Origin of the sequence: Paenibacillus macerans (assembly GCF_050565405.1) — a bacterium.
Lineage (GTDB): Bacteria > Bacillota > Bacilli > Paenibacillales > Paenibacillaceae > Fontibacillus > Fontibacillus macerans_B.
This window is the reverse complement of the sequence record NZ_JBNYYG010000039.1, coordinates 1-51,302: the sequence shown is the minus strand read 5'-3', so window position 1 is coordinate 51,302 and position 51,302 is coordinate 1. Positions and strand designations below refer to the sequence as shown.

Here is a 51,302-nt window from a genome sequence, read left to right as displayed (position 1 = left end):
TCTTCAGCGCCAAGCTATGCCCAGAACCTGCTGCCACGGAAAGGATATCCGTTAGCCCTGGAACTTCCACTGCCGTCGTTTTCGAGGTTGTGGTTCCATCCCCCAGCTGGCCGCTGCTGTTTAATCCCCAGGCCAGCACACTTCCGTCGGCCCTAGCCTGTAAGGTGTGATCAGTTCCCACAAGAACTTTGGGCGTCCGAACAATAAACACACCATCAAGTGACGAGTTAGTAGCCTCATCTCTTGCTATTATAGTAAAAGTATATACTCTATTAGAAAGTAAATTATTAAATGTAAACTCTGTATCAACGGTGCTACCAATTAATACGGAATCTTGATAAACATCGTAACTAGTTACTCCTACATTATCTGTTGAAGGTAACCAGGATATTTTGATTTGATTATAATTATACGATAGAATCTTAAAACCTTCGGGGGTTGTTGGCATCGTTTTATCAACTTTGGCATCCCCTACAACTTCTTCACTTAAATTGAATACATTATCTACTGCCCTCGCATAGACATTGTACAAACCCTCAGTATCAATAATAATGGGTGTCGTATAATCCTTCCATTCACCATCTTGGCCTATTTTGTATTGATACTTTTGAAACCCACTATCAGTATCCTGAGAATCGGATAAAGTAATACTTACAAATTGATTTGTCCATTTTAATGGGACAATAGTCATCGTAGGTTTTGTTGGATTAGTTTTATCAACCTTGATAGTTTCTTCTAATTCAGAAGAAACATTTTTATTTCTATCTCTAGCATAAGATTTTATATTATATATCCCTGTTTTATTTAATGTAATAGTGCCATCGTACTGTTCGTATCCAGCATCATTAATATTGTAGAAAATCTTGTCGGGCCCAGACTCATTATCATGTGCTGTAAGTGAATAATACACATCCTCTATAAAGCTTCCATACCATTCATTCACACCACGAAAGCCGATTACTTCTGAGGTTATGGTTGGACTAATCTCATCATCATTATCTTGCCCAATCAATACTACAGAAGGCGCAATATTAGCGTTTTCTGACCTAAGTACAATGTTCTCACTATTATCAGTAGTCGTATTATAAACTGTATTAGGGGTAACCGGCACATCATCAAATCGGATTGTTTTACTAGTTTGGTCATTTTCGTTAAACCAAATCATTCTAAAATCTACTGTTCCAAAATCAGTTCCTTTTATGACAACACTATAGTTGTTATCATCTGAAAGAACAAATTTTACGTTCCCATTTGCAAAGTAAGAAGAAAACGGAATGTTTGATTCTGAAAGTGAAGGGTCAGATGATGTCGAAGTAATATTTTGATATACCGAACTAGCTTTGAGACTTTGTTGCATGAAATTATTGGACGCCACTAGTCCTGTATGGTTTCCACTCGCATCATATAAATCAATTTCAGCTGGACCCTCAACTCGTGTTTGAAGCGTTCCAACCTTTTGACCGGTTTTGCTAATACCAGCTGGTATTGAATTAGGTCTATTTTCTAAAATATTTCTAACAAGCTGTTGAACCTCTGTCTTTCCTGGTAAATCTGAATGTTCTGCATGAATAAAGTATGTTTTGCTAGGATCTAAAGCTCCCCCTACAGTAGAGCTATATAAGGGAACAGTCCCATCACCTTGAGTATTTTCCGTAGTAATAAACTGATCCCCTAAGGGGAGTGTATTATATTGTCCTCCTTCAATGAAAACGTCTGTTACTATCCCAACAGTCGCTACTTTTTGGCCAATAATTTGATATGAGTCTACTAATTTCAATGTGTTTCTTATGTCCAAATTATCATGAAAATTAATTGCCCTATCCATTAGCAACGGATTGAATCCTAGAACTTTACTTCTCAAATAGTTATTTGTCTCTATGTAAGTTGTATAGGACTTTTTAATACTCTTTTCATTCTTGTAATCATCTAGTGATTTTATGTAAAATTTCTTATTTAGATCAAAATAATCCCTGCTGGGTAATAATTGATATAAAGCAGGTACGTTAGGGACAATTTCCTTTATAGCATCTTTAATAACCTCATCTGCAAAGTTATTTTTTATATTGCCTGTTTTATATATATAGTAGGCACTGGGAGCTCCAAGAAAAGGGGTTCCTAGAGTAATCAATTTATCTATTTTACTCTGATTGCCACTTTTAATATACTGCGAAGCAACAAGCCCCCCCATGCTGTGTGCGACAATAGAAACTTTTTTTTCAGCACCCGATGGGAGATTTTGAATTTTTTCATTAACTGTGTTACTTAGCCTATTTATTTGGTCTCTATTATCAAGTCTCCAGTCATACCCATAATAAACAACATCGTAACCATTATTAGTTAGGTAATTATAGATACTTTTGTAAAAATCCCCGACTGGCTCACCGACTGTGATTGTATTCTTACTCTCGCCATTCGAACTCATTGATAAGGCTCTGATATGATCTCGAATTTGTCCAGTCACATTCTTATTAATTTCTATGTCTTCTTGGGGCATCCACACTTTTTCTGCCCCCATAAATAATCCGGTACCCATTATTCCAGGCAAAAAAACAACAACTGGCTTATAAACAGTAATATAAATATTGTTATAAAAATCCGAATCATCAGTAGGTATAATACGAATCTCGTAGCTTCCAGCTTTATCTATTTGAGCGTCAGGATCAAAAACATATGTACCACTCATAAGTTTACCAAGAACCTGGGTTTTTGCAGATAATAACGTACCATTATAATAAATTTGTACAATTGTTGGATGAGGCTCATCATCGTATGAAAAAGAAATCGTTGTTTGTTCAGTTGTCTTAATAGTTGTCTTAGAAGCCCAAATATTTGTACTTAAAATACCTATGTTAGCACTGGGTGTTTTCGCTGGATTTGCATCCTTTAGAACAGTATTTACTTTCTTAGGAGCTGAATCATTTACATCTCCGATATATTGTTGTGCTCCAAATGCATTGCCTGAAAATGTAGAAAGGAATATAGTTATTGACATCACAAGCGAAAAAATTTTTTTCACATTGAAGCCTCCCCCAAAAATTTACTACTCTACCATTAATAAAATCAGAGTTATCGATATAGATACAACAAACGATAATAAACTATATAAATAAGTTTTAAGGACAAGCATAAGTAATAAAAATACAGCAAAATCAATAATGAGAACCCTCATATAAAATGTAGCATTCTCTTTAATACCTGGTACGAATCCCCCTCCAACATTCAACCAATACAATAGAAATGAATAGCAAAATATAAATCCTGATACTAAACCTACTAAAACAGAAACAATATTTTTGACTATTTTGATATTTTTTTTAATAGAAATCATCCTCTCGTATAACTTAATCTATTACTTAATCTCGGTATCTGTGAAGGAATACCTAATAGCATATTTTGTCGTTTTATGTAATATTTAACCAACCGAGCTTGAGACGGCTCACCTAACTAGAACGAATGAAGGAATCACAAATTAATAGGGAATGATTTAATTACCTTTGGGATCATATGAGGAGAATTATCAAAAATTCTACATTGAATAACTGTACACAAAACGAAAATTTGCATTTCCAAAGGAGTAAAAGGAGCTTACGGGATATGGGTTGCAAGAACGAAGTGAGATTGGAGATTGCATGGAGCGGCGGTGAAAAGTTATCCTGTTTACACATTTCGATAGATTATCTATTGTTTCAACCCTTAGAAATATGGTCACCCATGTATCAGATTCCATAATCCACTGCATACATTGCAACAAATCTGTTAACAAGGCGTACATGCCAAAAATATGGGAAAGACTTAGGCATGGAAACATAAGTCCGAATCATTCATTTATTCATTCATTAAAATAACATATGACGATAACGAAGACGCCAGAGTATTTTACCCGGCGTCCTCGGTTCATTTAGTCTCATTTAAGATCGATTTTTACATCGATTTTACATCAATCCGGTTTTCCAATCGCTGTGCCACTATTATAAGACATTTGTAACACATTGAAAATTCCCAACAAATATAAAGGTTCTACTACACTGTTTTATTCTTCACCAACACCGCCACGCACTCCACATGCACCGTATGCGGGAACATATCCACTGGCTGCACCTCGACCGTCCGGTACCCGCCATCCTCAAGGATGCGCAGGTCGCGGGCTAGTGTCGCCGGGTTACAGGAGACGTACACCACGCGCTCGGGTTTCATCTCGAGGATGGTGTCGAGCAGGCGCGGGTCGCAGCCTTTGCGCGGCGGGTCGACGACGATGACGTCGGCTTCGACGCCTTGTTCTTTCCAGGTGGGGATGACGTCTTCGGAGGCACCGACTTCAAAGGTGGCATGGTTCATTCCGTTCAACTCGGCGTTAACGCGTGCGTCTTCGATCGCCTCTTTGACGATTTCCACGCCGTACACCCGTTTGGCGTGCTGCGCCAGGAACAGGGAGATCGTGCCGATGCCGCAATAGGCGTCGATGACCGTTTCCTGGCCGGTCAGGCCGGCGTATTCCACGGTTTTGCCGTACAGCACTTCGGTTTGCAGCGGGTTCACTTGGTAAAAAGAACGCGCCGAGATCGCAAACTTGACGTCGCCGATATAGTCGAAGATCACTTCGCGTCCCCACAGGACGCGAGTCACGTCGCCGAAGATGACGTTCGTTTGCCGCGTGTTGACGTTTTGGCAGATGCTCACGACGGCCGGGATCTCCTTGCGGATCGCCTCGATCCATTCGTTTTCATGCGGAATCTTCTCGCCGTTGGTGACGAGAACTAACATCATTTCGCCGGTCCGGAAGCCAACCTTGACCACGACATGGCGAAGCAGGCCTTGGCCGGTCTCTTCGTCGTAGGCGGTGATGCCGAGGCGGCGACCGATCGCTTTGACGCGGCTGACGACATCATCGTTGCTTTCGTGCTGAATCAGGCACGTCTCCATGTCGACGATGCGATGGCTGCCGCGGGCGTAAAAGCCGCCGACCAACGCGCCATCGGTGACGCCGACAGGCACCTGCGCCTTGTTGCGGTAGCGCCAAGGCTCGGCCATGCCCAGCGCCTTCCGCACGACGACGGCCTCGCCGTCGCCCGCAGCCCCCGCCACGCGCAGCTTGCCGATCCGCTCCAGCGCGTCGACGACATGCTGCCGCTTCCAGGCGAGCTGCGCGTCGTAGCTCAAGTGCTGCAGCTGGCAGCCGCCGCACTTGTCGTAAATCGGACAGGGCGGCGCCATCCTGTCCGGACTTGCCTCAACCACATCAAGCAGTTTGGCGTAGCCATACTGCTTTTTTGTCTTCAGCACCTTGACCCGGACCTTCTCGCCCGGCAAGGCGCCCTGCACGAACAGCGTGTAGCCTTCCGCCCGGCCGACGCCTTCTCCGTCATGGTTCATCCCGATGATGTCGATGACCACTTCATCGTTTTTGGCCACGGGAAGGCCGGCGATTGCCGCCTCGGCAACCGCACTGCTGCGGGTAGCACCCGCGTTAACTGTCCGATTCCCCCCGCGCGCGCTTCTCTCGTTGCCCTCGACTCTTCCATGCTTCCCCTTGGACCCACTAACCCGATCAGCGGGACGTCCGCCGCTTTTCCGTTGCTTTGTCATTGCGTACTCCTTCTATGTTCAAACTGATACGTTTATTTTCCCCATCATTTTTCGCTCTTACATGGAAATCCTCCATCTAATTTACCCCGTTTAGCCCGTTTTCGCAAAAATAGATAGAAAACCTCCACTTAATTCCGCCCATTTACCCGAATTTGGCCATATACCCCGAAATTAGATGGACTTTTTCCACTTCATCTGCCGGCCGCTCGACTTTCGAGCAAAATAACCGGAGGAATTCCACTTCACGGGATCGGCGTTGGGGGGCGGCAGTTTGACGGATGGCGCGGACACGCAGCTTTACCTGATACTTTCGTGCAAATCCGGAACGCGAGATTCCCCTTATCTTTATATAAATGTGGCTCCGTGCGTTAACCTGCCCCAAACCACGCCAAATCCCCCGCCGTCCCGGCGGGGGATTCTCCCGACAACCTGGTTTGTTTAGCGCACCTCTGCCCGCTAAGCAAAAATCCGCAGATGCTGCGGCAAAATCTCGAACACGCCCGGCAGCTCGCCGCCCAGCTCGCCGTCGAGGTTGAGCAGCACGTGGCCGGGCGAGGTCACTTCCATGCGCCGCGTCTTGAAGTAGACGACGTGCGGATCGTTGAAGTGATCGCCGCGCAGCGCCATCGTCACCAGGCGGATGAACTCCGCCAGGTTGCACTTCTTGACGGCGATCACGTCAAGGAGCCCATCGTCGATGCGCGCATCCGGCGCCAGCTTCTCGAAGCCACCCACCGAGTTGCTGTTGGCGATCAGGAACAGCATGAACTCGCCTTCGATCACCTCGTAGCCTTCGGCTTCGATGATCAGCTTGGTCGGCGACAGGCTGGCCATCTTCTCGATGCCCTTCATGTAGTATGCCAGCTGCCCGATCAGCGTCTTCAGCCGGCTCGGCACCTCATACGTCAGTTCGGTCAGCGAGCCTCCGCCGGCGATGTTGATGAAATGCCGGCCGTTCACTTTGCCGATGTCGATCGGTCTCGTTTTATTCTCGATGACCAGGTCGCAATAATCCTCCCAACGCCTTGGAATCCCCATGGCGCGGGCAAAATCGTTGGTCGTCCCCAGCGGGAACACGCCCAGCGGCGGCAAATTGCTTTTGCCGGCCATGCCGTTGACGACCTCGTTCAGCGTGCCGTCGCCGCCTGCCGCAATAATGATATCATAGCCGCGTTCGACCGCCAGGGCGGCCTCCAGCGTTGCATCGCCTTCCCCGGTCGTTGCATGGCAGGACGTCTCGATGCCGTGGCGGTCCAAACGTTCCAGCACGTCCGGCAGCAGGCGCCGCATTTCCTCTCTTCCCGAGGTCGGATTATAGATCAACCTAGCTCTTTTCATTCAACAAACGCCACCTGATTCTCATAATGTCAACATGTCAATGATCCCATTATATTCAAAATTTGCTGCGACATCCAGCGGGCCAACAGCGGATGCGGCAGCAAAGCCTCTCCCGAATAGCGGTGCGGCAATCCGTCAAGCCGCGCAGGAATCATCGTCTTCGTAAAATACCCCGCGCTCAGAAACAGCGGCGCCACGATCACGTCCATCCCTTGCTCATCCGACCAGTACCGTACCTTGCTCCGGACGCTGTCCGGATTCAGCAAGGCGTAATCGGCCCCCGACAGCCCGCTCAGCTCACCCGCCTGGGCGGCCAGCGAAGCGATTCCCCGCTCCCACCGCTGCAAGAAACCGGGATGGACGCTGCCGTGCCCCACGAGCAGCAGCACCTCGCGCTCCGGCCGCAGCGACAACGCCTTCACTTTGTCCCATACCATTTCCGCCACCAACGGGCCGTCATCGATGGGATCGCCAAAAAACACCCGAGCGGAAATCCGAAAACGCTCCAAATCGGTTTCCTTCTCCGGTGTATCCTTTACGCCTAAGGCATAGGCGATTTCGTCGATATGCGTACTCCCCGAGGACACGAACAAGGGAATGACGATCATTTCCGTCACTCCCTGTGCTTCCAGCCGATCGATCCCGTCCTGGATCAGCCGCCCCTCCACGGTTTCGAGAAAAGAGCAAGCAAGCGGGAGCCCCGCGGGCAAATCCTTCGCCGCCTCCGCGACCGCCGCTTCGACCCGTTCTACCCAAAGGCCGTCCGGCGAACCGTGGCTGATCACCAGCACGCCCGGCTTCCGGTCCCGCAAAGCGCCGGCGAAAGGCTGGCCTTCCCCCGGCTTTACGCTCGACTGTTCATGTATGGCATCCGGCATCGGTCTATCGCCCTAAACGGTCCAATGCCATTTTATAGCCGTCGTTGCCGTAGTTCAGGCAGCGTTTGACCCGCGAAATCGTCGCCGTGCTGGCCCCGGTTTCCGCTTCGATCTGGTTGTAGGTGTTGCCTTTGCCAAGCATCCGGGCTACTTCCAGACGCTGCGATAAAGACTGAATTTCGTTTACGGTGCAAAGGTCGTCAAAAAAGATATAACATTCCTCGATGTCTTTCAACGTTAAGATGGCTTCGAATAATTGATCGATCGTTTTGTCGTTTAATTTCTTCAGCTGCACTGAATAATCATCCCCTACCGTTACTGTAACCACACCCCCATTGTACCCGAGGGGCGTACTCCTTTTCAAGCATTAACGGTTTCACGCATCACAGAAAGAACGCCCAAAATCCGCAAACGCCTACGGGACCCGGGACATTCGTCCATACGCCCGGTCCGCCCGCCACATACAGTATAGTAATACAAACGCCTATCTGCGAAAAAAAAACGCCGACTTCGCGGCATTTCCAAGCTGCGATCCGGGCAGTAACCCGGTCCGTGCATCCGGAAACGGCGAACAGGAATGGAACGGGCCTTCCTGCTCCCGGTTCCGCCAAAATATCCAAAAAGGAAAGTGATACCATGCCACAAAATCAAGACCCACGGCAAAGCCCGATGCGCCCGTACTATCCGTACACCCACTATTATCCGGGGGTGAATCCTTACGAAATCAAGGCGGAGGCTTCCTCGCTCGTGCCCTTTTCTCCGCCGACGTCCACGCCGACGCCGACCGCGGTCTCCACGCCCAAACCGTCCGGCGGCGGATTCTCGCTCCCAAGCTTAGGCGATCTGAAAGGCATCGTGGATCGCATGGGCGGAATCGACGGCATCCTGGCCACGATGGGCCAGGTGCAAAAGGTGATGCAAACGGTGCAGCAATTCGCCCCGATGGCAAAGCTGTTCACCGCCTTCCTTCCCGGCGGCAAAGGCAAATCGGGCGGCGGAGGCTCCGGCATGGATGAGTACCGGCCCCGCCGCCGCAAAACCGGCAGCCGCAAGAAAAGCAGCGGCACCGGCAGCCGAAGTCGAAGCGGTTCCGGGAAACGCACATCCTCCGGCAAATCCAGCAAAACGGGCAAGCGCCGCCGTTAACCCGGCGGCAGCTTCACGCCCCAGGCGTACCGAGCCTCAGCCCAGCTCGAAATCCTTGCCTTTACTTAAACCAGCCCCGTTTGCTGAACCAGAGAATCATCCAGCCGCCCAAAGCGGCCATCAGCCCGATGACGGCGAAATAACCGTACTTCCACTCCAGTTCCGGCATGTTGATGAAGTTCATCCCGTAAATGCCGGCGATCAGCGTCAGCGGCATAAAGACCGTCGTAATGACGGTCAACGTCTTCATGATCCCGTTCATCCGGTTGGAATTCAGCGAAATGTAAGAGTCGCGCAGGTCCGCCGTCATTTCCCGGTCGGCTTCGATCATCTCGGTCAGCTTGAGCAAGTGGTCGTGTATGTCCGCGTAATAGGCGCGCGGCTCCTTGTCGCCCTGGACATGCTGGGAGTTCAGAATGCGGTACATCAAGTCCCGCATCGGCACGATCGTCCGCCGCAGCTTGAGCAGCCTGCTGCGCAGATCGAACACCTGGTTCATCAGCAGCTCGACCGATTCGCGGCTGCCTCTTTTCTCCAACTCGTCGAGCTCATCTTCTATCGTATACACGCAGGGAAAATAATGATCCACCAAGCTGTCGATCACCATATACGCTGCGGAGTAAGGTCCGTGTACCCACACCTTGTGTTCATGGGCCCGCCTAAGCATGTTGCCCCAAGCCTCGTCCATTTCATCCAGCCGGCGTTGATGAAATGACACCAGGTATTTGTCCCCGATGAATAAATCCACTTCCTCCATACCCAGCGTGTCTCGGTCGATGGCGTGCAGCACCAAAAACTGATGGTCCTCGTAGTAGTCCATCTTGGGCCGCTGCAGCACATGCAGGCAGTCCTCGATCGCCAGCGGGTGGAAATGAAAGAAACTCCCCAACAACTCGGTCTCTTCCGGCGTCGGCGCGTCAAAATCGACCCAAGTCCATACATAAATCTCGTCTTGAAATTGCTCTAGCGGAATCGCCGATACCACCTTGTGATCCCGCGTCATCCCCATGATTCTGATCAAGCCGCCGCCCTCCTACATTGTGGCATCCACCCATCATCCTAAAGGTCCAAAAAAGCCAATCCTCGGCAGATTGGCTTTTGTCCTGTGAACTGACTAAAACAGCAGTTTGTATATAACGCCCGCCATCAGGAACACGATCGGAATCGTGATCACCCAGGCGATGACGATCCGCCCGGCCATCGACCAGCGCACGGCGGAGAAGCGTTTCGCCGAACCGACGCCCAGAATCGCCGACGTGATCGCATGCGTCGTGCTCACCGGCAAATGGAACAGCGTCGCGCCGAAAATGACCGATGCGGCGGAAATGTCCGACGCGAACCCGTTGATCGGTTCGATTTTAAAAATCTTCGTGCCCATGGTTTTGATGATTTTCCAGCCGCCGATCGACGTCCCTAACGCCATCGCCGTGGCCGCCGCGAGTTTAACCCACAATGGCACCTCCATATGATCCTGGAAATCGGCGGTGACCAGGGCGAACGTGATGATCCCCATGGCCTTCTGCGCGTCGTTCGTGCCGTGCGTGAAGCTTTGCAGCGCCGCCGTGACGATTTGCAGCGACCGGAACCCCTTATTCACGGTATGCGGGCTGCGTCTGGCGAATACCCACTTCAAAATGGTCATGACGATAAAGCCGATCACGAATGCGATCAACGGGGAGAACAGCAACCCTTCGATGATCGTCGTAAATCCGCTCCAATTCAGCTTGTCCGGTCCGGCGCCGACGTAGACCGCGCCCGCCAAGGAGCCGATCAGCGCATGGGAAGAGGATGAGGGAATGCCGAACCACCAGGTGATCAAGTTCCAAATGATCGCAGCCAGCAGCGTCGCGATCAGCACTTCCAGCCCGTTATCAAGCTTCGCGGGATCGGCTACGCTGCCCCCGATGGTTTTGGCGACGCCGGTGAACATGATCGCGCCAAGGAAGTTCATGACGGCGGCCATCATAATCGCCGTACGAGGTTTCAGCGCGCGCGTCGACACCGAGGTGGCAATCGCGTTGGCCGTATCATGGAAACCGTTAATGAAGTCGAACGCCAGCGCCAGTATGATAACGATGAGAATAATCAATAAACTCGTATCCATAGCTTTGTCTGCACAGATAGCTGTCTCTCTCTACGTAAATCCGCGCAATTCCAACCTCCCGAATCTCGAATATGAAGTGAATTTCTTAAGAATTACGCATGATGATGGATTCCAGCATGTTGGCCACTTTTTCGCAAGCGTCCGTCGTGGTTTCCAATCGTTCGTAAATTTCTTTTTTCTTGATCAATTCGATCGGGTCGGTCACCTTCAGGAACAATTCCTTGATGCAAATCCGCAGCAGTTCGTCGCCTTGGTTCTCCAGATCGTTCAACCGAATCGTATATTCGCGGATCGGGAGCAGTTTTTTCTGGGACAGCAAATGGATCGCCTTTTGAATCTCGTAAGCCGAATTGCGCAAAATTTCCGCAAAACGCGCGATATATTCGTCGGGCTCGGTCAAATGGTACATGAAGAAGCGGGAAGTCGAAGCTTCCAAGCCGTCGATCACATCGTCGAGCGCCGTGATCAGATGCATGATGTCGTCGCGTTCGATCGGAGTAATAAAAGTTTTGTTCAACTCCACGATAATGGTATGTGTGTATTCATCGCATTTGGATTCGTATTCTTTCATCTTCTTGGCGAACGATTCCACGTCCTTGAATTCGGTCACCTGCTGAGCAAAATAGTCTGCCGAATGCACGATCGTATCTGCCATATTCTCTAACGTTTGGAAAAAGATGTCTTTCTTCTTCACTCGCATCAATATCCCCTTTTCTCTGCATAAGGTATCACTAGCGGCTGTTTTTACACAACCTTGATTATCTTATCACAACTGCTTAACAGATAGGTAATAATGTCGCAAACATTTCACGTTCTTTGCCTTATATTTGCCCTTTATCTTCCAGGCTTATCCTTGAATCTCCATAAAAATACAAAATGCGCCGCCCCTGCTTTACTCTGCCTTAACATGACTGTCGAAATCCGGGGAATTCGGCACGACATGAACGTAAGTGTTGCCCGGAACCATCGGAAGCTCCCGATTGTCCTTGACGAAGCGGATGATATCCCCTTCCTGCCGAATCCACCGGGCGCGGATCATTTTGCCCTGCTGGAACAGCAGCGCCTCTCCGCCCAGGGCCAACTCGACGTCCAGCCGTCCAACGTCGTCGAGCACCGCGTGCTCGGCCCCCATGACGACGACATTGGCAGCCGTCAGCTGTTCGCCGCTCTCCAAATCCGTGTGCGGTTCGCCGTTGATCGACCGTTTGTACGTTCCAGATGCGGCGTCATAATCATAACCCACCCGGTAATTGTCCAGTTGAAACTTGATCTCCACCCGGCTGGCCGTTTCCGTGGAGGCCGGACTTTCATTGTCTTTATAAAATGTATATCCCGGCACCTCCGTATCCTCGACCGCATACTTGCGCTTGGCGGCGCCCTCCAGCAGTTTCTCTACGTTGGAATACAGATTGTGCGGCGCTTTCCGGGACTTGTCCCGCCAAAAATAAGCCCCCGCATTCGTAATCTCGTCCAGGTCCTCTTTATGCTGCCGCTGTAAAATCGCATAAGCGTCGTTGCTTGCTCCCGCGTGCACCAGCACGCCGTGGTAGCTCTCGCCCAAATCGATCATGTAGGGGCGGATGCTGCGGATCGGACCGATCTTCGCGTTGTCGGCCTTGCTGTGGAATATCGACACCAGTCGCGTAACCCCTCCTTCGGCCAGCACCTCATACACGACATCCGCATCGATTAAGCCCGATTGCGGGCGCGCGGCCGGAGCGTTGTTGATCATGACGGCCAGCGGCCGCCGGGTTAGCGGCTCGTCCAGCGGCAGCCCGGTAAGCGGGGCCGTATAGGCCGGAGCCGGGGGAATGACAGGTTCGTTCGTTTCGGGGACGGCCGTTTCCGGAGGGGCGATCCCCTCTTGGGACGAAGCAGCCTGATCGGCTTTTCCGCAAGCGGAAACCAGGACTAGGATCATGGACAGGAGCAGCAATAGAATAAGTTTCGATGATTTCAAGTTTAAGTTCCTCCGTCATTCCTGCGTTTTCTACATTATACGTTGAATCGCCGCGCCGGGGGAAGACAAGAACGCATGGAAGCAGTTATTTAAAATTTAAATTAATAATTGAATGTTTTAAATTTTGCCCCTAATATGAATACTAAGCACAGGGGGATTTTTCCGCGAAAAACAACGAACGTTGTCGTACCGCCCAAGCAGAAAGGAGATTATATCATGATCGTGAAATGGTTAAGGGAAAGTGTGGTCGCCTCTTGGCTGCTCTTGCTCATCCGGCTTTATGCAGGTTACGAATGGTTGACTTCGGGATGGGGAAAAGTGACGGGCGGGTTTGACGCGGCCGGTTTTTTAACGAGCGCCATGGAGAAAAGCACGGGGGATCATCCCGCAGTGCAGGGCTGGTGGGCCTCCTTTTTGGAGCATTTTGCCGTTCCGAACGTAGGTTTGTTTAATGTATTGGTTCCCTACGGCGAGGTGCTTGTCGGACTCGGGCTGATCCTCGGCACGTTCACCTGGGCGGCCGCCTTCTTCGGGATGGTCATGAACTTCGCTTTCTTGTTCTCGGGAACGGTCAGCACGAACCCGCAGCTGCTGCTGTTGGAAATCTTCATTGTCGTCGCCGGTGCCAATGCCGGGCGGATCGGACTGGATTACTTCATCATGCCCTACTTCCGCAAAAATGCCGTACGGCGACGTTAACCGGCAGCGATGCGGAACGCCAAAAGCGCAGAACCCCTTAACTCAAGGTTCTGCGCTTATTTCGTTTATGAATGCTTCGTGATCAAAAAGCCGGATGATTAGCTTCCTCCAAACCTCCAGCAGTTCAAGCTTAAGCTGCCGTACTGGTAGTCCTGGAACAGCTTCACCGCCAGGCGGTCGTCGTCGGCAGCCCCCATGGCGTACAGCAGCGGGACGAAATGCTCCTTGCCGTAAGCCGGAATTGCCGTTCGTACGTGCGGAGCTTTGCGGTCGTAGTCGAACAGATGCCGCCAATTCCAACTCTTCAGCTGCTCGCCCACCCAGTCGTCGAATTCGGCCGCCCAAGCGGCCGGCCCGTTCGCCTCAAAGTCCAGCATTCGCAGATTATGCACCAGCCCGCCGCTGCCGATGACGAGGACATTCTGCTGCCGCAGCTCGGCCAGCATCTTGCCGATCGCATATTGCTCCTCGGGGGCGCGTTTGGCATCGACGGACAAAGCCACGACCGGGATGTCGGCCTTCGGGAACATCGCCCGCAGCACGACCCAAGCCCCGTGATCGAGCCCTCTTCCCGCCGACGGCTTATAAGGCAGGTTATGCGAATGAAAAATCGCCGCGATTTCTTCGCTCAGCTCAGGACTTCCCGGAGCCGGATATTCGATGGCGTACATTTCCTCCGGAAATCCGTAATAATCATGCATCGTCGTATGCAACCGATCCGTCGTCAGCCACTGGACGGGAGAATCCCAGTGGGCCGAGAAGATTATGATGGCTTTGGGCGGTTTCAGCGTTTCCTGGCCCAATTGCCGGAGAAAACTCGTATAGGCATTTTGCTCGATTGCCAGAGTCGGCGATCCATGTGCGATAAACAATGCAGGCTGAGACATCGCTCTCAAACCTCCCTACGCCAAAAATGGGTTACACCTCCATTGTATCCTTACAGGAAGCTTTTTACCACTTATGCGTTTTTTGGCGGAGGCGGATAAATCCAAGCTGTCGATCCTGATTCCCGCTAGATCATCCAGTTCTGCCAATCGGTTTGGGCCGCTTCAAGCCCTCCCAGCCATTCCCGTGTTTTGGAGATCAGCTGGCGCTGGTGTTCGCCGGACGAAAACGTATGATTCCCCTGGAAGACGATCTCTTTGTCGCACCGGCCTTCCGGACGCATCCAGAAGACTTTTTGGTACAGAAAGGCATAGTCCACCGGGATCATGTCGTCGGAGGTGCCATGTACAACGAACACATCCCCCGTAAACTTGGAGGCTTCCTGAAAAGGCTGCGATTCGCCCAGCGAATCGAAGAATGCCGGCGTTAGCCCGTAACCCAGGTAATCCGCCGAACCGTGTTTCACCGCTTGGTCGTAGACCCCGCGCCCGGTAATTTTCACGATATCGCTGAATGGATATCCGACGGAGGCCCACAGGACCAGATTCTTGATCCGGCGGTCGCGTATGGCTGTTAGAAGGGCGATCGCCCCGCCCAGGCTGTGCCCGATCAGCGTGACGCGGGTCGGGTCGATATCGAACGCGCCAAGGCCGTAGTCAAGCACGGTACGAGTCTGGGCGATCAGGGATTCCACGCCATGCTCGCCATAACTGCCGCTGCTCTCGCCGCAGCCAAGGTAATCGAAGCGGACCACGAGAAATCCGTCCGCCGCCAGCTCCCGGGCCGTTTTGACGAACAATCGGTCCACCCCGATCCGGCTGCCCACGAAACCGTGGCAGACGACGACCAGCGGAGCCCGGCTGCAACGTCCGCTCTGTTGGCACTCGGCTGGATAGTGAATGCTGGCCGCCAGCTCCTCTTTTCCATGTTTGATCGCGATTTGTCTTTCCATAAAACGTCCTCCCCGTCCTGCGGCTGGATTTATCCAGTTAATTCCGATAAGTTTAATATGAATTGTAACTTATCTTAACACTGCAGGAAACGGGATGTCAATCGGCTAACGTCCTGACTATTCCGCTTATTCGTAAGATTGCCGGAAATAAGCATGGGTTGTGACCCGGCCTTCCCACTGCCTCATAAATTGCTGGTTGCCCATATCTCCCTCGCCGCAATCCTCGTCATCGCCGCATAACAAGTAATTGTCGTCGGCCGGGGTTTCATTCGATACGACCTCTTCCAGGCTGCCCCGGGAGTTGCTGTTCAGCAAATACCTCCGGGTCAGTTCCGATTCATATTTTCCCACTGGCTCTGCCTCCCGCAACTTTGATTTGCAGCTTATTCGGGCAAACCCTGCAGGTTCCCGAACGTCCTGCGATGAGTATGCTGTAGTTTTTGGAGGGAGCGGCGTGTTTTATTCCTCGTTCAAGGAAAGTCCATAATCCGCCAGTTCCGGTGCGCTCGCACAAAGGCCTAATCCCGTCGAACGGATGCCCGCCCGCCTCATGCCCTTCCGTGGTCCCTTGCAGACAGGACAAAAATTGCAGTATACTACTGGAGAAAATCGGAAATTTCGAATTGATTTTCGGGGAACATCAAGACCTGTACAACCTGGGAGGAGAGATACTTTCATGTACATCCATGAAATGATCGGCGAGACGAAGCGGCTGCGGCAGCAAATGACGCCGGAGAACGAAAAGTATTTCGGAGAAATGGTCATGTATTTCCGCTCCGGATCCGGCTCGCTGAGCGAAGCGAAAGGCGAGGAAATCCTGCTCGGACTGGCCCGGCAAATCGTTAAGAATCAAAGCAAAGGCTTATCGGCCGCCGAGCTGTTCGGCGCCGATCCGGCGGTTTACTGCAAGCAGTTGGCCGATGACGTATTGACGCGGAAGCCGCGGACGCTAAAGGACAAAATCAAATATTATACGATGATCCCCTGGGTAGCCTTGACCTGGGTCTTCTTTATTTATATGATCACCGGTTTTTTCAGCAAATGGTTTGGCGGCGAGCTGGAGTATACGCAAATCAGCAGCTCCTCGCTCCTGATCATCGCCGGACTGTCGATCGTGCTGATCGAGCTGGTGACACGGTTCCTCGGCGGCAAGCCGTCTCAGTCGAGGGAGGATTCTCCAGACCCGGACGAGCACCCGGTCCCCGCGTCCCGCGGCTTTAATCTGCGCGCCTTCGGCATCTACGTAGCGATCGCGGTCGTGGTGATTTTCATCGGCACGCTGCTGAACCGCATCATGCCGGCGTTTACCGTGTCGCCTTGGGACAGCCTGATCATCTTTGCCGTCGGCCTCGCCGGACAAATCTTCTTCTTCGGCCGCCGGTCCAAAGCGTAAGAGAACGCCGATCGACGCATATTTTCAACGAAAAACCCGCGAACGGGCGCACATTGTAGGTTGTGCCGCCCTTCGCGGGTCTTTTTAGGTTAACGAATATTCCGCGGATTAGATTTCCACCTTTTTGCGGAGCAAATAGGTGATCGCGTAAAACATCAGTGCCGCAAGAACCAGTTCGAACAGGAAAGGTCCCAACGACAGGATGCTGGCCCCGACCGGTGTCCCCGCGTCGACTTCCTCCAGGCCGACATGGAACACGGCAAACTTCATGATAGCCGGGTCGTTATTGCCGAAGATCAGGCTCTCCAGCCAGGACATCCCGTTTTGGATCACGAAAAAGGCGATGATCCCGACCCACGTTCCGGCTTTTCCGTTTACGCTTACGCTGGCCCCGATCGTCATGGCCATAAAGATGGTGATGATGAGCAGCGTATAAAGCCATAAGGCCCCCAAGGCTACCAAGATCCAATCCTTAATGCCAACCGGACCCCAATCGAAATTCACCGGGATCCCGGCAAACCGAAGATATAAAAAGGCATGAGCCGCAATGATGACCGCTATTGCCAGCGCCACGATCCAGCTGAACAACAGTGAGGATACGATCGACCATACCGGAGTCACCGGCAGCAGGCGGCGGTGATAAGCCTTGATGTTCTGCCCGAACGTTTTGCAGACGAGGACGATCATAATAATCGCAGACGAGGCATACAGGATCACGCTTAGCGCCAAGATGGCTCCTTCCTCCCAATGACGGAGGTTCCCGAAGACGGAGATCAAGCCCTGCACGATCACCAGAACGGCGGCCAGGCCCAAAAAAGTATTCGCATTTCTTTTCAAATCATATTTCAGCAGCTTCATCATTCCGCAAACACCTCTTTGAACATGTCATCGACGCTTTTGCCGTATTTGATCCGCAAAGTCTCCACTTCCTCCTGCAGGACGATTTCCCCGCCCCGGATAAAGAGCACCTCGTCGAAAATCCGCTCGATATCGCGGACGAGGTGGGTGGAGATGATCAGGCTGCTATCTTCGCTGTAAAACTCGACGATCGCGTCCAGGATTTTCGCCCGGGCCACCGGATCCACGCCGCCGATCGGCTCATCCAGCAAATACAGCTTGGCATTGCGCGACAACGTCAGGGTCAACTGCAGCCGCTCGTTCATCCCCTTGGACAGGGAGCTAATCTTATCCTTTTCGTTCAGATTCATGAAGTCCAGCATCATGCGGGCTTTGTTCTCATCGAAATCTGGATAGAAATCCCGGTAAAACCCCAACGCATCGCGCACCTTCATCCACGACTCCGTCAGGGGACGGTCCGGCATGAACGAGACGGCCGATTTCGTGGCCAATCCCACCGGCGTGCCGTTCACCGTTACTTTGCCGGCCGAGGGGTGGATCAGGCCGGCTGCGATTTTCATCAGCGTGCTTTTGCCGCTGCCGTTCGTGCCGAGCAGGCCGACGATTTTCCCTTTGCCTACGCCGAAGGAGACCCCGCGCAGCGCTTTTTTGCTGCCGTAAGATTTCGATACTCCTTGCAACTCCAGTAAATTTCCCATCTTCCCGGTCTCCTTTCTAGCGTTTGTCTTCCGCGCTGACCGCCTCTTGCACAATCGCTGCGATATCCTGATTGGAAAAGCCCAACTCCTGCATGCCGCCGATGAAACGATCCAACAGATCGCCGGCCATTTCTTTTTTGATAGTCATAATTTTCGATTCCTCGCTTGTCACGTATCTTCCGAGTCCGCGTTTCGTTTCCACGACGGCTTCACGCTCCAATTCCTGAAAAGTCCGCTGTACGGTGTTCGGGTTAATTTGCAGCTCGGCTGCAAGTTCGCGCACGGAAGGGATTTTATCGCCCGGCTTCAATTTGCCGGTGACGATCTCTCGTTTCAAATAATTCATGATTTGCAAATAAATCGGCAGATTATTGTCGAATTCGATGCTCACGATCGGTTTGCTCCTTTCCGCCGTACGCCACTGATATGAATGGCCGATTCCGATTTTCAAGCGACATCCCGTTTCTTAAACGTAACAAAGCTGGCAGCGAGAAACAAGATCATATATGCGGCCAGCACCAACACGGAAAAGGTCAGCGACATGCCCGACATAGGCGGATTTCCATGGAGGTATACCGACAAATCGGTATTGGCGAACACGAGGTATTTGGCGATCTCGTATCTCGACAGCAGGGTTACGATCAAGCTCTCCAGTAAAATCAGCGACATGCCGATGCCGATGGTCGCTCCCGACGACTTGGTGAAGATTCCCACCATAAACGTGATCGTGACGTAGACGATCGTGTACACCAGTTGATACAGCAGGGTTTGCAGCACTTCGCTCCAACTTGTGCCTTGGACCTCGAACCCGAAGATCGCTCCCCCGCCCAGCAAGGCGACGACAAACGCAAAAGCGCAGATCGACAAGGTGAACAGCAGGACGGCCACGTATTTGGAGGCAAGAATTTTACTGCGGCTTTGCGCCCGGATCAACAGAAGCTTGATCGTCCCTAGGCTATGCTCCTTGGCGACTACGCCTGCCGTACAAATGATCGCCAGAAAGGTTAGCATTTGCCCCATACCGTTTTGGGAAACGACCATAGCGGTCAAATCAAGCATCGACAGCGTCTGCTCCGGCGGCGCAAACGAGCTCATCAGGTACAGCAGCAAGGCGATAACCCCGGCAATCAAGGCATAGGGTACAAAGAAGCTGCGCTTCTTGGACATTTTTAACCATTCGTTGACGACAAGCCTGGAAAAACTACGCAATTTGGTTCCCTCCCGTCCATTTCAAAAATTCGTCTTCCAGCGTTTGTTTGACTTCCTCGATCCGGTAGATCGCGATGCCCTCGCTGCCTAGAGCGCCGATTACTCGCGGAATGTAGCTGTCGCGAACCGAAACCGTTACCTCTCCGCGTTCCGGGGACAGACCCAGCATGCGGATTTCCTCCATGCGCACCAGCCGCTCCTTGGCCCGTTCGGCATCGTCGACGCGGAACGTCACGTTGACGCGCTCCCGCTCCGTTTCGGCCGCTTCGCCAAGCGCCCGCTCCGTCACGAACTTGCCTTCCTGAATGACGACGACCCGGCTGCACATCAGCTCCATCTCGGCCAGCAAGTGGCTGGACACGAGCACGGCGATGCCTTCCTCGCTGGCGATCCGCTTCAAGTAATCGCGCATTTCCCGGATACCGGCCGGGTCCAGCCCGTTCGTCGGTTCGTCGAGAATCAGAATGGACGGGTCGTGAAGCAGTGCCTGCGCGATCCCCAGCCGCTGCCGCATGCCCAGTGAATAAGCCTTTACCCGTTTGTGGATCGCTTGCTCGAGCCCAACCAGCCGGGTGACCTCACGGATCCGCTCCTCGCTCACGCCTTCGCTCATCCGCTGATATTGCTTCAGGTTGTCATAGCCGGTCATGTACGGATAAAACTCCGGATTCTCAATGATTCCGCCGACATGGGCAATCGCTTTGGCAAAATGCTGCCGCACGCTGATCCCCTTCACGAGCACGTCGCCCTCCGTCATCCCGATCAGGCCTACGATCATGCGGATCGTGGTGGTCTTCCCCGCTCCGTTCGGTCCCAACAGCCCCACGATTTCTCCTCTATGAATATCGAACGACAGCTTATCGACGAGCGTTTTGCTGCCGATTTTCTTCGTCGCCTGCTTCACAGACAACACGACCGGATTCTGCCCCGGCGCCTTAACCTTCGTTGCTCCCGCCGCCGCATGGTTAGCAGCGGTCGCTGCCGTCGTTGCCGTCGTTGCGGCTGTGACCGTTGTGTCATCGTTCGTCGCCACCCGCTCCAATGATTGGCTCACTTTATTCACTTCTTGCTCACTCCCTTAATGTATCAGTGTCATAGTTAAATAGTACACTAGTGAGTTGATATTGTAAACCCGCTTTTTGAAAAAAAGGCGGGAACCCCAACGATGCCGTCCCGAGCGCGCAACTTCTCGACTTGTATCCAACTACCCAACACACAACGCACAGCTTTGAAGAATCCGCGTCCAGCTAATTTACAACCAGTATTCTGCAACTTGTACTCCGTATCCAGCAACCGCTCCCCTCTCGCTCGAATCCTAACGGACCGGAAAGACCTTATTGTTGCTTTCCCGCAGCATTTCCCATTCTGACGGACAGGACAGCCCTTATTTGCCCAAAATTGAACAAAATGCGGTCCATCTCAGGCAAATAACGGCTCTGGAGTCCGTTAGTTTTGGCAACCCCGGCAAATTACACGAAATAAGGTCTATAGGGTCCGTTAGGTTGGCCGCCCCGCTACTTTGTTCGCATTCCCCGCAAAAAAGCCTCCCCCGACTTGCGTCGAGGAAGGCTTTCCCGTCAATCATTCCGTTGTCCGTTGGCCAGGTTTCGCTTGGCCTTAACCTTTAAATCAGCAGGTTAAACAAATTCAAATCGCGATTCAGCTCGGTGTAGGCGATTCCTTTCGAGGACATGCGCCCGATCAGCGCCTCATAGTCCGCCTTATCGCTCAGCTCGATGCCGACCAGAGCCGGACCGTTCTCTTTGTTGTGTTTCTTCGTGTATTCAAACCGCGTGATATCGTCGCTCTGCCCCAGCACTTCTTCGAGGAACTCGCGGAGCGCCCCGGCACGCTGCGGGAAATTGATCAGGAAGTAGTGCTTCAATCCTTCATAAATGAGCGAACGTTCCTTCATTTCCTGCATCCGGTCGATGTCGTTATTGCCGCCGCTGATCACGCAGACGACCGTTTTCCCGCGAATCTGGTCGCGGTACATGTCCAGCGCGGAGACCGGCAGCGCCCCCGCCGGTTCGACCACGATGGCGCTGTCGTTGTACAGCTCCAAAATCGTCGTGCACGCTTTGCCTTCGGGCACCTTCACGATATCGTCGAGGATGGCCGCGCAGATTTCGTAATTCAGGTCCCCGACCCGCTTGACCGCGGCGCCGTCGACGAATTTATCGATCGATTCAAGCGTCACGACTTGTTTCTGTTTCAGCGATGCGGTCATGGACGCCGCTCCCAAGGGTTCGACCCCGATCACTTTCGTCCCCGGGCTGACCGTTTTCAAATAGGTGCCTACGCCCGATACCAGCCCGCCTCCACCAATCGTTACGAACACGTAATCGGCCGGCACCGTCAGGCTCTCCATGATTTCCATTCCGATCGTCCCGTTGCCGGCGACGATTTTCGGATCGTCGAAGGGATGGATGAAGGTCATACCGCTCTCCCGGCAGGCTTTCATGGCTTCCGCATAAGCATCGTCGTAAGTATCGCCGATCAGTACGACCTCCACATGCACCCCGCCGAAGCGTTTTACCTGCTTCACCTTCTGATTGGGCGTCGTGCTCGGCATATAAATTTTGCCTTGGATTCCCAAAGCATTACAGGAAAAAGCTACGCCCTGAGCGTGATTCCCCGCGCTGGAGCACACGATGCCCTTCTCCAAATCCTCGGGCTGCAGGCTGCGGATCATATTGTAGGCCCCGCGGATTTTAAACGAACGTACGACCTGCAGGTCCTCCCTTTTCAAATAAACGCTGCATTCATATCTGGACGATAACGTCGCATCAAGCTGCAACGGTGTTCTGATGACGACTTCTTTAAGTACGTGATGCGCCTTGACGATGTCTTCCATGCCTACCGTTTGTCGTTCCGCCTGATTCATGGCTTTCTCCTCACTTTAGCTCATATCTCTCATTCTTATAAAATTACACCTGAAACCGCCTTCGGTTCAAGTGAAATATGCCGAAGCCCCCGAATTAGGCGGACAAACGAACGCCCCTCCGTCCGATTTAGGTTCGGAACGCAGAGGGGCATGGCTTGAACAACGTTAATCTTTTTTCGGAATTAAACGATCATCGGTGTGCCCTTTGGAATTCGTCTCCTGGGCCAGTTCGGTCAACTCCCACTCCATAGTGCCGTAGACCGGGTCGGAAGGGAATTCCTCGCCCTTTTGCAGAAACTCCTCACGACCGAGTTCGTCCCGGTAAACGCCGTCGACTTCCACCTTTTCGCGCGAGACCGGTAGCATTTCCTTCATTTTGTCGCTCATGATGATGCCGCCTCCCGATAGAGAATTCGGGGAATCAGGTAAACGTCCCCAATATCCCTTAACATGCGCCAATCGAGGGCCGATTATCCCGGGAGGTGCAAGCGACCAACCGGGAGGTGCAAGCGACCAACCAGGGTGCGCAAGCAGTCGGCCGGGGGGCGCAAGTGGTGGGCCTGGTTGGCACCACGCAACCTTCCCGGGCCGGTTCTGCAACCTGCCCAGGGGGCGAATCGTTCCGATTATTGCGGGTACTTCCACTAAATAGCGGAACTTTATGGTCTTATTTTCCGGATTTGAGCCTGCTCACCATCAATAAGGGAACTTTTTGGCCTTATTTCCCAATAGACGGTGCGAAAAGCGGTCATTTCCCGGCAATTTGAAAAAATAGCGCCATAAATGTCCTTAATTTCCCGAAAAACGAGGGGTATCGCTGAAATAGCGCCATTTTTTTCCCTTCTATATTGTCGCTTGAGTTTTCAATTGGCTACCTTTGGAAATGTTCCCAACTTGAGGAGCCGCCCGCCATTCTTACGATATTTCAGAAGCCTTCTATTAGCTTCAATCTAGCTTCTACTCAGCTTCCTACATATCTTCCTACTTAAACTTTTACTTAGGCTTCTACCTCGCCTTAAACCAGCGCCTTGGCGGCTATGTCCGTGCGGTTATGCTTCCCTTCGAACGAAATGCGTTCCGCGGCTTGATAGGCTTTGCTCCGCGCTTCGGCGATGGTCGCGCCTAGGCCGACTACGCCGAGGACGCGGCCGCCGTTCGTTACCCATTCGCCCTCGGGATTATGGGCCGTTCCGGCATGGAAGACGAGCGCCCCGGCGCCTTGGGCCTCGTCAAGCCCCCGAATCGCCAATCCCTTCGGATACGAAGCCGGATAACCGCCGGAAGCTAGCACCACGCATACCGCCGCTTCCTCGCTCCACTCGATCTCCGCCTGGTCCAGCGTCCCGCCTACCGCCGCCAGAAAAATCTCGAGCAAATCGCTTTTCAGCCGCGGCAGCACGACCTGGGTTTCCGGGTCGCCGAAGCGGGCGTTGAACTCGATCGTCTTCGGCTTGCCGTCGGGCGTAATCATCAATCCGGCGAACAACACGCCGCGGAATGGCCGGCCTTCCGCCACCATCGCTTTGGCGGTCGGCTTGATAATCGTCTCGATCGCCTCTTCGACAATGGCGTCCGCGATATGCGGCAGCGGCGAATAGGTGCCCATCCCCCCGGTATTGGGCCCTTTGTCCCCGTCGTAGACCTGCTTATGGTCCTGCGCCGCAGCCATCGGACGCACGACCTCCCCGTCCACGAACGCCAGGATCGACATTTCCTGCCCTTCGAGGAACTCCTCGATCACCACCTGGCTGCCGGATTCGCCGAACACTTTGTCGACCATGATGTTATTCAGAGCAGCTTCCGCCTCTTCACGGGTAAAAGCAACCGTAACGCCTTTGCCCGCCGCAAGCCCGTCCGCCTTGATAACGATCGGCACCGGCCGGCTCTGCAGGTACTTCAGCGCCTGCTCGTAGTTGTCGAATTTCTCGTAGGCGGCGGTGGGAATATCGTATTTTTTCAGCAAATCCTTCATGAACGTCTTGCTGCCTTCGATATGCGCGGCATTTTTGCGCGGGCCGAACACCGGGATGTTCTTGGCTTCGAACACGTCCACAATGCCTTCCGCCAAGGGATCATCCGGACCGATCACAACCAGGCCTACCTCCTTCTCCTCGGCGAACGCGGCCAATTTGTCGAATTCGTTTACTTGAATCGGTACCCGTTCGGCAATCTGCCCGATCCCGGCATTGCCCGGCGCGCAGTAGATCGTTCCGGCTTTCGGGCTTTTCGCCAAGCTCCAGCAAATCGCATGCTCGCGACCGCCCCCGCCAACCACCAAAATATCCATACGTCTCCTCCTTCAACCTCGTTTGATCCCACTATGAAAAATCGATGCCCCGTTCATGGACATGAACCTTCGGACATTTAACCGGAATTTCTCCATCTAATTTCAAGTGAAAAACCACTGTCTGGCCTATTTAACTGGAAATCCTCCATCTCATTTGCTCCCTTACGGCCGATCTGCTTTTTCGCGCAAATTAACAGGAGGATTTCCAGCTAATGCGAGGCAGCAGGTACGTTAAGTTAATGCCCGGTACCGATACAAGTACTGACGCCAATACAGGATCCGCTGCCACCACCCGCCCTTACCGGAGCACCTCGCCCCCCAATCAGCCAAAAAAAGGCAGGCCGCCGCAGCGGTCTGCCGTTTGGCCCGGCTTAGTGTTTGAAATGGCGCACGCCGGTAAAGACCATCGCGATGCCGTATTCGTTGGCTACTTTGATCGACTCCTCGTCCTTGACGGAGCCGCCCGGCTGGATGATCGCGGTGATGCCGGCTTTGGCCGCTGCTTCCACCGTATCGCCCATCGGGAAAAACGCGTCGGAGGCCAGCACGCTGCCCTTCGCCTTGTCTCCCGCCTGCTCGATGGCGATTTTCGCCGAACCGACGCGGTTCATTTGCCCGGCGCCGACGCCGACGGTCATGTCGTCTTTGGCCAACACGATCGCGTTAGACTTCACGTGCTTAACGACCTTCCAGCCGAACAGCAGCTGCTTCAGCTCCGCTTCGGTCGGCTTGCGGTCGGTCACGACCGTCAGGTCCGACTCCTTCAGCGTATGCACGTCGCTCTCCTGCACGATCATGCCGCCGTCGATCGACGTCACGACGAACTGGCTGCTGCGGCTTGCACCCAGCTCCAGGCCGCCCAGCTTCAGCAGGCGGATGTTTTTCTTCTTCGTCAAAATCTCCAGCGCTTCGTCCGTAAAGCCCGGAGCCAAAACGATCTCCAGGAAGATTTCCTTCAGCAGCATCGCCGTATCGGCATCGATGATGCGGTTCGCGGCCACGATCCCGCCGAAGATCGAAACCGGATCGGCCTCATACGCCTTCCGGTAAGCTTCCAGCACGCTGCCGCCTACGCCTACCCCGCAAGGATTCATATGCTTGACGGCCACGACGGCCGGCTCTTCGAATTCCTTGACGATTTGCAGCGCCGCGTTCGCGTCGTTGATGTTGTTGTACGAGAGCTCTTTGCCGTGCAACTGCTCCGCATTGGTCAGCGTATCCCCCGCCGCCAGCGGTTTACGGTAGAACGCCGCTTTTTGATGCGGGTTCTCGCCGTAGCGCAAATCCTGGATTTTCTCATAAGTCACGCTGAAGCGCTCCGGCAGCGGATCGCCGGTCACCTTCGACAAATAATCGGAAATCAGGGCATCGTATGCCGCCGTATGGCGGAAAACTTTGGCCGCAAGCCGTTTGCGCGTTTCCAATGTCGTATCGCCGCCTGACCGCACTTCCTCCAGCACCGTCCCATAGTCGGCCGCGTCGACAACGACGCTGACGAAAGCATGGTTTTTGGCAGCGGAACGAAGCATGGTCGGGCCGCCGATGTCGATATTTTCGATCGCATCCTCATAGGTTACGTCCGGCTTCGCGATGGTTTCCTGGAACGGGTACAGGTTAACGACCACCAGGTCGATATAATCCAGTCCCAACTCCTTCATCTGCGCCTGGTGTTCCTCGCTGTCGCGCACCGCCAGCAGCCCGCTGTGCACCGCAGGATGCAGCGTTTTGACGCGTCCGTCGAGAATTTCCGGGAACCCGGTTACGTCGGAAATGCCGATGACCGGTACCCCTTCCTTCGCCAGCAGGTTTTTCGTGCCCCCTGTCGAAATGATTTCCACACCCAGCTGCGACAGCTCGCGGCAAAAATCCACGATGCCCGTTTTATCTGACACGCTCACGAGCGCTCTTTTTATACTCACAATCGGCTCCTCCTTTATTTTGGCGAATCATGCCCCCGATATTTCTCGGGAAATATCGAAACCCCTGCGCTGCGGTCCATTCCGCAGGACGTACCCCATGCAGCTTGCGATCAAACCGATCCGGACGTTCCCAGAGGATCCGACAGAATCGTGACTTTTCTGTCCTCCACTCGCACGAGGTCTCTGGCAAACCACGACACCACTTGCGGATATAAGCCTTGTTCCGCCGCATGGATTTTGGCCTCCAGCGATTCCAGCGTGTCGTCCGCCGCGACTTCGACCGCCGCCTGGGCGACCACCGCCCCCGTATCCATGCTGCCATCCACCAGATGAACCGTAGCCCCCGTGACTTTAACGCCGTAGTTCCAGGCTTGCCCGATCGCGTTTTTGCCGGGAAAAGCAGGCAGCAGGGAAGGATGAATATTGATCATTCTCCCCGCAAAAGGCTCCACCAGCACCGAAGTCAGCAGCCGCATATAGCCGGCCAACACGACCAAATCGACGCGCCGCTTATCCAGCTCGGCGGCAATTTCCGCTTCGTAGTCCTCGCGGCGCGCATAAGCCTTCGGGTCAAACAGGAAGCAATCGACGCCGGCCTTGCGGGCCCGTTCGACGACCGTCGCTTGCGGCTTGTCACAAACGAGCAGCACGACGTCGGCGCCTAGCTCTCCCGTTCGGGAAACATCCAGCAAATTTTGAAAATTGCTGCCCTGTCCGGAAGCAAACACGGCAATCCGGTAACCGGCCGCCATTACACGTCCGCTCCCGCAAACGTCACTTCCCGGCTTCCTTCCGTCACTTTGCCGATCACGTAAGGCGTTTCGCCCGCATTGCGCAGCGCGCCTACCGCCGCTTCCGCCTGATCCTCGGCTACGACGATGACCAGCCCGATCCCCATGTTAAACGTGGTGAACATATCGCGGTTGCTGACGTTGCCCTGCTTCTGAAGCAAGTCGAAAATCGGCAAAATCGGCCAGGAGCCGTACGCGATCTCCACATTGACGTTATCCGGCAGCACCCGCGGGATATTCTCGATGAAGCCGCCGCCCGTAATGTGAGCCATTCCTTTGACGTCCACCTGCTCCAGCAGGGACAGCACCGGCTTCACGTACAGCTTGGTTGGCGTCAGCAGCACATCGCCAAGCTTCTCTCCGCCAAGTTCCGGCAGCATATCCTGCAAGCCGTAACCCGCTTGCTCCAGCAGCAGCTTGCGCACCAGCGAAAACCCGTTGCTGTGCACGCCGCTGGAAGCGAGGCCGATCATCGTATCGCCGGACGCAATCCCGCTGCCGTTCACGATCTTGCTTTTGTCGACGAGGCCAACCGTAAATCCGGCGATGTCGTATTCTCCCTCGCCGTACATGCCCGGCATTTCGGCGGTTTCGCCGCCGATCAGCGCGCAGCCGGACTGGCTGCAGCCTTCGGCGATGCCGGCGACGATCGCTTCGATTTTCTCCGGCACGACCTTGTCGCAAGCGAGATAATCGAGGAAAAAGAGCGGCTCCGCGCCTTGCACGACGATATCGTTCACGCACATGGCCACGGCGTCGATGCCGATCGTATCATGCTTATCCATTGCGAAGGCGATTTTCAGCTTCGTGCCCACGCCGTCCGTTCCCGACACAAGCACCGGCTCCGCGTATTTGTCCTTGTTCAGCCCGAACAAAGCGCCGAAGCCGCCCAAATCCGTCATGACTTCCGGACGGAACGTCCGTTTGACGTGTTTTTTCATTCGCTCGACCGCTTCATTCCCGGCCGCGATATCGACGCCGGCATTTTTGTATGCTTCTGACACGGGACACACTCCTTCAGGTATATTCTCAAAACAATTCATCACGTGAAATAAGTCGAACCAACAGATACCCTGCCGCCAATCGTCAGCACGTACAGCCAAACTTCTCTTCCCCGTCGAAATCCGTCCGGGTCGGATAGTCGTTGTCGAAGCAGGCCATGCAAAGCCCGCCTTTATAATCCTTGGCGTTGTCTCCGCCGACCGCCTGGATCAGGCCCTCCGGGCTCAAAAACTCCAGCGAATCCGCGTTGATCTCCCGGCATATCTCATCTACCGTTTTGTACGAGGCGATCAGTTCGCCGCGATCCGGGGTGTCGATGCCGTAAAAGCACGGATTTTTGAATGGCGGCGAGGTAATGCGCACATGTACCTCCGTCGCGCCGGCTTCGCGCAGCAGATTGACGATCCGCCGCGAGGTCGTGCCGCGCACGATCGAATCGTCGATCATGACGACGCGTTTGCCCTCCACGACGCGGCGCACCGCGCTCAGCTTCATCTTCACGCCTTGCTCCCGCAGCTCCTGGCTCGGCTGGATGAACGTCCGGCCGGTATATTTGTTCTTGATCAGCCCGAGCTCGTACGGGATGCCGGTCTGTTCCGCGTAGCCGATGGCCGCGGAGATGCTGGAGTCGGGCACGCCGGTGACGACGTCCGCGTCCACGAACGACTCCTGCGCCATGACCTGCCCCATCCGCTTGCGGCTCGCGTGCAGGTTCGAGCCGTTCATGTCGCTGTCCGGGCGCGCGAAGTAGATGTATTCCATCGCGCAAAGCGCCTTCCGCGCCGGCTCGGCGTACCGCTCCTCGCGGAGGCCGTCCCGATCCAGCACCAGCATTTCGCCGGGCTGGATCTCGCGGATCGTCTCCGCGCCGACAACCTCGAACGCGCACGTCTCGGACGAGAACAGGTACGCTTCGCCGAGGCGTCCCATGACGAGCGGCCGCAATCCGTGCGGATCGCTGGCGGCGATCAGCTTGTCGTTCGTCAGCAGCAGGAAGGCGAAGCCGCCGACCAACTGGCGCAGCGCGTCTTTCGCCGCTTCGACGAAGTCCTTCGACGAACGGGCGATCAGATGCGCGATGACTTCCGTATCGCTGGTCGTCTGAAAGATCGAACCGCTTTGCTCCAGCTCGCGGCGGATTTTCGGGGCGTTGACGATGTTGCCGTTCGTCGCCACCGCCAAATCGCCGTCGCGGTATTTGAAGATCAACGGCTGCGCGTTCGTCAACTTGCTGTCCCCGCTGGTCGAATAACGGACATGGCCGATCGAGCGGTCGCCCCGCAGCGAAGCCAGCTTGTCGCGGTCGAACACTTCCTTGACGAGTCCCATGCCGCGGTGATAGTTGAAATCCTCTCCGTCGCTAACGCAGATCCCGGCGCTCTCTTCACCGCGATGCTGCAGCGCGTGAAGGCCGTAATAGGAAAGCGAAGCCGCTTCAAGATGGCCGAATACGCCAAACACGCCGCATTCCTCGCGAAGGGTATCGAACGGATCAATCCGTCCCGCGCCTTCGTTGTAATATGCTCCTGTCCAAAGCCCCGGCTGCGGCATTACTTCATCAGACATGGAATGACATCCTCCCAGACGCGTTTCAACCGATCGACCGGTTTGGCCAGGACGGAAGCTCCGTTCACCGAAACCGTAAGCTCTCCGCCCCCGACGCGGCCGATCCGGGCAACGGGCACGCCGCGCTCCGCGATCAACCGTTCCAGCGCATCCGCCTGCTCCGGCGCTGCGGAGAGCAGAATCCGCGATTGCGATTCGCTGAACAAGGCAAAATCGGGACGCAGTCCGCCCTTCACTTCCACCTTGGCGCCCAAACCGCCGCTGATGCACGATTCCGCCAGCGCCACGGCCAAGCCGCCTTCGGACAAGTCGTGGGCCGAACGGACCAGACCGCCTTGGATCGCTTCAAGCACCGTACCCAGCAATTTTTTCTCCACGGCCAGATCCAGCTGCGGCGGACGCCCTTCGACCACGCCGTGCACGATCGCCTGGAACTCGCTTCCGCCCAGATCCGCTTTCGTCTCGCCCAGCAGGAAAACGACGTCGCCTTCCGATTTGAACCCTTGCGTCGTAATGTGGTCCGTGTCGTGCACGAGGCCGACCATGCCGACGACCGGCGTCGGGTAAATCGCCCCTTTGGCATTTTCGTTATATAAGCTGACGTTGCCGCCAATAACCGGCGTATCCAGCTCGCGGCACGCTTCGGCCATTCCGTCGACCGCCCGTTCCATCTGCCAGAAAATATCCGGCTTCTCCGGGCTGCCGAAGTTCAAATTGTCCGTAATCGCCAGCGGCTCCGCGCCGGAGCAAACGATATTGCGCGCCGCTTCGCTGACGGCGATCCGTCCGCCAACCTCGGGATCCAGATAAACGAACCGGCCGTTGCAGTCGGTCGTCATCGCCAGCGCCTTGCGCGTGCCGTGGATCGTCACGACCGCCGCGTCCGAGCCCGGACGAACCGCCGTGCTGGTACGGACCATGTAATCATATTGGTTATACACCCAAGCCTTACTCGCTACCGAAGGCGAGGACAGCACTCGGTCCAAGGCCGCGCCCAGGTCGCGCACCTCCTCGTACCGCGTAGTATCGACCGTCGCATGTTGCTCATAATAAGCGGGAACCGCCGACGGCTTATCGTAAATCGGGCATTCGTCGACCAGCGCCGTCACCGGCATGTCCCCGACCAGTTCTCCGTGATGGAACAGCTTCAGGCGCCCATCGTCCGTCACCTTGCCGACCTTCGCGCAAATCACGCCCCAACGCTCGAAAATTTCCCGCGCCTGCGCCTCGTCCTTCGGCTCGACGACGAACAGCATCCGCTCCTGCGATTCCGACAGCATCATTTCGTAAGCGGTCATGCCTTCCTCGCGCTGAGGAACTTCATCGAGGTACAATTCCAGCCCGTTGCCGGCCTTGCTCGCCATCTCGGCGCTGGAGCAGGTCAGACCGGCCGCGCCCATATCCTGAATCCCCAGCACGATGCCGGTATCGATCAATTCCAGGCAGGCTTCCATGACCAGCTTCTCCATAAACGGATCGCCTACTTGGACCGCCGTCCGTTTCGCTTCCGACTCCTCCGTCAACTCTTCCGAAGCGAACGTGGCGCCGTGGATGCCGTCGCGGCCCGTCGGCGGACCGACGTAAAACACCGGGTTGCCGACGCCTTTGGCGACGCCGCGCTGGATTTTGTCATGATCGATCAAGCCCACGCACATCGCGTTGACCAGCGGATTGCCGTCGTAGCTATCGTCGAACACGACTTCCCCGCCAACCGTCGGAATGCCAATGCAGTTGCCGTAACCGGCGATCCCCGACACGACATGCTCGAACAAATATTTCACGCGTTCGCTCTCCAGCTTGCCGAACCGCAAGGAGTTCAGGATTGCGATCGGTCTTGACCCCATGGAGAAAATATCGCGGATAATCCCGCCCACGCCCGTCGCCGCGCCTTGGTAAGGCTCGACCGCGGAAGGGTGGTTGTGGCTTTCGATCTTGAACACGACCGCCTGGTTATCGCCGATGTCGACGATGCCGGCGCCTTCGCCCGGTCCCATCAGAACCCGCGGGCCGCTGGTCGGAAAACGCCGCAGCAGCGGCTTCGAGTTCTTGTAAGCGCAGTGTTCGGACCACATGACGCTAAATACGCCGATTTCCGTATAGTTCGGCTTACGGCCCAGAAAACCGCAGATCAGTTCGTATTCGCTATCCGAAACGCCCATCTGTTTGTATATTTGCTGCTCCGCAATTTGCTCTGCATTCGGTTCCTTAGCGGACACTTGCTGACTCATGCCGATCCCTCCAAGCCTTCAATATGGATGTAAACATTTTTTTGCCATCCGTAGAGCCGAGCAAGGCGTTTACCGCCCGTTCCGGATGCGGCATCATGCCGACAACGTTCCCGCGCTCATTGGAAATGCCGGCGATATCGTCCACCGAGCCGTTCGGGTTGTTAACGTAGCGAAAAATGATCTGTTTATTTTGCTGCAGTTTCGCGAGCGTTTCCTCGTCGCAATAATAGTTGCCTTCGCCGTGCGCGATCGGAATCGAAATCTCTTCGCCCGGCGCATACAGCGAGGTAAACGGATTTTCGTTGTTTTCGACGCGCAGCGCCGTGTCATGGCAGCGGAACTTCAGCGACATATTGCGGCGCAGCGTGCCCGGAAGCAAACCCGCTTCCGTCAAAATTTGGAACCCGTTGCAAATGCCCAGAATAAACTTGCCTTGCTCCGCAGCCTTGGCTACTTCCGCCATCACGGGCGCAAAGCGGGAAATCGCTCCGCACCGCAGATAATCGCCATAGGAGAAACCGCCGGGAACCAGGATGCAATCGTAAGCGGATAGATCGGTGGCCGTGTGCCAGACGTAATCGACGGATTCGCCCAAGCCGTCTTCCACCGCTTTGTAACAGTCGATATCACAGTTGGAACCGGGAAATACGAGGACTGCGAATTTCATGGACTTAGCCCTCCAATTCAAAGCGGTAATCTTCTACCACCGTATTGGCCAACAGCTTCTCGCACATCGCTTTGACGCGGGCTTCCGCTTCGAAGCGGTCGTTCGTGTCGAGCGTAAGCTCCATATATTTGCCGATGCGGACGCTGTCCACTTCCCTGAAGCCCATGGAATGCAGCGCCCCCTGAACGGCAACCCCCTGAGGGTCAAGTACGCTTTGCTTGATCGTGACATAAACGCTCGCTTTAATCATTTCCTCGTGTTCCTCCTAAATTTGGACTTGTTGCGGCACGGCCGCGAAAACGTTTTGGTATGGAACTCGCCCCTAACGGACCGTAATGACGCTAATCGCTCATTTCCCGGATATTTCCCGGTCTAACGGACCCTGCGGACGTTATCAAGCTGGAAATAAGGCCTTTGAAGCCGAATTACGCAAAATAAGGTCTCCTCGGTCCGTTATAGCTCACAAAACTTTGTTTTTACCCAAATAACGTCTCTGGAGTTCGTTAGCGCGTGGAGCGTGGAGCTAAGCTACTTCTACTCCAGCTCGCCGCCGGTCAGGCGCCGGTAAATGTCGCGGTAGCGCCGGGTCGTCTCCTCGACCACGTGCGTCGGCAGCGGGTCAGGCTGGCTGTTTTTGTCCCAGTCCGATCCGGCCAGGTAAGTTCGCACCGGCTCTTTGTCCATGCTGTCGATTTCGATGTCCAGGGCATAGTTCTCTTTGGCCCAGAACCGCGAAGCGTCCGGCGTAAACATCTCGTCGATCAGTATCAGCTTGCCGCCCGCCAGCCCGAATTCCAGCTTGCAGTCGGCCAGGATGATGCCGCGCTCCTCGCAGTAATCGCGAGCGAAGGCGTAGAGCTCCAGGCTGCGGCTGCGCAGTTGATCTGCCAACTCCGCGCCGACCTTATCCTCCATCTCCGCGAAGGAGATGTCCTCGTCGTGGCCAACATCGTTTTTCGCTGCCGGCGTAAAGATCGGCTCCGCCAGCTTGGCGTTCTTGCGCAGGCCTTCCGCCAGCTTGATACCGTTGATTTCGCCGGTCTTCTCGTACTGACGCCAGCCGCCGCCGGTCACGTAACCGCGCACGACGCATTCGATATCGATGCGCTCCGCCTTGCGGGTGACCATCACGCGGTTTTTCAACACCGCCCGATGCTCGGCCGGAATTACGCCATCCAGCCGATCCACGTCCGTATGGATCACGTGGTTTTCCAGCAACGGCTGCGTCTTGTCGAACCAGAATGCGCTCAACCGGTTCAACACGTTGCCTTTATCCGGCACCGCCGGATCCAGCACGTAATCGAACGCGGAGATGCGGTCGGTGACCACGATCAAGTAGTGCTCGCCTAGATCGTAAAGCTCCCGAACCTTGCCTTTGTACAACAGCGGGGCGTTCACCAAATCCGCCGCCGTGGAAATTGCCGGTGCTGACATGTCGCTGCTCCTCCTCCAAATCGGCCGGCCTGTCCCCCAGACCTAGCCCGTTTTCCTTGCTGCCGAAGGTCGGCAACAAGTTTTTTATTCGCTCAATCCCAGCTTGCGGAAAATCGTATCTACATGCTTCAGGTGCCAAGCCGGATTAAACGCGTCGTCGATCTCTTCCTTGCTGAGCACGGAAGTGATTTCCGGCGTTTCCTCGACGATGTCGCGGAATTGGCGTTGCGTTTCCCAAGCCTGCATCGCGCGCGGCTGCACGGTATCGTACGCCTGCTCGCGGCTGAAGCCCTTGTCGATCAGCTTCGTCAGCAATCGGCCGGAGAACGGCACGCCAAACGTCCGGCTCATGTTGCGTTTCATGTTCTCCGGGAACACCGTCAGATTTTTGACGATGTTGCCGAAGCGATTCAGCATATAGTTCAGCAGCATCGTGGCATCCGGCAAAATCACCCGCTCCACCGAGGAATGGGAAATATCGCGTTCATGCCAAAGCGTTACGTTTTCGTAAGCCGAGATCATGTGGCCGCGGATTACGCGGGACAGGCCGGAAATATTTTCGCAGCCGATCGGGTTGCGCTTGTGCGGCATCGCCGAGGAGCCTTTTTGCCCTTTGGCGAAGGCTTCCTCCACCTCGCGGAATTCGCTTTTTTGCAAAGCGCGGATTTCCGTGGCGAATTTGTCGAGCGATGTGGCGATCAGCGCCAGCGCCGCCATATATTCGGCGTGACGGTCGCGCTGAAGGGTTTGCGTCGAAATCGGCGCCGGGCTCGTGCCCAGCTTCCGGCAGACGAATTCCTCCACGAACGGATCGATGTTCGCGTAGGTGCCCACCGCCCCGGAGATCTTGCCGAACTGCACGCCGTCCGCCGCACGGCGGAATCGCTCCAGATTGCGCTTCATCTCTTCATGCCACAGCGCCATCTTAAGCCCGAACGTCGTCGGCTCGGCGTGCACGCCGTGCGTCCGGCCCATCATCGGCGTATCTTTATAGGCGATCGCTTTGTCTTTTAGAATCTGAATGAAGTTTACGATGTCCCGTTCCAAAATCCCGTTGGCCTGCTTCAGCAAATACCCCAGCGCGGTGTCCACCACGTCCGTCGAGGTCAAGCCGTAATGCACCCATTTCCGCTCGGAGCCCAGGCTTTCGGATACGGCCCGGGTAAACGCGATGACGTCATGGCGCGTCTCCTGCTCGATTTCATAAATCCGGTCGATATCGAATGAAGCGTTCTTGCGCAGCAGCGCAACGTCTTCCTGCGGAATCACGCCCAGCTCGGCCCACGCCTCGCAAGCGCAGATTTCCACCTCAAGCCAAGCCTTGAATTTGTTCTCCTCCGTCCAGATCGCTCTCATTTCCGGTCTGCTGTAACGTTCAATCATGCGCGTCCATTCCTCCAAATGTTGGTTTGCTCGATCCAATGAAGCCCGTCCTTCACCTCGCGGCACAGCAGGTTGATGTGACCCATTTTCCGTTTCGGTGCGGCTCCGTTCTTTCCATATAAGTGTACTTTGGGGATCACGGCGAATCCAGTTCGCGGATGGGTCTCCTTCAGTTCGCCGGAAACGGCACCGTCGCCGTCGAACCAATCCCCGCTAACGATCGACTGGCGCACCGCTTCCAGATGCTCGCCCAGCACGTTCACCATCACGACCGGCGTCAACAGCTCCGCCGGACCCAACGGCAAATTGCAGATCGCCCGCACGTGCTGCTCGAATTGCGAGGTCGTGCAAGCCTCCATCGTATAATGACCGGAATTATGCGGGCGCGGAGCCAGCTCGTTCACGAACAGCTCCCCCTCCGCGGTCAGGAACATTTCCACGGCCAGCAGCCCGACCGCTTCCAGTCCTTCGGCGATCCGGGCCGCCAGCCGTTCGGCTTCCCGTTGCACGCGCTCCTCCACGCGGGCCGGCACGATCGAGGCATGCAAAATATTATCCACGTGGATGTTCTCCGCCACCGGGAACGTCTTGATCTCCCCGCGCGGACTGCGCGCCGCGATGACCGACAGTTCTTTCACAAATGGAACGAATTGTTCCAAAACCAACTCTGTCCCGGCTTTGCTTAGCTCGGCGTAGGCCGGCCCGATTTCCGCTTCCGCCCGGATCACCCATTGGCCTTTGCCGTCATACCCGCCTGTGGCCGTCTTCAACACGGACGGGATGCCCAACCGCTCCACGGCCGCTCGCAGTTCCTCCTCGCTGCCGATCTCAACGTAGGGGGCCACCTTGACGCCCGCGGCCTCCACCGCCCGCTTCTCGCGCAGCCGATGCTGGGTCGTATACAACAGCCGGCTGCCTTGCGGCACGTACGACAGCTCCTCCAGCAGCGCGGCCACGCCGGCATCGACGTTTTCGAACTCGTACGTGATGACGTCCGAACGTTCCGCCAGTTGCCGGGCGGCCTCCTGATCGTCATATCGGGCTGTGATCTGCCCGGCCACCTGGCCGCAAGGAGCATCCGGCGTCGGGTCCAACGCGACGAAGCGATAGCCGAGATTGCTTCCGGCGAGCGCCATCATCCGTCCCAGCTGCCCGCCGCCCAGCACCCCGATCGTCGCTCCGGGTCCGATCACCGGCGCACCGCCTATAACGCTATCCTTCGCCCCGGAATCCCCGTTCATTCCAACACTCCTAACTCCGCGCTGCTATCCAGCACCTCGTCCTTGATCCGGTCGCGGCGCTCCTGCACCCGGCGCATGACTTCCGGGTCAAACGCACCCAACATTTGCGCCGCCAACAGCCCGGCGTTGATCGCGCCCGCTTTGCCGATCGCCACGGTCGCCACCGGGATGCCGCCCGGCATCTGCACGATCGACAGCAGCGAATCGAGCCCGTTCAACGCCGCCGATTTCACCGGCACGCCGATCACCGGCAGCGTCGTCTTCGCCGCCACCATGCCCGGCAAGTGGGCGGCCCCCCCGGCTCCCGCGATGATGACCTTCAGCCCGCGATCCTCGGCCTGCTCCGCAAACTCGAACATCAAGTCCGGGGTGCGATGCGCGGATACGACTTTTTTCTCATACGGAATTTGCAGTTCTTCCAATACGGCGCATGCGTGGGACATCGTCTCCCAATCCGATTTGCTGCCCATGATTACTGCAACCTGTGCTGTCATGCCTCAACCTACCTTCCTGGATTCTACGTTTCTCTTATGGTCAAATAACGCCGAAAAGTTAAAAAGGTCCGGAACTCTCTGGAAAATAACGAGTATTTTCAGAAATTCGCGGACCCTGAGCGAATACGTCTTTGCGCGGCGGGCGGTCGATAGGACACCCCGGCAAGCTTAGCATGCCAAAATTCGACACGGATAAGACCAGGGATCGACAACGCCACATGCAAGCCGAACCGTCGCCGGCAACGCAAAGCCCGGTGCAATCAAGCCCAGGCTCATAAAAAGAAGGCCTCCCGTGCGGAGATAGCCTTACCTTCATCACGTATTCGCTCGTAGTCCGAAAATTTACGGTTCTCGGGTAGAAACTTCCGGGCCTTATCCCCGGCATTATACGAGTTTATTATGTTCGGCGGCGGACCGCCTTTCCTCTCCTAGTTTACCAATGGCCGACATCCGATGTCAACTCAAATCCGAACATTAATTGATTGTAAAATGTAAATGTTCGCTTTTCAGTTTGCCTCATAAACCACCTTATGATAAATAAATTGGCCATACTCATAGGCCAACATAAGAGTGAATTAACAATAAATAGAATTATAACACATTATGTAACATATTTTTACAAAAATAGTAGATATATTCCAGGATATGCTATAAAATAAGTTCAAATAACGGCCGTTATTTGCATAATTACTAATTTTATAGTTTGGAGGATAGAAATGTTCAAAAAAATCTTTTTTTTCTTTTTACTCACACTGTTACTCGTCCCCTCTGTCTCTGCATTTGCTGATAGTCCAAGTCCAAAATCTGATAATATAGCATCAGAAGGATATTTCATTGGTGGCACAGAAATAGTTAATGGTAATACAAAAGGTAATTCTACTAACCAAATAACGCCTCAAGAAGTCTACTACGGAACTATGACCGTAGCAGCAAAAAAGGTTGGTACTTCAACTTTAGAAGCTAACTGGAATTTTAGCGGGAACGACTATGTTTATAGTGCCTATCTTACCGCTGTACTTCAATATTACAGCACAGAATTACGTTCCTGGGTGGACATTGATTATAGTATTAGAAGCTACTCATTTAATCCTTCGAGTGAGAATGTAAGAGGGCAATTTAATTTCTATAGTCTTGACGACGGAGAATATAGGGTAGTAATCACCGGATCTTTGACTGCCAGAAATACTGTCTTCAATAATCTATCAAGTGCCAAATCAAACTCTGTTTTCTTTGGTTTTATTGATGTTTAAAAATTATAATAGCATCCCTACCAGTATTTCTAGGTGGGGATGCCCTTTTCATGGGAGGAAGACCATTGAGAATATATGATTGGACCGAAATAGCATACTCACTCCCTAAAGGAGAAGTCAGAAGAGACCCCATTGACTATAATGTTGAGCAACTATCAAAAAATTATAGTTGTAATACATCAGTAAATCTAAAACCATCAGTATTATCACAGTTTTTTGTTTTTCCATCTGTTATGAATAATAATCTAGTGACATCAATTCCGATTTCAAATAAAAAAGCATATGAGAAATGTATGAAGGATATAGCACCTTATTTTGTTGATGTAAAAGGGTATTTTGGTTTGAATGAAGCTCTCCCTTTTGAGATTCAATTTTGTGAACCTTTAAATGAGATTAAAGAGCTTTTTAAAACATTATTTAGCAAAAAACAATTGCATCCTATAGTACAGGATTTATACGGAATTCAAGCAGAAAGACCCTTCGGCTTAATCAACAAAAATATCCAATTAAAAGTCTTAAAAGAAAAGGAGAATAATATAAATTTTCAAGATGATTTCGATGAAGTATTCGAATTTTTAGAAAGTACATTTTTCACAAACCGCATTAGTTTATCTTTAGTGCCTACCTACTGGTACTATTCTAAGGAATTAAAGCATTCCGTAACAATTAAATACTTTAACACTAAATGTAAGGAAGTCTATTTGATTGTAGATGATCCCACTGGAAGAGTGATTGGTATGGATATTTATAAGTGACTTAAATTGGAATTATAGCAACAAATATTTTCAGACCATTCAACTTTGAAGTGACCCAATTTGTTATTTTTCATAGGTTAGGCTTTCTCCGAGGCATGAGTTCGTACCGGGCTCATGCCTTTTAATAAGTTCCACATTTCTCCATGAAAGTGGATTATTCATCCTCCCATCTGCTCCTGCAGTTCGATATAAAGCACCTGCAAAAACTTTTTGATGTTCACCTTCACCTTGCCCCCCGGTTCCCGGCCTTCCTCGATCTCCTTCATCTTCAGCCTCACGTCCTCGAAATCAAAGTAAAGCGGGGCGTAATACTCGAACCGGGGGTTGCCGTAATCCGTCAGGCCGATGGACGCGAGATTCGACAGCCCCGCCGTCAAGGCGCGCCGCAGCCGCTGCTCCATCGCCTTCGCTTCTTTGGCGGCGTCTTCCGGCTTCGTTTTGTAGGTCGCCGCCACCTGCCGGTACAATTCCTTCAGCGGAGGCAGATGGCCGCCGTCCCTCCGTTCCAGCAAAATCTCCATGATCGCGATCATGTCCCGGCTGCCGCTTTCGCCGATCAGGCCCATGTTCATGAGGATCGGCTGGATCGCCTCGCGCACGGTCTTTTTCCCGGCCGGCAAGTAAGGATTGCTGCGAAGTCCCTCCAGCTTTTTGAGGCTTGACTTGATTTCGTCCAGATAATGACCCATGGCATACCGTTCATTCACTTTGCGCAGCACCGTTTCCACTTCGATCCGGTTGATCGGCTTGCGGATGAAAAACTCGATTCCGCTGCGGTACGCCCGCCCGACCATGTCCTGATTTTCGATCTGGGAGATCATCACGAACCGCGAGCCGCAGCCTTGGGCGCGCAGCGAATCGATCGCTTCGATCCCGTCCTGGTCGGGCATCAGCAGATCCATCAGCACGATATCCGGAGCTTCGCTCAGAATCTGGCGTACGCCTTCCGTTCCGTCGCCGGCCGTTCCCGTCACTTCGCCCAGGCCGCTGTCTTCGATAATATGCTGCAGCATTCTCCGCGCACCGGCGTCGTCGTCTACGATACAGAAAGAAAGGGGCATGTTTATTCCTCCTATAGAGGTAGTTCAACAAGTCATCTTTTGATCACGAAGCAGGTCAAGAAGCTTAAGCGACTTCGAATCTTGAATTCAGCCGGGCCTTCCGTTGCTCACGTAGGTTCCGGCAAGCTAACGGACACCAGAAACGCTATTGGCCCGCTTTTGGGCAGTTTCCGATTCTAACGGACCGAGGAGACCTTATTTCGGTTAGAAGCGGCTAAATGGCCGCCATGAGAGCCCAATAAGGTCGCTGGAGTCCGTTACAGCGGGAAATAGCCGGGAAATGGGCCAATAAGGTCTTTACGGTCCGTTACGTTCAGTGCGGTTACGTTCAGCATGGTTACGATCGGCCCCGCTACTGAAGTCCCTAGCTTCATCCGACCTAAAGCGTTTTGAAAAAACGCACTTCGGAAGCATACGCTTCGGTGCTCCAAACCTGACTTTTTTGAACCTTCATTGAAACGGTAGTTCAACGATTCATCGGCTTTCGCAGCATTTCCGTCGGAATGAGGATTTGGAACATGGCGCCGCCGAGCCCCGGGGCCGTGCCCACCGACACCTCCCCGCCGAACTGGTCCGCGATGTCCCGTACGTGGGAAAGCCCGATCCCCGTGGCCGCTACGCCTTCCTCATCGAATTTGGTCGTAAAACCCGGCTCGAACAGCAATCCGTGATCCTGATGCGGCAAGCCGGCCCCGCTGTCGCCTACCGCAAACAGCGTAAACCCTTCTTGCTCGCGCACCTCAAGATGAATCTGTCCCTGGTGCTTGATCGCTTCCACCGCGTTGGCGGTCAGATTGCCCAGCAGCGTAAGCAGAGGAATATAGCTGGAGGTAATATAGTCGGCGGATAATTTCTGCGTTATCACAATGTTTTTGCCCAGCATCTCCGCGTATTTCTGATTGCTTTTGACCGTAAATTGAACCAGTCCGGACAGCGGCAAGTCGCCGGGGACCTCACGGTCCGTGAGCTTGATCAAGCCGGCCAGGATGCGCTGCGAGTCTTTCTTGACTTCATGGATCTGCTGCGTGATGCCGAGCACCTGATGCTTGTGCGTCTCCGAACCTTCCTCCTTCAAATGGCGGTAAAGCTCGTAGCTGCGCAGGGTGACGTTCTCCAGCGTGCCGATCGATTTCTTCAGATAGAAAACTTCGCCGTAAAGCCCGGAGCTGAAGCTGAGCATCTGCTCGATCCGGCGGTTCTGCTCCTTCTGGATGATCCGCATCCGGCTCACGGCAATGCTGCTGTAAATCCCGGAGACGAAATACGTCCGCAGCATGGCGATGGCCATCAGAAAAGTCCACTCGTTCAGCTTAAACGTCGCCGTGCCGGTGACGAGCAGCCGGGTCAGGAGCTCCGCTTCGTTGGATAACAGGTCGATCACCGCCGTCACCGCCCCCAGCGCCAATGGATAAAACCGGTCCACCCTATGCTTGATGACGCTCATCCCGACCGCAAACACGATATAATACACCGCGGCGGAGCAATGCCTCGTCAGGCTTTCGGCCAAAGTCAACCCGTTTCCCAAGGCCTGATCCAATCCGGTCCGGAACGCCAACACGACCATCCCCGTCAGGAACCCCGTCATTACATGAGGCAACCCTCGCAGCAACAACAAAGATAACAGAAAGGCACTGCTGCCAAGCCCAATCCTGAAAATATCGCCGTCAAACGGGTTGATCTTCAATTCCCCGGCCAGCGCCGTGCCGATCGCGACGATTCCGATCCGCATGAATTTGGATTTAACAAAGGCTGCCCCCATGCCAACCTCACCTGGCTCTCACGAGTTGATATTGCCCAATATAGTACCATATTTCGGGGACATCGCCTATCCTTTCCATTCCATTTAATGTCAGATCACATTAGGCATCGCCTCAAGCTTGCCGGGTTTCCAACCGCCGGGAGACCATGGATAGCAAAAAGTTGACGGTAAAATAGATCAGCGCCACCAGCAGCAGCGTGGGAATCGTGTACGTGTAGCCCTGCCCGATGACGATCCCGGCGTTGTGCATCAGCTCCGGCAGGGAGATGACGACCGCCAGCGACGTATCTTTCAGCAGGGAGATGAATTGGCTTACGAGCGGCGGAACCATCCGCCGCAGTCCTTGCGGAAGCACGATGTGCCACAGCGTTTGCGGTGAGCTTAGGCCCGACGAGCGCGCCGCTTCGATTTGGCCTTTGTCGACGGAGGCCAGTCCCCCGCGCACGATTTCCGCGACCATGGCCGCCTCAAATATCGTCAGCCCCGTGATCGTGGCCGTGACCAGCCCAAGATTAATTCCGACCTCCGGCAGGGCAAACCGCATAAAAAAGATGATTAGCAGTAGCGGCAAATTGCGAATCAGTTCCACGGCCACCAGCATGACCGGCGACAGGACCGGCAGCTTCGCGTAGCGAACGACGCCCACGAGGCAGCCGAACAAAAAGCTGAGCATGATCGACGCCCCCGCCACGATCAGCGTCACGTACAAACCGTCCAATAGAAAGCTCAAATTCTCCGCGCTGTAGGCCCCCGAAAAATCCATCGAACGACCTCCTTCCGCTTATGTTCAATATTTTCTTCCGAGCCGTCGCTCCCACACCCGCACCCCGTAGCTCAGCGGCAGCGTGAGCAGCAGATAGAACAAGGCGACAAAGATATAAGTGTCGAACGTCCGATACGTATCCACGCTGATGATATCGGCAAAATACATCAGATCCAGGCCGGCGACGATCGTCAGCACCGACGAGTTTTTGATCAAATTGATGAATTGGTTGCCGAGCGGCGGAATGACCAGCTTGATCGCCTGAGGCAAAACGATGTTCACCATCGTCTGCCCATAGGACAGCCCCGACGAGCGGGCAGCCTCCGTCTGTCCTTGGGGTATCGCCATGATCCCGGCGCGGATCGCCTCGGCAATGAACGACGAGGTATACACCGCGAGGCCGATCGTTCCGGCGGTAAAACCGTCCAAGGGCATCCTCAACGCAGACGGTCCGTAATAGAAAATATATACGACCAGCAGCAGCGGGATATTGCGGATAAATTCCACGTACCCCGTCCCGAACCAGCGCAAGGCGCGGACAGGGCCGATGCGGAATACGGCAATGACGGTCCCCAGGAGGAAACTGCCGGCCAGCGCCAGCAAACTGGAAATCACCGTTCCCCGGAAGCCTGCCATATAATCGCCGAAGTAATCGCTCAATATCGTAAAGTCCATCGTTTCATCCCCTTCCTGCCTTGGGGGATTAGCCGGGCGGTTGTCCTCCAAGCCGCCTCGGCTCTCCCGCAAGCACAAAAGGATGGCAAGGCGGACCGCCCGTTCCATCCTTTCGCGTTTTCAAGGAACCCTATTTATTCGGCCGGTTTCTTGCCGATCCATTTTTCGTAGATCGCATCGTACTCCCCGCTGTCATGCAGTTCCTTCAGCGTATCGTTGATCGCTTGCACGATGTCCGTGTTGCCCTTTTGCACCGCGATCCCGTACGGCTCATCGGTAAACGGTTCGCCGACCACCTCATAGTTCGGATCCTGGGCGGCCATGCCGTAGAGGATCGAATCGTCCGTCGTCAACGCTTCGCCTTGCCCGGCTTTCAGCGCGCTGAACGCATCCTGGTAGTTGTCGAATTCCAACACCTTGACGCCGGTCACTTTGTCGCGGATATTTTTGACCGAGGTGGACCCTTTGCTTCCGAGCACGGTCGTCTCGGCCGTCACGTCCTCGATGCCCTGAATCGGGCTGCCCTTCTTCACCAGCAGCGATTGGCCGGCCTGGAAGTAAACGTCCGAGAAGTCGACCTCCTGCTTGCGTTCCTCGGTAATCGTCATCGTGGCGACGATCATATCGATTTCGCCGTTGTTCAGCATCGGTATCCGCGTTTTGGAGGTGACCTCCTTTAATTCGAGCGCGTTCTCGTCGCCAAAGATATGCTTCGCGATCGCTTTGGAGATATCGATGTCGAAGCCTTCCACGTTGCCGGTGGCCGGGTCCTTCAGGCCAAACAGCTTGGTGTCGAACTTGACGCCCACCACGAGCTTGCCGCGCTCCTTGATGTTGTCCAAGGCTCCGGACCCGCTTTCGCCGGCCGCCGGAGCGGAGTTCCCTCCATCGCTTGCGGCATTGCCGCCCGACTCGTTATTGCCGCAACCGGCCAACACGACCATCGCGCATACCGCCGCGATGCTGAAGAGCTTCCAACGTTTCTTCATCCTTCTCTTCCTCCCCTGGGTATCCTCATTTTTAGTGGCTTAACAAACGACTGAGGAACGTGCGCGTCCGCTCTTCGCGCGGATCGGCGAAAAACGCCTCAGGCCCCGCCTCTTCGACGATTTGCCCCTGATCCATGAAAATGATCCGGTCCGCCACCTCCCGGGCAAAGCCCATTTCGTGCGTGACCACCACCATCGTCATGCCTTCGCGCACCAGCGTGCGCATCACGTCGAGCACCTCGCCGACCATCTCCGGATCCAGCGCCGAGGTAGGCTCGTCGAACAACATGATCTTCGGCTTCATCGCCAGCCCCCGGGCGATGGCGACCCGCTGCTGCTGACCGCCCGACAGCTGGGACGGGTAGGCGTAGGCCTTATCGGCGATGCCGACCTTTTCGAGATAAAACATCGCCGTCTGCTCGGCTTCCGCCTTGGAGATGCCCAGCACTTTGACCGGTGCCAGCGTAATGTTGTCGATGACCTTTTTATGCGGATACAAATTGAAATGCTGAAAGACCATTCCGATATCCCGGCGGATCTTATTGATATCCGTCTTCCGATCGTTAACGGCGACGCCGCCTACCGTCAGCTCGCCGCTCGTTATCGTCTCCAGCCGGTTGATGCAGCGCAGCATCGTGCTTTTTCCGGAACCGGACGGACCGACGACAACCACGACCTCCCCTTCCTGAACATGCAGATCAATCCCCTTGAGCACATGGAAATGTCCGTAATGTTTATCGACCTGGCGAAAGCGGATCAACGGCAATCCTCCCTTCCTGGTGAGACGATTTCTCCTTCTGCCTCTAACCCGACGTATGTACCTTTGAGGCTAGACTTATGTGAGTAATCGTAACATTTGAAATTAACCTTACTGCAGCGACTATAAAAAACTACACTATCCTACGCAAAGCGTTTTCCAGCTACCAAAAAATATTTGAATTACTGTGAGAAATTTCATTTATTAAGCGTTTTATGCCCTACCTCGTAGGACAAGCGTTAGTTTTCCTGACGCGGATCTTCCTTTATCAACCGAAATTAGGCCGCGAAATGTGATCCGGATTCGTTAGTAAACATAAAAAACCTGACCGAATCATCGGTCAGGCTGAGTTGACGGTAATTTTATTTCACGACCAAAACCGGAATCTGCGCATGCTGCACGACGTTGTGGCTGACGCTGCCAAGCACGAATTCGCGGATGCCGCCTAGCCCGCGGCTCCCGATTACGATCAGGTCCGCACCGTTTTTCTTCGCGTAGTCCAGAATCGATTCGGCCGGCGGCCCTTGCTCCATTTCGACCTTCGGTTCGAGGCCGGCGGCCTGAAGCCGATTTTTCGCTTCCTCTGCCGTTCTTTCCGCCAGCTCATAGAAATCCTTGTTCATGGAAGCCGGTACCGGAGCAAAACCATCCGCCACATAAAAACGCGGAAAATCGTACACATGCAGCACTTCCAGCATTGCGCCGGGCGATAATTTGCTCAGTTCGATAGCCTTGTCCAACGCTTTGTTCGCCGCTTTCGATCCGTCGTACGCGGCTACGATTTTGGTGAATAACATGGGCAAACACCTCTCTTATCTAGAATAACTAGCCTGAGATGAACCGTTAAACCGTTGCCGATGACTATATTAAAAAATACCCGTAAAGCACGGCGTTGAATAAAAGCAACAGCGGAATGCCGACCCGGAAGCTCATATGCTTCGTCTTGTGGCGTTTGGTGTTCATGGCGATCAACACGCCCAGTGCCCCGCCTAAGGCGGCCAGCAGGAACAACGTTCTCTCGGGAACCCGATCGCGCCTTTGCCGGGCCCGCCGTTTGTCGTCGGACATGACCAGGTACGCGACTCCATTGATAAACAGGAACCAAAACAGCAAGCCCGTTTTCGTACTCCCCGCCTCCTTCCGATGGTTACGGCATCCGTAAGGATGCGAAGCCTTCCTGATTCTCTCCTGACTCTATTATACTCCAAATAACGGAGCAAACGCATCTCCCCGGCAGCTGTCCTCATGCATAAAAAGCTCCCCGCATGGGGAGCCTCAGGCTAATCGCAAAACATCAGGTTTCATTCTTGGGTATTTCGTTCAAATTGGGCGGGTAATCGGCCTGCTTCTTCAGCTTGGCTGCGTCGGTCGGTTCCAGAATGCTCGACTTGTTCTGCCGATTTTCGGTCTTCCGCGCTTTATGATCCGGCACCCTCATCACCTCCGGTACTTAGCGTCCCGAAAAGGTTGGGGTTTTATGCGATTTCCGGTTATGCATCGCCTTTCTTCTCCAGCGCCGCCTTCAACAGCTCGCCGAGATTGGAACCGATCGATTCCGGCTGCGAATACTGCTTGACCAGCTTCTGCTGCTCGCGTTTATTGAGATGCTTGTTCTCTTTGTCCATGACTTCGGTAATGCCGCAGGACAAACACTGCACATACATCCCTGCTTTGCCTTCCTTCATCTCCATCTTCTTGTGGCACTGCGGGCAGCGGCGGTTCGACAGGCGTTTCTCCCCGGAACGCCGGTAGCCGCAATCTTCGCTCGGGCAGACGAGCATGAGGCCGCGCCCGGTTTTCTTCTCCAGCAGCCGCGTCCCGCAATCCGGGCAATGGCTGTTCGAGACATTATGCGGCTTATACGTTGCATCGCTGTGCTTGACGCCCCGCACCAGTCCGACCGCCATTTCGCGGATCCCGTGCAGGAACGGCTCGGGCTGGCCTTGACCGCGGGCGATCCGCTCCAATTCCGCCTCCCAGCGCGCGGTTAATTCCGGCGTACGCAAATCGGTCGGGGCGAGCTCGATCAGTTGCTTGCCTTTGCCGGTCGGATGCAAATAATTCCCCTGCCGTTCGATCGTATCGGAGCTGACCAGCTTCTCGATGATATCGGCCCGCGTCGCCGGCGTGCCAAGGCCATGCTTCTCCATCTGCGTCAACAGGGCCGCTTCCGTGTACCGCTTCGGCGGCTGCGTCCGGCCCGGCGTAATCCGGCAGCGCTGCACCGTCACCGCTTCCCCTTGGCTTAACTCCGGCAGCGTCGCACCGCTCTCCTCTTCCTCGTCCCCGCTGCCTTCCTCCTCCATCGCCTGACCGTCATAAGCGGCTCGCCAGCCGCTGTCCTTGATCGTCGTACCTTTGGCGTGCAGCGTCTCGCCGGCGATCTCCACCGTCACCGTGACTTGATCATACCGGGCCGGCGGATAAAACAAACTGATAAACCGCCGCACGATCAGGTCGTACAGCTTCCGTTCCTCGGGGCTCAGCGCATTCAGCAGCACCGTTTGCTCCGTCGGAATGATCGCATGGTGATCGGTCACCTTGCTGTCATCGACGATCCGCTTGCCGAGCGGCAGGTTGCCCCGCAGCAGCGGCCGGGCCAACGGCGCATACGGACCGACGGCGACGCTCGCTAGGCGTTCCTTGAGCGTATCCGCCATGTCCGCCGTCAGGTAACGCGAATCCGTCCGCGGATACGTGACCAGCTTGTGCTGCTCATAAAGCCGCTGCAGCACGTTCGACGTCTGTTTGGCCGAGAAACCGAGAAGCCGATTGGCGTCCCGCTGCAATTCGGTCAAATCGTAGGCCAGTGGATGGGGCACCGTTTTTTCGTTTTTGGCCAGCTTGGCGATTTTGCCCGAGCGGCCTTCCAGTTTGCACTTAAGGTTCTCCACCTGATCCGCGGCGAATATGCGCGAGTCCCCGCTCGCTCCCCGCCAAACCGCTTCGAACTTGCCGAAATCCGCACGCAGCACGCTGTATTCGTCCGAGCGGAAGCGGGTAATGTCGTTTTCCCGCACCATGATCATGCCCAGCGTCGGCGTTTGCACGCGTCCAGCCGATAGCGGCGCTCCGAATTTGGTGGTCAGCGCCCGGGTCACGTTCAGCCCGACCATCCAGTCGGCTTCCGCCCGGCAGCGCGCCGATTGGTACAGACGTTCGTATTGGCTGCCCGGCTTCAGCGCCGCAAAGCCTTCCTTAATCGCTTTATCCGTTTGCGAAGAAATCCACAGCCGCTTGAACGGCTTGTTCCATTTCACCATGTCCATGATCCAGCGGGCGAGCAGTTCTCCTTCGCGCGCCGCGTCGGTCGCCACGATCAGCTCGCCGATATCCTGCCGACGCATGAGCTGCTGCACCGCCTTAAACTGATGGTTGCTTTCGCGCAGCACCTTCAGCTTCATTTTTCCCGGCAAAATCGGCAAATCCTCCAGCGCCCAGGTTCCGAATTTCGCGTCGTAATCCTCGGGTTCGGCCAAGCCCACCAGATGGCCCAGCGCCCAGGTCACCACGTATTTCGGGCCTTCAATGTGACTCTTATGCTTATCGCGGCTGCCCATCACCCGCGCGATTTCCCTCGCGACCGACGGCTTTTCCGCCAATACCAATGTTTTCATGAGATCGATCAAACACTCCTTTCCTGAGTTACATTATAACATCCGCGATGCCGGCCGCGCGAAGTCGGGAATACTTCGGCCTCATTTGCGCCGCCAGCCTTTCGCTTTCCGGCCTATGTAGTGCGGCCTTGGGGTTCAAGGAACTCTTTGGGACCGGTCTGGCCGCCAGTCGGGAGTCGGCTGCGTTCAATAACCCACTGTCGTCGAAACGGACAAATCGCTCGTCGAAGCCGACGAGGAAACGGCGGAGAAATTGACGACCTCGACAACCACCGTAATGCCTATAACCAAAGCGGTGTTGATCGTCAGCGCTGATGCGGTTAAATTGCTCAGGCCTCCCCTTTCAGCACCCCGTTCACATAAAGGTTGTAATAGCCGCTTCCCGTCGGAACGGCTAATCCGCCGGCCGGCACGGGGGCGCCGTTATCATCGGAGAGTCCGGTTGCGGGAATGACGGTCGTGCTGCCGATGATATTCCCGATCACGACCGTCGCCGTATAACGGTTGACGGCGGGGACCATACTGGTCGTCGTTGAGGTACTGATGCTCCCCGTAACGGTGCTTTGCGCTTCCAGATATAGTTTGATCAGCGGCATGGAACATCCTCCTTCGCGTATCTATTATCTAGCAACTGATTTGGAATTAATGCAGTTTATGTGCAGCGCTGCTTTGCGGCTTGGACGGAAAGCGGCAATCCTGCATGTTTTGAGAAGCGGATTGGAAAATTAAATAAAATCGGATATACTATTTTTAATACCAGGTGCTAATACCTGATATCAAATTTCAAATTTAAAGGAGTGATTCGGTTGTTGACTCAGCTATCCAAGGCCCGCATTACCGCGATCGGCTCGTATAGTCCCGAGCGAATTCTGAGCAATGAAGATTTGGAACGGCTGGTGGATACCAGCGACGAATGGATCGTGCAGCGCACGGGGATCAAGGAACGGCATATCGCCGGCGAAGACCAATTCACCTCGCAGCTATGCATCCGGGCCGCCGAACGGCTCCGGGATACGTACGGAGTTTCGCTTACCGACGTCGATTTCATCATTGCCGCCACGACGACGCCGGATTATTCCTTCCCCACGGTATCCTGCCGGATTCAGCAGCATTTCGGCATGGAGCAAGCCGGGGCGATCGACCTGAACGCGACCTGTGCCGGCTTTGCCTACGCTCTCCATATTGCCAATGGACTGGTCAGTTCCGGACTTCACCGCAAAATTCTCGTCGTCGCCGGGGAAACGATGTCCAAAATTACCGACTACACCGACCGCAGCACCTGCATCCTGTTCGGCGACGGGGCCGGGGCCGTGCTCGTCGAATACGATCCGGAGGAACCCGGCTTCGAATCCTTCATCCTGGGGACGAACGGAGCCGGCGGCATCCATGTTTACCGCTCCGGTTTGGCGGATCATATGGACGGTGCCCCGCTGGAGGGCAAAGGAAAAATCGTGCAGAACGGGCGCGAGGTGTTTAAATGGGCCGTCCGTACCGTTTCCGCAGGAATCGAACAGCTGCTGGGCCAGGCCGGTCTCACCCGCGACGACATCGATTGGTTCGTGCCTCACAGCGCCAATCTGCGCATGATCGAATCGATCTGCGAAAAAGCCTCGCTGCCGCTTGGCAAAACCCTGCAAAGCGTGCAAGACATGGGCAATACGTCGTCCGCTTCAATTCCACTCGCTTTGCAGGCGGGCGTAGACTCCGGCCAGTTGAAGTACGGCGACCGGGTACTGCTCTACGGCTTCGGCAGCGGCTTGACCCATGCCGGACTCATTGTGCGCTGGGGTGTGCCGAACAGCCCAAATTCATGAGGCAGCTGCCGCTATGAGACTTAGGAATAAGGGCCTTTTTTACCCCTTATCCGGCTGACGTAAGTAGCTTTCTTGGAAATAAGGGTGTTTTGGGACCTTATTTTTAGCCCAAACCGGGAAAAGCTGCTTATGGGTCCACCTGCAGCAATAATAGGGGCATAATATTCCCCTATTAGCATTAGCGTTGCATTAACATCCGGGGCTCTGCTTCCCCAACCCAGGATGCCGAAAGGATCAGGCGAGAAATATATACGAAAAAT

The 51,302-nt window shown here is 54.4% G+C and carries 49 protein-coding genes and 1 riboswitch; of the genes, 6 read left to right on the top strand and 43 right to left on the bottom strand.

Annotation, left to right across the window (positions count from 1 at the left end; translation table 11 throughout):
• The 5 genes from ACQ4N8_RS19810 to ACQ4N8_RS19790 form a co-directional block, all read right to left on the bottom strand.
• A partial coding sequence (locus ACQ4N8_RS19810) for an OmpL47-type beta-barrel domain-containing protein (protein WP_430706075.1) occupies window positions 1-3,016 on the bottom strand: 3,016 nt, incomplete at its 3' end.
• 1,004 nt (window positions 3,017-4,020) lie between these two features.
• The gene (gene rlmD, locus ACQ4N8_RS19805; protein WP_430706074.1) at window positions 4,021-5,583 is read right to left on the bottom strand and encodes a 23S rRNA (uracil(1939)-C(5))-methyltransferase RlmD; all 1,563 of its coding nucleotides are present in this window, start codon (window positions 5,581-5,583) and stop codon (window positions 4,021-4,023) included.
• Window positions 5,584-6,039: 456 nt separating this feature from the next.
• A complete protein-coding gene (locus ACQ4N8_RS19800; protein ID WP_430706073.1) occupies window positions 6,040-6,921 on the bottom strand; it encodes a diacylglycerol kinase in 882 nt (293 codons plus the stop codon).
• A gap of 29 nt (window positions 6,922-6,950) precedes the next feature.
• Window positions 6,951-7,799: a sirohydrochlorin chelatase gene (locus tag ACQ4N8_RS19795; RefSeq protein WP_430706072.1), complete on the bottom strand. Its 849-nt coding sequence runs from the start codon at window positions 7,797-7,799 to the stop codon at window positions 6,951-6,953.
• A gap of 4 nt (window positions 7,800-7,803) precedes the next feature.
• Window positions 7,804-8,094, bottom strand: coding sequence for a YerC/YecD family TrpR-related protein (locus tag ACQ4N8_RS19790; protein ID WP_240268589.1), 291 nt, complete (start codon window positions 8,092-8,094; stop codon window positions 7,804-7,806).
• Between the two features lie 341 nt (window positions 8,095-8,435).
• Between ACQ4N8_RS19790 and ACQ4N8_RS19785 the strand changes: the two genes are divergently transcribed.
• Entirely contained in the window at window positions 8,436-8,945 is a 510-nt protein-coding gene (locus ACQ4N8_RS19785; protein ID WP_430706071.1) for a hypothetical protein, read from the top strand.
• Between the two features lie 61 nt (window positions 8,946-9,006).
• On the opposite strand, the gene corA is transcribed toward ACQ4N8_RS19785, so the two are convergent.
• The 4 genes from corA to ACQ4N8_RS19765 form a co-directional block, all read right to left on the bottom strand.
• Window positions 9,007-9,966, bottom strand: coding sequence for a magnesium/cobalt transporter CorA (gene corA, locus ACQ4N8_RS19780; protein ID WP_430706070.1), 960 nt, complete (start codon window positions 9,964-9,966; stop codon window positions 9,007-9,009).
• Window positions 9,967-10,059: 93 nt separating this feature from the next.
• The gene (locus ACQ4N8_RS19775) at window positions 10,060-11,049 is read right to left on the bottom strand and encodes an inorganic phosphate transporter (RefSeq protein WP_430706069.1); all 990 of its coding nucleotides are present in this window, start codon (window positions 11,047-11,049) and stop codon (window positions 10,060-10,062) included.
• 85 nt (window positions 11,050-11,134) lie between these two features.
• Complete coding sequence (locus ACQ4N8_RS19770; protein ID WP_430706068.1) at window positions 11,135-11,749, bottom strand: DUF47 domain-containing protein; 615 nt, start codon at window positions 11,747-11,749, stop codon at window positions 11,135-11,137.
• Between the two features lie 192 nt (window positions 11,750-11,941).
• Window positions 11,942-12,970 carry a DUF3048 domain-containing protein gene (locus tag ACQ4N8_RS19765; protein ID WP_430706078.1) on the bottom strand — a complete coding sequence of 343 codons (1,029 nt, stop codon included), beginning with the start codon at window positions 12,968-12,970 and terminating at the stop codon, window positions 11,942-11,944.
• Between the two features lie 255 nt (window positions 12,971-13,225).
• Here ACQ4N8_RS19765 and ACQ4N8_RS19760 point away from each other — a divergent pair, with 255 nt between their 5' ends.
• A complete protein-coding gene (locus ACQ4N8_RS19760) occupies window positions 13,226-13,708 on the top strand; it encodes a DoxX family protein (protein WP_430706067.1) in 483 nt (160 codons plus the stop codon).
• A 98-nt stretch (window positions 13,709-13,806) separates the two neighbouring features.
• Here ACQ4N8_RS19760 and ACQ4N8_RS19755 read toward each other — a convergent pair whose 3' ends face one another.
• The 3 genes from ACQ4N8_RS19755 to ACQ4N8_RS19745 all read right to left on the bottom strand — a co-directional run bounded on the left by ACQ4N8_RS19755 (window position 13,807) and on the right by ACQ4N8_RS19745 (window position 15,896).
• A complete protein-coding gene (locus tag ACQ4N8_RS19755) occupies window positions 13,807-14,595 on the bottom strand; it encodes a dioxygenase family protein (protein WP_430706066.1) in 789 nt (262 codons plus the stop codon).
• 125 nt (window positions 14,596-14,720) lie between these two features.
• Window positions 14,721-15,545, bottom strand: a complete 825-nt coding sequence (locus ACQ4N8_RS19750) for an alpha/beta hydrolase family protein (RefSeq protein ID WP_430706065.1) — start codon at window positions 15,543-15,545, stop codon at window positions 14,721-14,723.
• Window positions 15,546-15,671: 126 nt separating this feature from the next.
• Window positions 15,672-15,896: a hypothetical protein gene (locus ACQ4N8_RS19745; protein ID WP_430706064.1), complete on the bottom strand. Its 225-nt coding sequence runs from the start codon at window positions 15,894-15,896 to the stop codon at window positions 15,672-15,674.
• A gap of 325 nt (window positions 15,897-16,221) precedes the next feature.
• Between ACQ4N8_RS19745 and ACQ4N8_RS19740 the strand changes: the two genes are divergently transcribed.
• Window positions 16,222-16,938: a DUF1129 family protein gene (locus ACQ4N8_RS19740; RefSeq protein WP_430706063.1), complete on the top strand. Its 717-nt coding sequence runs from the start codon at window positions 16,222-16,224 to the stop codon at window positions 16,936-16,938.
• A 108-nt stretch (window positions 16,939-17,046) separates the two neighbouring features.
• On the opposite strand, the gene ACQ4N8_RS19735 is transcribed toward ACQ4N8_RS19740, so the two are convergent.
• From ACQ4N8_RS19735 to purE, 19 genes are all read right to left on the bottom strand, one after another.
• A complete protein-coding gene (locus ACQ4N8_RS19735; RefSeq protein WP_430706062.1) occupies window positions 17,047-17,799 on the bottom strand; it encodes a hypothetical protein in 753 nt (250 codons plus the stop codon).
• Window positions 17,796-18,494, bottom strand: coding sequence for an ABC transporter ATP-binding protein (locus ACQ4N8_RS19730; protein ID WP_430706061.1), 699 nt, complete (start codon window positions 18,492-18,494; stop codon window positions 17,796-17,798). The genes ACQ4N8_RS19735 and ACQ4N8_RS19730 overlap by 4 nt, the downstream gene beginning before the upstream one ends.
• Before the next feature lie 16 nt (window positions 18,495-18,510).
• Window positions 18,511-18,885 carry a GntR family transcriptional regulator gene (locus ACQ4N8_RS19725; protein ID WP_430706060.1) on the bottom strand — a complete coding sequence of 125 codons (375 nt, stop codon included), beginning with the start codon at window positions 18,883-18,885 and terminating at the stop codon, window positions 18,511-18,513.
• 56 nt (window positions 18,886-18,941) lie between these two features.
• The gene (locus ACQ4N8_RS19720) at window positions 18,942-19,703 is read right to left on the bottom strand and encodes an ABC transporter permease (RefSeq protein ID WP_430706059.1); all 762 of its coding nucleotides are present in this window, start codon (window positions 19,701-19,703) and stop codon (window positions 18,942-18,944) included.
• Window positions 19,696-20,616: an ABC transporter ATP-binding protein gene (locus ACQ4N8_RS19715; RefSeq protein ID WP_430706077.1), complete on the bottom strand. Its 921-nt coding sequence runs from the start codon at window positions 20,614-20,616 to the stop codon at window positions 19,696-19,698. The genes ACQ4N8_RS19720 and ACQ4N8_RS19715 overlap by 8 nt, the downstream gene beginning before the upstream one ends.
• Window positions 20,617-21,327: 711 nt before the next feature.
• Complete coding sequence (gene ilvA / locus ACQ4N8_RS19710; protein WP_430706058.1) at window positions 21,328-22,590, bottom strand: threonine ammonia-lyase IlvA; 1,263 nt, start codon at window positions 22,588-22,590, stop codon at window positions 21,328-21,330.
• Between the two features lie 165 nt (window positions 22,591-22,755).
• Window positions 22,756-22,977, bottom strand: a complete 222-nt coding sequence (locus ACQ4N8_RS19705) for a hypothetical protein (RefSeq protein ID WP_430706057.1) — start codon at window positions 22,975-22,977, stop codon at window positions 22,756-22,758.
• Between the two features lie 628 nt (window positions 22,978-23,605).
• Window positions 23,606-24,877 (bottom strand): phosphoribosylamine--glycine ligase, encoded by a 1,272-nt coding sequence (gene purD, locus ACQ4N8_RS19700; protein ID WP_430706056.1) that lies wholly within the window; start codon window positions 24,875-24,877, stop codon window positions 23,606-23,608.
• A 371-nt stretch (window positions 24,878-25,248) separates the two neighbouring features.
• A complete protein-coding gene (purH, locus tag ACQ4N8_RS19695; protein ID WP_430706055.1) occupies window positions 25,249-26,796 on the bottom strand; it encodes a bifunctional phosphoribosylaminoimidazolecarboxamide formyltransferase/IMP cyclohydrolase in 1,548 nt (515 codons plus the stop codon).
• Between the two features lie 110 nt (window positions 26,797-26,906).
• Complete coding sequence (purN, locus tag ACQ4N8_RS19690; protein ID WP_430706054.1) at window positions 26,907-27,548, bottom strand: phosphoribosylglycinamide formyltransferase; 642 nt, start codon at window positions 27,546-27,548, stop codon at window positions 26,907-26,909.
• Entirely contained in the window at window positions 27,548-28,591 is a 1,044-nt protein-coding gene (gene purM, locus ACQ4N8_RS19685; RefSeq protein ID WP_430706053.1) for a phosphoribosylformylglycinamidine cyclo-ligase, read from the bottom strand. Before purM ends, purN begins: the two co-directional genes overlap by 1 nt.
• A gap of 82 nt (window positions 28,592-28,673) precedes the next feature.
• Window positions 28,674-30,155 carry an amidophosphoribosyltransferase gene (gene purF, locus ACQ4N8_RS19680; RefSeq protein WP_430706052.1) on the bottom strand — a complete coding sequence of 494 codons (1,482 nt, stop codon included), beginning with the start codon at window positions 30,153-30,155 and terminating at the stop codon, window positions 28,674-28,676.
• Window positions 30,140-32,383, bottom strand: a complete 2,244-nt coding sequence (gene purL / locus ACQ4N8_RS19675) for a phosphoribosylformylglycinamidine synthase subunit PurL (RefSeq protein ID WP_430706051.1) — start codon at window positions 32,381-32,383, stop codon at window positions 30,140-30,142. The genes purF and purL overlap by 16 nt, the downstream gene beginning before the upstream one ends.
• Window positions 32,361-33,050 (bottom strand): phosphoribosylformylglycinamidine synthase subunit PurQ, encoded by a 690-nt coding sequence (gene purQ, locus ACQ4N8_RS19670; protein ID WP_430706050.1) that lies wholly within the window; start codon window positions 33,048-33,050, stop codon window positions 32,361-32,363. Before purQ ends, purL begins: the two co-directional genes overlap by 23 nt.
• A 4-nt stretch (window positions 33,051-33,054) precedes the next feature.
• Window positions 33,055-33,300 (bottom strand): phosphoribosylformylglycinamidine synthase subunit PurS, encoded by a 246-nt coding sequence (purS, locus tag ACQ4N8_RS19665; protein ID WP_430706049.1) that lies wholly within the window; start codon window positions 33,298-33,300, stop codon window positions 33,055-33,057.
• 284 nt (window positions 33,301-33,584) lie between these two features.
• Window positions 33,585-34,484, bottom strand: coding sequence for a phosphoribosylaminoimidazolesuccinocarboxamide synthase (locus ACQ4N8_RS19660; RefSeq protein ID WP_430706048.1), 900 nt, complete (start codon window positions 34,482-34,484; stop codon window positions 33,585-33,587).
• 84 nt (window positions 34,485-34,568) lie between these two features.
• A complete protein-coding gene (gene purB, locus ACQ4N8_RS19655; protein WP_430706047.1) occupies window positions 34,569-35,867 on the bottom strand; it encodes an adenylosuccinate lyase in 1,299 nt (432 codons plus the stop codon).
• Complete coding sequence (gene purK, locus ACQ4N8_RS19650) at window positions 35,864-37,108, bottom strand: 5-(carboxyamino)imidazole ribonucleotide synthase (RefSeq protein ID WP_430706046.1); 1,245 nt, start codon at window positions 37,106-37,108, stop codon at window positions 35,864-35,866. Before purK ends, purB begins: the two co-directional genes overlap by 4 nt.
• Window positions 37,105-37,602: a 5-(carboxyamino)imidazole ribonucleotide mutase gene (gene purE, locus ACQ4N8_RS19645; RefSeq protein ID WP_430706045.1), complete on the bottom strand. Its 498-nt coding sequence runs from the start codon at window positions 37,600-37,602 to the stop codon at window positions 37,105-37,107. Before purE ends, purK begins: the two co-directional genes overlap by 4 nt.
• A gap of 310 nt (window positions 37,603-37,912) precedes the next feature.
• Window positions 37,913-38,014: riboswitch (purine riboswitch) on the bottom strand.
• Window positions 38,015-38,318: 304 nt separating this feature from the next.
• Here purE and ACQ4N8_RS19640 point away from each other — a divergent pair.
• Together ACQ4N8_RS19640 and ACQ4N8_RS19635 are read left to right on the top strand one after the other, a co-directional pair.
• Window positions 38,319-38,852 (top strand): hypothetical protein, encoded by a 534-nt coding sequence (locus tag ACQ4N8_RS19640; protein ID WP_430706044.1) that lies wholly within the window; start codon window positions 38,319-38,321, stop codon window positions 38,850-38,852.
• 50 nt (window positions 38,853-38,902) lie between these two features.
• A complete protein-coding gene (locus ACQ4N8_RS19635) occupies window positions 38,903-39,607 on the top strand; it encodes a hypothetical protein (protein ID WP_430706043.1) in 705 nt (234 codons plus the stop codon).
• Between the two features lie 158 nt (window positions 39,608-39,765).
• Here the strand turns inward: ACQ4N8_RS19635 and ACQ4N8_RS19630 are convergent, their stop codons facing one another.
• The 11 genes from ACQ4N8_RS19630 to ACQ4N8_RS19580 form a co-directional block, all read right to left on the bottom strand.
• Window positions 39,766-40,668: a response regulator gene (locus ACQ4N8_RS19630; RefSeq protein WP_430706042.1), complete on the bottom strand. Its 903-nt coding sequence runs from the start codon at window positions 40,666-40,668 to the stop codon at window positions 39,766-39,768.
• A gap of 466 nt (window positions 40,669-41,134) precedes the next feature.
• Window positions 41,135-42,427 (bottom strand): ATP-binding protein, encoded by a 1,293-nt coding sequence (locus ACQ4N8_RS19625; protein WP_430706041.1) that lies wholly within the window; start codon window positions 42,425-42,427, stop codon window positions 41,135-41,137.
• Window positions 42,428-42,539: 112 nt separating this feature from the next.
• The gene (locus tag ACQ4N8_RS19620) at window positions 42,540-43,190 is read right to left on the bottom strand and encodes an amino acid ABC transporter permease (RefSeq protein ID WP_430706040.1); all 651 of its coding nucleotides are present in this window, start codon (window positions 43,188-43,190) and stop codon (window positions 42,540-42,542) included.
• A gap of 24 nt (window positions 43,191-43,214) precedes the next feature.
• Window positions 43,215-43,865, bottom strand: a complete 651-nt coding sequence (locus ACQ4N8_RS19615) for an amino acid ABC transporter permease (RefSeq protein ID WP_430706039.1) — start codon at window positions 43,863-43,865, stop codon at window positions 43,215-43,217.
• A gap of 134 nt (window positions 43,866-43,999) precedes the next feature.
• Window positions 44,000-44,854, bottom strand: coding sequence for a glutamate ABC transporter substrate-binding protein (locus ACQ4N8_RS19610; RefSeq protein ID WP_430706038.1), 855 nt, complete (start codon window positions 44,852-44,854; stop codon window positions 44,000-44,002).
• Between the two features lie 31 nt (window positions 44,855-44,885).
• Window positions 44,886-45,614 carry an amino acid ABC transporter ATP-binding protein gene (locus tag ACQ4N8_RS19605; protein WP_430706037.1) on the bottom strand — a complete coding sequence of 243 codons (729 nt, stop codon included), beginning with the start codon at window positions 45,612-45,614 and terminating at the stop codon, window positions 44,886-44,888.
• A gap of 359 nt (window positions 45,615-45,973) precedes the next feature.
• Window positions 45,974-46,408 carry a universal stress protein gene (locus tag ACQ4N8_RS19600; protein ID WP_430706036.1) on the bottom strand — a complete coding sequence of 145 codons (435 nt, stop codon included), beginning with the start codon at window positions 46,406-46,408 and terminating at the stop codon, window positions 45,974-45,976.
• 64 nt (window positions 46,409-46,472) lie between these two features.
• A complete protein-coding gene (locus ACQ4N8_RS19595) occupies window positions 46,473-46,724 on the bottom strand; it encodes a DUF1294 domain-containing protein (protein ID WP_430706035.1) in 252 nt (83 codons plus the stop codon).
• Window positions 46,725-46,905: 181 nt separating this feature from the next.
• On the bottom strand, window positions 46,906-47,043 hold the full coding sequence (locus tag ACQ4N8_RS19590) for a hypothetical protein (protein WP_430706079.1): 138 nt from the start codon (window positions 47,041-47,043) through the stop codon (window positions 46,906-46,908).
• Between the two features lie 58 nt (window positions 47,044-47,101).
• Window positions 47,102-49,228 (bottom strand): DNA topoisomerase 3, encoded by a 2,127-nt coding sequence (locus tag ACQ4N8_RS19585; protein ID WP_430706034.1) that lies wholly within the window; start codon window positions 49,226-49,228, stop codon window positions 47,102-47,104.
• Window positions 49,229-49,557: 329 nt separating this feature from the next.
• On the bottom strand, window positions 49,558-49,824 hold the full coding sequence (locus ACQ4N8_RS19580) for a DUF4183 domain-containing protein (RefSeq protein ID WP_430706033.1): 267 nt from the start codon (window positions 49,822-49,824) through the stop codon (window positions 49,558-49,560).
• 213 nt (window positions 49,825-50,037) lie between these two features.
• Between ACQ4N8_RS19580 and ACQ4N8_RS19575 the strand changes: the two genes are divergently transcribed.
• Window positions 50,038-51,042 (top strand): ketoacyl-ACP synthase III, encoded by a 1,005-nt coding sequence (locus ACQ4N8_RS19575; protein ID WP_430706076.1) that lies wholly within the window; start codon window positions 50,038-50,040, stop codon window positions 51,040-51,042.
• Between the two features lie 20 nt (window positions 51,043-51,062).
• Here ACQ4N8_RS19575 and ACQ4N8_RS19570 read toward each other — a convergent pair.
• The coding region (locus ACQ4N8_RS19570; RefSeq protein ID WP_430706032.1) for a hypothetical protein at window positions 51,063-51,302 on the bottom strand (240 nt) is incomplete at its 5' end.

Excerpts from the sequence above, each read along its gene's own strand:
- rlmD (WP_430706074.1), bottom strand. The coding sequence starts at position 5,583 with ATGACAAAGCAACGGAAAAGCGGCGGACGTCCCGCTGATCGGGTTAGT.
- ACQ4N8_RS19800 (WP_430706073.1), bottom strand. The coding sequence starts at position 6,921 with ATGAAAAGAGCTAGGTTGATCTATAATCCGACCTCGGGAAGAGAGGAA.
- ACQ4N8_RS19795 (WP_430706072.1), bottom strand. The coding sequence starts at position 7,799 with ATGCCGGATGCCATACATGAACAGTCGAGCGTAAAGCCGGGGGAAGGC.
- ACQ4N8_RS19785 (WP_430706071.1), top strand. The coding sequence starts at position 8,436 with ATGCCACAAAATCAAGACCCACGGCAAAGCCCGATGCGCCCGTACTAT.
- ACQ4N8_RS19775 (WP_430706069.1), bottom strand. The coding sequence starts at position 11,049 with ATGGATACGAGTTTATTGATTATTCTCATCGTTATCATACTGGCGCTG.
- ACQ4N8_RS19770 (WP_430706068.1), bottom strand. The coding sequence starts at position 11,749 with ATGCGAGTGAAGAAGAAAGACATCTTTTTCCAAACGTTAGAGAATATG.
- ACQ4N8_RS19765 (WP_430706078.1), bottom strand. The coding sequence starts at position 12,970 with ATGATCCTAGTCCTGGTTTCCGCTTGCGGAAAAGCCGATCAGGCTGCT.
- ACQ4N8_RS19760 (WP_430706067.1), top strand. The coding sequence starts at position 13,226 with ATGATCGTGAAATGGTTAAGGGAAAGTGTGGTCGCCTCTTGGCTGCTC.
- ACQ4N8_RS19755 (WP_430706066.1), bottom strand. The coding sequence starts at position 14,595 with ATGTCTCAGCCTGCATTGTTTATCGCACATGGATCGCCGACTCTGGCA.
- ACQ4N8_RS19750 (WP_430706065.1), bottom strand. The coding sequence starts at position 15,545 with ATGGAAAGACAAATCGCGATCAAACATGGAAAAGAGGAGCTGGCGGCC.
- ACQ4N8_RS19740 (WP_430706063.1), top strand. The coding sequence starts at position 16,222 with ATGTACATCCATGAAATGATCGGCGAGACGAAGCGGCTGCGGCAGCAA.
- ACQ4N8_RS19735 (WP_430706062.1), bottom strand. The coding sequence starts at position 17,799 with ATGATGAAGCTGCTGAAATATGATTTGAAAAGAAATGCGAATACTTTT.
- ACQ4N8_RS19730 (WP_430706061.1), bottom strand. The coding sequence starts at position 18,494 with ATGGGAAATTTACTGGAGTTGCAAGGAGTATCGAAATCTTACGGCAGC.
- ilvA (WP_430706058.1), bottom strand. The coding sequence starts at position 22,590 with ATGAATCAGGCGGAACGACAAACGGTAGGCATGGAAGACATCGTCAAG.
- ACQ4N8_RS19705 (WP_430706057.1), bottom strand. The coding sequence starts at position 22,977 with ATGAGCGACAAAATGAAGGAAATGCTACCGGTCTCGCGCGAAAAGGTG.
- purD (WP_430706056.1), bottom strand. The coding sequence starts at position 24,877 with ATGGATATTTTGGTGGTTGGCGGGGGCGGTCGCGAGCATGCGATTTGC.
- purN (WP_430706054.1), bottom strand. The coding sequence starts at position 27,548 with ATGGCGGCCGGTTACCGGATTGCCGTGTTTGCTTCCGGACAGGGCAGC.
- purF (WP_430706052.1), bottom strand. The coding sequence starts at position 30,155 with ATGTCTGATGAAGTAATGCCGCAGCCGGGGCTTTGGACAGGAGCATAT.
- purL (WP_430706051.1), bottom strand. The coding sequence starts at position 32,383 with ATGAGTCAGCAAGTGTCCGCTAAGGAACCGAATGCAGAGCAAATTGCG.
- purQ (WP_430706050.1), bottom strand. The coding sequence starts at position 33,050 with ATGAAATTCGCAGTCCTCGTATTTCCCGGTTCCAACTGTGATATCGAC.
- purS (WP_430706049.1), bottom strand. The coding sequence starts at position 33,300 with ATGATTAAAGCGAGCGTTTATGTCACGATCAAGCAAAGCGTACTTGAC.
- ACQ4N8_RS19660 (WP_430706048.1), bottom strand. The coding sequence starts at position 34,484 with ATGTCAGCACCGGCAATTTCCACGGCGGCGGATTTGGTGAACGCCCCG.
- purB (WP_430706047.1), bottom strand. The coding sequence starts at position 35,867 with ATGATTGAACGTTACAGCAGACCGGAAATGAGAGCGATCTGGACGGAG.
- purK (WP_430706046.1), bottom strand. The coding sequence starts at position 37,108 with ATGAACGGGGATTCCGGGGCGAAGGATAGCGTTATAGGCGGTGCGCCG.
- purE (WP_430706045.1), bottom strand. The coding sequence starts at position 37,602 with ATGACAGCACAGGTTGCAGTAATCATGGGCAGCAAATCGGATTGGGAG.
- ACQ4N8_RS19640 (WP_430706044.1), top strand. The coding sequence starts at position 38,319 with ATGTTCAAAAAAATCTTTTTTTTCTTTTTACTCACACTGTTACTCGTC.
- ACQ4N8_RS19635 (WP_430706043.1), top strand. The coding sequence starts at position 38,903 with ATGGGAGGAAGACCATTGAGAATATATGATTGGACCGAAATAGCATAC.
- ACQ4N8_RS19630 (WP_430706042.1), bottom strand. The coding sequence starts at position 40,668 with ATGCCCCTTTCTTTCTGTATCGTAGACGACGACGCCGGTGCGCGGAGA.
- ACQ4N8_RS19625 (WP_430706041.1), bottom strand. The coding sequence starts at position 42,427 with ATGGGGGCAGCCTTTGTTAAATCCAAATTCATGCGGATCGGAATCGTC.
- ACQ4N8_RS19620 (WP_430706040.1), bottom strand. The coding sequence starts at position 43,190 with ATGGATTTTTCGGGGGCCTACAGCGCGGAGAATTTGAGCTTTCTATTG.
- ACQ4N8_RS19615 (WP_430706039.1), bottom strand. The coding sequence starts at position 43,865 with ATGGACTTTACGATATTGAGCGATTACTTCGGCGATTATATGGCAGGC.
- ACQ4N8_RS19610 (WP_430706038.1), bottom strand. The coding sequence starts at position 44,854 with ATGAAGAAACGTTGGAAGCTCTTCAGCATCGCGGCGGTATGCGCGATG.
- ACQ4N8_RS19600 (WP_430706036.1), bottom strand. The coding sequence starts at position 46,408 with ATGTTATTCACCAAAATCGTAGCCGCGTACGACGGATCGAAAGCGGCG.
- ACQ4N8_RS19585 (WP_430706034.1), bottom strand. The coding sequence starts at position 49,228 with ATGAAAACATTGGTATTGGCGGAAAAGCCGTCGGTCGCGAGGGAAATC.
- ACQ4N8_RS19580 (WP_430706033.1), bottom strand. The coding sequence starts at position 49,824 with ATGCCGCTGATCAAACTATATCTGGAAGCGCAAAGCACCGTTACGGGG.